Here is a 49750-nt window from a genome sequence, read left to right on the forward strand (position 1 = left end):
GGGGCTGTCCGCACAACCGCGCCGCTCCCGCGGCGGAGACGTCGGGACCCGGCACCAGCGCCAGCCGCCGGAACATGCGGCCGGCGGCGTCACTCAGCTGCCGGTACGACAGGTCGAAGGCCCCGGACACCCGCACGTCTCCCGCGACCATGCGGCCCCAGCCCTCCGCGGCCGGCGCCAGCGGATCCGCGGGGCGGGCCACCGGCCCGGTCCTGCGCGTGGCCAGCCAGTGCCCCGCCAGGCGCAGGGCGAGCGGCAGGCGCCCGCAGAGCAGCGCGATCCGCTCCAGTTCCCCGGCAGCGGCCGCCGCGTACTCGTTGCCCCCGAGCCTCGTCAGGAGCGCCGTGGCCTCGGCCGCGCTCAGGACGTCCAGGGGAACACGGTGCACACCCTCCAGACCGGCGAGCATGCGCCGGCTGGTCACGATCACCACGCCCTCGCCGGCGGCGGGTAGGAGCGGGCGCACCTGCGCCTCGTCCCGGGCGTTGTCGAGGACCAGCACGAAGCGCCGCTGCGCCATCGTCTGCCGGTAGAGGGGGATGTAGCCCTCGGGCCCGGCGGTGCCCAGCTCACGGTCGGTCACCCGCAGGGCCCGCAGGACGCCGAGCATCAGCTGCACCGGCGTGGGCGCCTCGTCGTCCAGCCCCCGCATGTCCACCACCAGCTGGCCGTCGGGGAAGCGGCCGGCGAGCCGGCGCGCGGCCTGCAGCGCCAGCGTCGTCTTGCCCACGCCCGGCGGGCCGGACACCGCCACGACCACCGGTGCCGTGCCCGCGGCGGACGCGGAACCCTCGCCGTTCCCCGCGCGCCCGCGCGCCGCGAGCGCCGCCAGTTCGGCGAACCGGGACAGCTCCCGCTCCCTGCCGACGAAGCCGGGCACGCCCTGCGGTACGGCCTGGACACCGACCGGGGTGTACGCGTCGCTGCGCCCGGCGCGGGCCGCCCCCAGGAAACGCCGCAGACCGGGCCCGGACAGGCGGAGGCCGCGCGCGAGGGCGGTGAGGGTGCGCCGCCGCGGCGCCGTACGGTGTCCGCGCTCCAGGTCGCTGATGCCCCGGACGCTCACGCCGCTGGCCTCGGCCAGTCCCTCGATGGTGAGTGAGGCCGCCAGACGCAGCTCCCTGAGAACGGAGCCGAAGGCCGGCTCCGCCGCCGCGCGCACGGGTTCCACGGCTGTCATGTTCAAGGCACCTCGCCACTGTCTGCTGACCGGAGTTCCAACAGATGAAGTGGCATCAAGCGGCCCCTGGTCGTGCCGGCTGATGCGAGTTCAGGCTATGCCGGGCCGTACGGGAAGCGCCTGTGAGAAGGGCGCCGGGGGGCCGGAGTTCGCGCTGGTGCAACGAGCCGTGCGCAGCCGGTCAACGAGGTGCCGCGGGTGACGTGGTCACGCGTGGCCGGGCCCGGTCGCCCCGCCCGGCGGGGGCCGGTGGCTCACGATTCGTCCGGACTGCCTGCTTCGTGCCTGGTGATCGCGCAGGCCGGCCGCTTGGCTGTCCGGTGCGGGGACGCAGGCCGCGAGGTCGTCGCCTGGCACCCGTCGCCGAGGGAGCCGACGGGACGTTCCGCGGTCGGCCTGGACGCCGGCCCGCACCGTGCCAGGCACCGGTCCCCGCCAGTGTCATGTGGTGGGAGAGGAGTACCGGATGAGCCCGGTGTTGACGACGGCCTTGGTGCCCGGCGAGCAGAAAGGCGCCTACTGGCGCGACGCCCTCGGTCGTGCGCTGGTGCCCGTGAGCGTCGTCCCGGACAAGGAGAGCTCCTTCCGGGGGCGGATCGTCACCGACAGGATCGGCGGGCTGCGGGTGACCACCGTGGAAGCCGACGCACAGCGGGTCCGGCGGACGGCCGCACACATCAAGCGCTCCCCGGAACCCTTCGTGGCCGTGGGCGTGCAGACGACGGGCAGGACCGTCCTCGCGCAGAACGGCCACGAGGGGACGGCCGGACCGGGCGACCTCTTCGTCTACGGCACGGCCCGCCCGTGCCTCATGGACAACCCCGAGCCCTTCTCGCTGCGCGTCGTGTACATCCCGCGCCGCATGCTCGCCCTCACGGACGCCGAGCTGGACGCCGTCATGGGCAGGGTCATGAGTACGAGACGGGGGTGCGCCGCGGTCCTGAAGCCGTTCATCCTCACGGTCGTGGCCTCCGCGCACAAGTACTCGCCCTCGGCCTCGGGCGGGCTGGCCAACGGTCTCGTCGACCTCTTCTCCACCCTGGTCGCCGAGCAGACGGAGGCGAAGGCCCAGGGCGACGGCAGCACCGGCAACCACCTCGTGGCGCGCGTCCGCGCGTTCATCGACCAGAACCTCGGCGACCCGGCCCTGTCACCCGAGTCCGTGGCCAAGGCACACAACATCTCGGTGCGGTACCTGCACCGGCTCTTCCAGGACGAGGGCATCACCGTCAGCCGGCTGATACAGCGGCGCCGCCTCGAGAAGTGCGCCCGTGAACTGGCGCGGCGCGGCCGCACCACGCCCACCGTGTCCGCCGTCGCCCAGCGCTGGGGGTTCGTCAACCCGACCCACTTCAGCCGGGCGTTCCGCGGTGCCTACGGCCTCTCGCCCCGCGAGTGGCGCAGCGTCCGCCTCCAGGCCTGACGCACGGACGCTCCGCCCGGCCGAGGGGGTGGGCGGGGTGGCCGGCGCGGTCGGGACGGCGGGGGCCGGCCGGCAGCGGCCCGGCGACGACGGCCCACCGCGGTCCACCGATCCAACCGGCGCCCGCGCCCTGCCACCGGTACCCTCGCCCGAGGCCGGGCGGCAGGGGGCGGGGGCGGCCCGGGTCAGCCCAGCTGGTCCTGCCAGTCGGCCGGCACGCGTCCCGCGGGTCCGGGAACGGGCTGGTCGGCCGGATGGCTGTGCGGCGGAGCGAGCCGCGGCCCCGTCTCGTACAGGGTCGACGTGTCGTAGTCCCAGAACCAGTCCTCGCCGGGTTCGAAGCTCTGGATGAACGGGTGGCCGCTCGTGCGGGCGTGGGCGGTGGCGTGCTTGGAGGGGGAGTCGTCGCAGCAGCCGATGTGACCGCAGCCCGCGCAGCGCCGCAGGTGGAACCACCAGCCGCCGGTGGCTTCGCACTCCACGCAGCCGGTGCCGCTGGGCGGGACGTCGGGGTCGATGCCGTTGGAAGTCGTCACTGTCTCTCCACGGGGTGTGGGGCAGGGGGAAGGGGGAGCGGGGCGGCGGCCGGTCGTACGGCGAAAGGCGGCCGGCCGGTGGGCTGACCGCCTTTCCCCGCGCACGGTACTGCTCCGTGCGCGCCGGCCTGCGGTCAGCTGGTGTGCAGGGCGGTGTGCAGCGTGCGGGCCGCCAGGGTGATGGCGAGTTCCGCGCCGTGGGTCTCACGCAGGGCGTTGAGCATCACGAAGTCGTGGATGACGCCTTCGACGCGGACGGCGGTGACGGCGACGCCGGCCTGGCGCAGCTTGGACGCGTACGCCTCGCCCTCGTCGCGCAGCACGTCCGCCTCGGCGGTGATGACCAGGGCCTGGGGCAGGCCGGCGAGCTGCTCGGTGGTGGCACGCAGCGGGGAGGCGGTGATCTGGGCGCGCTCGGACTCGTCGGTGGTGTACTGGTCCCAGAACCACTGCATGCCGTCGCGGCGCAGGAAGTAGCCCTCCGCGAACTGGTGGTAGGAGCCGGTCTCGAAGCTCGCGTCCGTGACCGGGTAGAACAGCACCTGCTGCACCAGGGAGACGTCACCGCGCTCCTTGGCCATCAGCGTCAGCGCCGCGGCCATGTTGCCGCCGACCGAGTCACCGGCCACGGCGAGGCGGGACGCGTCCAGGCCCTTGCCGGCGCCGTCCTTCACGATCCACCGGGCGACCGCGTAGTTCTGCTCGATGGCGACCGGGTAGCGGACCTCGGGGGAGAGGTCGTACTCGGGGAAGACCACGGCCGCGTTGGCGCCGACGGCGAGCTCGCGGACCAGGCGGTCGTGGGTGTGGGCGTTGCCGAACACCCAGCCGGCGCCGTGGATGTAGAGGATGACGGGCAACGTGCCCCCGGCCCCGGCCGGCTTGACGATCCGGGCCCGCACCGAGCCGGTCGGCCCGCCCTCGACGGTGATCCACTCGTCGTCCACCGCGGGCTTGGCGATGTCGCCGGACTGCACCTCGTCGACCGTCTTGCGGCCCTCGACCGGGCCCAGGTCGGCCAGGTACGGCGGCTTGCCGGTCGCCTCGGCGAACGCCGCCGCGGCGGGCTCCAGCACCGGCTGCACCGGCTCGTACACGTAAGACATTGCACACTCCTGAGACGTCGTGGATGTGCCGGTGGTCCCGGCGCGGCCATGCCCACCGGATGCGGGATCCACTGGACTGCGGCCACGCTATGGCCGCTGCCGGGCCACCTCTTGCGTGCGTGCGCACGGACTCTGACCACCCCGCGCACAATCAGGAGTGCGGGCGGGCCGGGTGGCGGCTGGCACCAGGGGGCTCGGTGCCGGCCGGACCGCCGGACGGCATCCGGGCGCCGCCGTGCACTCCCGGTGCCCCGGCCGTGCACCGACCGGCACGTCCTCGGCGGCCGTGCGCCTGGCGTTCGCCGCACGGGCGCGCACCGGCGCGCAGGGACTCGTGGCAGTGCGTCCCGCCGGCGACGCCACGGCGCGGAGGGAGCCCGGATGCCCGCGGTCCGCGACGCACCGCCCCTGGAAGCGGACGGTGGCAGGGGTCCGGGCGTCCAAGCCGCTACGGCGGGCGGCCGGTGCAGGGCCGCGGTGCCTCGGTCGACCGGGGCCTGGGCAGGCGGTTCCCGGAAGCGGTGCGGGAGTCCTGCCCGAGCGGCCACCCGCCACATGACGGCACCCCCCGGTGCGCAATACTCTCCCGATGAGTCCACGCACTGCCCCGGTCAGCCGGCCGATCACCATACGAAGGGCCGTCGCGCGGGATGCCAAGCGGCTCACGCGGCTCGTGCGCGGCTCAGGCGCCTACCAGGGTATGTACGCAGCCGCCGTCGCGGGCTACCGGGTCGGCCCCGATTACATCGAGGCCCACCGCACGTTCGTGGCCGTCGGGGCCGACGAGCATGCAGGCCGGGTCCTCGGGTTCTACTCGCTCGTCCTCGCTCCACCGGAACTCGACCTGCTGTTCGTCGCCGACGAAGCGCAAGGACGGGGTATCGGACGACTGCTCGTCGCGCACATGCAGTCCGAGGCCCGGGCCGCCGGGCTGGACCGTGTCAAGGTCGTGTCGCATCGTCCCGCCGAGGACTTCTACCACCGCGCAGGTGCGGTGCGGACCGGGACCGTGTTCGCGAACCCGCCCGCCGTGCCGTGGGACCGTCCCGAATTCGAGTTCCGCATTCCTCCGCAGTGACGCGACACCGGTTCGCAGGGCACCGGACGATCGTGCCGGGGGCCGGCTGGCCACCGGCAGCACGCAGTGCCTCCGTCGCACGCGCGGTCCCGGGAAGTGGGGACCGCCATTCGAGTGAGCGTCCTTGCTGGTGTACCTGTGGCAGAAGCAGACGCGCACTCCATGGAGAAAAACTGTCATGGCTGCGGTAGACATTGGCCCGTAGCGGGGTTACTGTTTTCGTCGTACGCAGGAAGTCGAAGAGGGCACGGCAGACACGAACTGCCGTGCGAGCAGGTCAAGCAGGACACGGCCCCACGGGGGCCGCGAGCAGTACCCGCGGTATCCAGCTGTACAACCGAGTAATCGAAGGTAAGGAGCCGAACGCCATCAGGATCGCCCGGGCGAGGAAGCAGTCCGCCCGGGTACCGCAAGACCCCGGATTGGAAGGTGGTCCCCGGTCACGCATCCGCGATCCCCGCAGTCCCGTCCTTCCAGGCGGAACGTGCGGACACAGAAGGCCGGCGCAGTCGGCCGGTAGATGGTGTTGAAAGCTCGGGGCCCGGGTGCCATGTGGCATCCGGGCCCCCCGACGCGTCCCTGGAAGAAGAGGTCTATGCCCCCTGCCAGTTCCCGTCCCATCGTCCCCCTCGACGATGACGACTACCCCGCCTACACGATGGGCCGGGCCGCCGAGATGCTCGGCACCACCCCCGCCTTCCTCCGCGCCCTCGGCGAACACCGTCTGATCACCCCGCTGCGCTCCGAAGGCGGCCACCGCCGCTACTCCCGTTACCAACTGCGCATCGCCGCTCGCGCCCGCGAACTCGTCGACCAGGGCACCGCGATAGAGGCCGCCTGCCGCATCGTCATCCTCGAAGACCAGCTCGCAGAGGCCCAGCGCATCAACGAGCAACTGCGCGCCGAAGGCGGCTAGCCGCCGGCGGACGAGGCGGCCGGGAAACCCCACCGCAAGTCACCGGGTGCGGACGGGCGGGCCCGGGGAGAAGGAGCGGTGAGGGCGAAGAGGTCCAGCTCGCGGCCAACCTCCCCCTTCGGCGTGGCAGCCCGCGCCGCCTGCCGTCCCTCGATGGAGAGGCCGGCGCTGAAGCGTCAGTTGCCGAGGGCTTGGGGGAGCGTCTCCCGGCAGTCGATGAGGGTGTCGACGCCGACGATGTTCAGGGTGCGCAGCACGGACTCGCCGGGTGCGGCCAGGCGCAGCCAGCCGTCGGCTTCGCGGAGAGCGAGGTGAGCGGCGATGAGGATGTTGATGCCGCTGGAGTCTATGAAGGTGACCTGGTGCAGGTCGACCACGACGCGGGGGCGGGGGGTACGGAAGGCGTCCAGGGCCTGGCGGAGTGCGTCGCCGGTGTGGTGGTCGATCTCTCCGGCCACGGTCACTACGCGGATGCCGTCGACGGTCGTGGACACGACCGACAGTCGGTCCGGCGGCTCAGCGGGTCCGGTATGGGTCATCTCTGCCTCAGCCATATAGGTGATCCTGGCATATTCACGCCGTCGTACGCAGTGCCGCCCGGAATGGTACGGGCGGAGTCTTTGTGTGGCACAGTCAACAAGGCGGGCAAGGCGTGAACCTCGGTTGCGGGGGTACGCGCGGGGCGTTGTGAACGGGGAACGAATGGCGGCTGTGATGGAGTCAGGCCCGGCCGGGGAGGACGACACCGCGCCTGACGCCCGTGTCCTGCAGACCGCCGTGGCGCTGGAGGGGGACGGCGCCTGCATCGCCCGGGCTCGCCATCTGGCCGCAGGTTTCCTCGCCCGTGCCCGGAGCGGGCAAGGCGTACCGGTCTCGCAGCGTGCCGTGGACCTCACCCAGCTCGTGGTCAGCGAACTGGTCACCAACGCCCGCAAGTACGCGCCCGGACCCGTACTGATGGAACTGCGGATCATGGGCGACGTGGTGGAGGTCGTCGTGTGGGACTCCGACCCGGTCCTGCCGGTGGCGCGTGCCTCGGACGCCGGCCGCGTAGGGCAGCACGGCCTGGAGATCGTGATGGCCGTCGCGCAGGGCGTGGAAGCCCGGCGCGAACCGGTCGGGAAACGCGTCACCGCCCGTATTGCCCTCGCTGACGTCCCCGGCCTGGCGGGCATCCGCGACGAACCCTAGGAATGCGGCCGGCCACCGCAGCCCCGCCGGCGTTCGTCATCGCGGCCGTCCCGGCTGCCACCGCTCGCTCCCGGCGGCAGCCCGGACCGGGTGAGCGGACCCGCGGCGGGCGGTCGCTGACCGGATGGCGTGGGCGAAATGCCATGCGCTCGGAGCGTGCCGCTGTGAGGCGACCGGCAAGGGGCGACCGGACTCCTCGGCGGCCTGGGCGAGACGTCGGCGCAGGCCGGCCATGGTGACGTCCAGAGTCCTGCCGGGGCCGAACCAGTTCTCGTCCCAGTCCGACATCGCCGTCCGCGCCCACCGCGCACCCGACGGCGTACGCATCGACGACGCACGGCGGAGCGGGCCCGGGGCTGCCGCCGGCGCGACGTCTGGCCCGCTCCGCCGGCGGCGAGGTGACGTACGAGCCCGGACACGCTCCGGGGCACGGTTCGCGGTCAGCCTGCCTGCCGGGTGACCACGCCGCACTCGACGCTACCGGAGCATCACCTCGTGATGTCGCGCTGGACGTCCTTGCGGGAGACGGCCAGGTAGCCGACGAAGCCGAGGATCGCCACCGTCCAGGACACCGTGACCGGCCCCAGGCCCAGGTCGAGTCCGCCCCTGCCGTGGCCGACGGCCATCCAGTCGGCGACAGAGGCGCCGAGCGGGCGGGTGATGACGTACGCGGCCCAGAACGCGGCGACCGCGTTCAGGCTCCCCCACCGGTGGGCGACAGCCGGGACGGCGATCGCGGCGGCGTACAGGACCGCGGAACCCAGGTAACCGAGGCCGATCGAGGCGGTGAGGTCGCCCGCGGCGGTGCCCAGCGCGAACGTGGCCAGCACGGCGGCCCAGTAGAAGCTCTCGCGGCGCCGGGTGTGGATGCTGTGGATGGACAGGGTGCGCTCCGCGCGGTACCAGAGGGCGAAGACGGCGGCCAGCGCGGCCATGAAGAACGGAGTCGACAGCGTGTACGGCACGCCAAGGCCGACGTGCAGGACGTCGGCGGCCATGGTGCCGAACACGCTGACCATGACGATCGCCGTCCAGTAGACCCAGGCCACGTACCGACGGACGGCGAACTGCACCGCCAGAGCGGCCACCAGGGCGATGCCGCCGAGGCCGACAGCGGGGATCGGGCCGAGCAGGTGGGCCAAGAAGTCGGACGCCGTCTCGCCCATCCCGGTGGTCAGCACCTTGATGATCCAGAAGTAGACAGTCACCTCCGGCACTTTGCTCGCCGCGTGACGGATGTGGCCCGAGGGCCGGTAGTGAGTGAGGTGATCAGTCGACATGGCAGGCACCATGACATGGCGCCTGGCACTCGCCCCAGACCCCTTTGCCAGAGTTTTGGCGCTTCCAGTACGGGAGTTGCCCGAGGCTCAGCCGAACCTGAAAGCAACCTGAACACAGAGACCGATGCACTGGTCAGGAGCGTGCGGCCAGTGATATCGGCTGCTTCCGGCATCGGACTCTTCGTCCACTCACGACCGGCGCTGACGGACGGCCTTGCCGCCAGCGGTCGGCGAGCGGCCGTACGTCGGCGGCGGCGGCGAGGCGTGTCGAGCGCTCGGATCCCGCAGGCAATGGATCATCCTGCGCCGCTCTCCGGGTACCGTCAGGGGTATGAGTCATCCACACCCCGAACTGAAAGCCGCCCCACCCCTTCCCGAAGGAGGGCTGCGGGTCATCGCCCTGGGCGGCCTGGGTGAGATCGGCCGCAACATGACCGTCTTCGAGCACGCGGGCAAGCTGCTCGTCGTCGACTGCGGCGTCCTGTTCCCCGAGGAGACCCAGCCCGGCGTGGACGTGATCCTGCCGGACTTCACCTCGATCCGGGACCGGCTGGACGACATCGTGGCCGTGGTACTCACCCACGGCCACGAGGACCACATCGGCGGCGTGCCGTACCTGCTGCGCGAGCGCTCCGACATCCCCGTCGTCGGGTCCAAGCTGACGCTGGCGTTCCTGGAGGCCAAGCTCAAGGAACACGGCATCCGGCCGCGCACGGTGCGGGTGCGGGAGGGCGACCGGCGTGGCTTCGGGCCCTTCGACTGCGAGTTCGTGGCGGTCAACCACTCCATCCCCGACAGCCTCGCGGTCGCGATCCGCACCCGGGCCGGGCTGGTGCTGCACACCGGCGACTTCAAGATGGACCAGTTCCCCCTCGACGACCGCATCACCGATCTGCGCGCCTTCGCCCGTCTCGGCGAGGAGGGCGTGGACCTGTTCCTCACCGACTCCACCAACGCCGAAGTACCCGGCTTCACCACCTCCGAGCGTGAGCTGAACCCGGCGATCGAGCAGGTGATGCGCACCGCGCCGCGCCGGGTGATCGTCTCCAGCTTCGCCAGCCACGTGCACCGCATCCAGCAGGTCCTGGACGCCGCCCACCAGCACGGCCGCAAGGTCGCCTTCGTCGGCCGGTCGATGGTCCGCAACATGGGCATCGCCCGTGACCTGGGCTATCTGAAGGTCCCCTCCGGTCTGGTCGTGAGCACGAAGGAGCTGGAGAAGCTCCCGGACCACAAGGTCACCCTGGTGTGCACCGGCTCCCAGGGCGAACCGATGGCCGCGCTGTCACGGATGGCCAACCGCGACCACGTGATCCGTATCGGCAAGGGCGACACCGTCCTGCTCGCCAGCTCCCTCATCCCCGGCAACGAGAACGCCATCTACCGGGTGATCAACGGACTCACCCGGTGGGGCGCCCACGTGGTCCACAAGGGCAACGCCAAGGTGCACGTCTCCGGGCACGCCAGCGCCGGCGAACTCGTCTACTGCTACAACATCGTCAAGCCCCGCAACGTCATGCCCGTGCACGGCGAGTGGCGCCACCTGCGGGCCAACGGCGACCTCGCCATCCGTACCGGTGTCGACCCCGAACGGGTGGTCATCGCCGAGGACGGCGTCGTCGTCGACCTCGTCGACGGGCGCGCGTCCATCACCGGCAAGGTCCCCGCCGGCAACGTCTACGTGGACGGCATGGAAGTCGGCGGCGCCACCGAAGCGTCCCTCAAGGACCGCCTCACCCTCGCCTCCGAAGGCGTGCTCACGGTGGTGGCGATCGTCGACGCGGACACCGGCGCCCTCGCCGAGGCCCCCGACTTCCTGGCCCGCGGCTTCGTGCACGACGACTCCACCTTCGAGCCGGTCATCCCCGTCATCGAGAAGACTCTGGCCACCGCGGCCGAGGAAGGCGTCGGGGACGCGCGCCAACTCGAACAGCTCCTCGCCCGCGCCGTGGCGAACTGGGCGTTCCGCGCCCACCGCCGCAAGCCCCTCATCATCCCCGTCATCATCGACGCCTGAGCCACAGCCCGGCGGCACTGTCGCGTTCCGGCCGCGGGGCCGCCGGCATCGAGGCCGGGCACGGGGGTCGGCAGCCACCCCGGCAGTCCGGGGTGGCAAGGCCCTTCACATGAGTGCCGACGGGCTGCGCGGGACGGGGCGGGGCGGGCGGCGACCGGCCAAGAGATCGTTCGGCTGTCCGACGCCGTGGACCTCGTGGACGATCCGGGCGCTCTCGGCCCGGATCCGCGGCGTGCCCGAGCCGGCGTGCCAGGTCCGGACCGGCGCACACGCAGTGAAGGCCCGGTGGAAACCGGGCCTTCACGTTTCAGTAGCGGGGACAGGATTTGAACCTGCGACCTCTGGGTTATGAGCCCAGCGAGCTACCGAGCTGCTCCACCCCGCGTCGGTACGGTGAACTGTACGGCACCGATCGGCATACGCCCAATCGACGTTCGCCTGCGCTCGGAGCGGGCCCGATCGCTCATGACCGGCCGACACGGCCGCGGCCCGCCGATGTGTGCCGAGGAAGCGCGGTTCTCCGCGCCGCCTCGGCACACTGAGCCCGCCCGGCCGGGGGGCCGGCCGGGCGCTGTGCGGTCTGTCAGCCCATGTCCGTCAGGAGGGCGTTCAGTTCCTTCTCCTGCTGCGCAGGCGACATCGGCGGGTTCGAGTGGTCGATGCCGAACGTCTTGAGCATCTTGTCCATCTGAGCGTCGATGGAGGTCCAGCCGGTCTGGTCCAGCGGCTGCAGCGACGCCTGGTCGGCGTCCCACAGGTCACGCAGCTTCTGGGCGGCCGCGTGGGCCCCGGTCGCGTTTCCCGAGCGCGCGTCCTTGAGCGAGGTGGAGGCGAGGGTCTTCAGCGCGGCGACCTTGGCGGGCGGGAACTTCTTCACCGCCTGGCCGGGAGCCATCCGGACGGCGGAGGTGTTGTCCTCCTCCGGCGCCGGGCCGACGTGCGGCTGGCCGTGGGCCCAGACCAGCAAGCCCGCGGTGGCGACGGCGAGCAGTCCGAAGCCGGCCAGCGCGACGCGCTCCTTGCGAGGGTCGCCGGTGGTGTGTGCGGCGAGGGCGGCCTCGTGGGTCTCGGTCACATCCGGGCGCGTGACCGTCAGGTAGACCACCGTCGCCAGGATCAGGCCGAGGAAGATCAAGCTGGTGGTGAACGTGCCCAGGGCGAGACCGGTGGGGTCGCCGGGGTTCTCGGCGACCTTGGGGGAGGCGAGCCAGTCGCCGATGTTGGCGCCCAGCGGGCGGGTCAGGATGTAGGCGAGCCAGAAGGACAGCACCGGGTTGGCGCCGAACCTCCACAGCAGCGTGATCGCCGCGATGAGGCCGAGCGGCAGCAGGACCGAGACTCCCGGGCTCCAGCCGGTGAGCTCGAGGGTCCAGTCGCCGGTCGCGGTGCCGAGCGCGAAGGTGACGAGAACGGCGAGCCAGTAGAACGACTCCCGCGGAAGCGTGGTGACCGAGTGGATCGAGAGGGTGCGCTCGCGCAGCCACCACACGCCGAAGACCACGGCGAGCAGTACCGAGAAGACCGCGGAACTGATCCACAGCGGCACATTGAGCTGGTCGGTCAGGATGTCGGTGTACAGGGTGCCGGTGACGCTGACAACGACCACGGTCAGCCAGTAGGGGAACGGGACGTACCGCTTCAGCCGCAGCTGGACGGCCAGGACCACCACGAAGACCGCGGTGAAGATCCAGGCCGTGTTCACCAGGCCGACGCCCAGCTTCATGTTGATCCAGTCGGCGAAGCTCTCACCGACGGTCGTGCACAGGATCTTGATCACCCAGAACCAGACGGTGACCTCGGGAACCTTGTTGAACATGAGACGCCCGCTGCGCGTGCGTGCTTCCGTTGTCGTTGTCATGCGGGGAGGTTGGCGCGGGGAATCTGCACATAACCTGACTACGTGGTCGCACGTGCGGCCGGGAGGGTCACCTCGACGTGACCGCGGCCGTCCGCGATCGCGCGGACCTCCACACCGGCCGAGGCGGCGATGCGCCGGACCACCGGCAGCCCCAGCCCGTACCCGCCGCCGCCGGTCACCCCCGCTTCGAAGACCCGGTCGACGTCCGCGGCCTCGATTCCGGGGCCGTCGTCCAGGACATCGACCACGATGGCCTCGCCCTGGTCGCGGGCGGTGATCCACACCCGGGACTTCGCGTGCCGCAGGCCGTTGTCCAGCAGAGGCGACAGCAGCGCCACGGCGACGTCGGCCGCCACGGCGACCTCGATCCTCGCGGAGAAGGCGACCTCGACCGCGCGGCCGGCGATCGCCTGCCGTGCGGCGGAGCGCAGGTCGCACCGGGTCCCCTTGTCCGTCCGTGCGCGCGCGGCGCGCAGAAGCGTCGTGATCGCCGTATCGAGGCGGTCGGCCTCGCTCAGCACCGCCTCCGTCGGCACCGGCTCGCCGGAAAGCTGCGCCAGCTGCGCCTCGGCCCGCAGGACCGTGAGCGGTGTCCGCAATTCGTGGGCGATCTCATCGGTCAGCCGGCGCTCGTCCGCCAGCGCGTTGTCGACGCGCTCCAGGAGATGGTCCAGGGTCCGCCCCAGTTCCCCGAACTCGTCGCGGGGGACGCCGAGGTTAAAGCGGCGCCCGGGTTCGTGCCGGCCCCAGTCGTCGGCGAGGGCGGCCATCTCGTGGACGACCCGCAGCGCGCGGCGCACCACGAGGTGTGCGACACCGCCGGCGAGGAGGACCGTGAGGCCGCCCAGTATCAGGGACAAGGTCAGGCTGCGCTGCTCGGAGGTCTCGTAGGGAGTGAGGTCGACCCGGACGATCACCATGACGTGGTGGCCGTGGCTCGGGACCTTCCGCGCGTACAGGAGGTAATCGCCGACCGACGCGGTCTGCGAGCGCCCTGTGTCCGCCAGCTCCTCGACGCGACCGACCAGGCTCGGCGGTACGTCTCCGTCGATCAGCCGGCCGTCTGCATACACCCAGGCGACCTCGTCCAGCGCCTCGCTGCCGTTCTCCGTCAGCACGACACGGCCGCCTTTCGCGGTGACGTTCCCCGCGACCGCCTCGGCGCGCGTACGTGCCAGATCGTGCGCGTCGGCGTCCGTCACCCGGCTCAGCAGCACGTGCGAGACGACGACCAGGATCGCGACCACGGCGGTGGCGATCAGCACGGTGAGCGCGACGACCCGCTTACGGAATCCCGTCACTGCCATCGGTAGCCCACGCCGCGGACGGTTGCCAGCCGCTCGGCTACACCCAGCGGACCGAGTTTGGCCCGCAGCCGGCGCACATAGGAGTCGAGGGTGTTGTCGTTGACCTGAGCACCGTGCGGCCAGCCGGCAGCGATGAGGGCGTGACGCCGTACCGCGTCGCCCTGCGAGGCGATCAGGCGGCCCAGCAGCCGGAACTCGGTCGGGGTCAGGCTCATGCTCACCGCATCGTGGGTCACCACGTGCTTCGCCGGATCGAGGACGACCTCGCGCGGTGCGGGCGCCACGGTGGCCCGGCGCAGCAGCGCCCGGACGCGGACCAGCAGTTCCGGGATGTCGAAGGGTTTGGTCATGTAGTCGTCGGCGCCGGCCTCGAAGCCGCCGACCTTGTGATGCAGGCCGTCCAGGGCGGTGAGCATCAGCACCGGCGCGTCGACGCCGCGGGCCCGCAGGGCCAGGCAGACGTCGCGGCCGTCGGCGTCCGGGAGCCCGAGATCCAGAACGACCAGATGGGGCGCCGGTGAGAGCTGCCGCAGGAGGCTGTCGGCCGTGGCGGCGACGGAGACGGTGTGCCCGTCGTGCTCCAGGGCGCGCTTGAGGACGCCGCGTACCGCCGCGTCGTCTTCGCACACCATGATGAGAGCCACGGGCCGACCCTAGATACTCCCGGCCCGGTTCTCCATCTTCCCAGGTCAACCGCCTGACGGTCCGGAGCGGGCCGCTGGTGGCGCACGCCCCTGCCCTGAAGCCCCGACGGTCGGGCGCGAGGGCCGAGCCCGCGGCAGCGGTGTTCGCGGGCGGACCGCAATGGGTCGCACGGGCTCGGTGCAGGAGTACGTCGTCGGCGTCTCGATCCACGGGTGGGCAGCGGACCGCGATGGTGGCTTCGGGTCCCGCCCTCCCGAGCTCATCAGCGGACGGCCACCATCGGCTGCGGTCCACCGAGATGGCGGCCGTCACCGACGGTGAACTGCGCGCTCCCCTCCGTGCCGCGCTGAAGCCCTGACCGGGGACCCGGCCTTGCACGAATGCACAGCAGGAGGCCCCTGGACGGCCCGGCCTCCTTCCGCGCTCGCGGTTCCCCGCGCCCCGCCCGTTCCCCGGGACGTCCCCGGTGTCCCACGGGACGTGGGAACGGCATTCTGACAGCTCGTCACGGAAACGCTGGCTGTCGTGATCACGGTGCGTGGTCACGAGAACGACAGCCGGAGGTTTCCATGATCCGACGGACCCTGCAGAGCGGCCTGCTGGCCGCGGTCGCGGTGCTCGCCATCCTGCCCACGGCGGCCGGTGCCGCCCCGGCGGGCGGCACCGCCCCGTACCCCACGCCCGCGGCCGGCGTGCGGCACACCCTCCCCTCGCTGCTGCCCGCTCCGACCCGGCACCAGTCGGCGAAGCACCGCACCGCCCGCCATCACCGCAGCGTCCACCGCGTGCACTGCAAGCATCACGCCGGGCGCCGCCTCCACTCGGCGCACCGCACCCACCGGCTCCACCGCGTCATCGTGCAGACCGCGTCGTACCGGCGTGGCATCCCCGCCGTGGGCCGTGTGGTCACGCACCGCCTCACGCTGAACGTCCGCTCCGGTCCGGGCACCGGTTACCGGGTGGTCGGCCACCGGCACCACCACCGGCTCGTGGCCCTCACCTGCAAGCGCCACGGCACCGGGGTGTTCGGCAACCACACGTGGTACCGGCTGTCCCACCACAGGGGCTATGTCTCCGCCCGTTACGTCAGGGTCGGCGCCACGCTCCCGTGGTGCTGACGGTCCCCCACCGCCGTACCCCCTGAACCACCGCCCACCCCGACCGTCGAGGCCTGTTCGAGGATCACGCATCCCCGAACAGGCCTTCGGCGCGCTCATGTGCCTCACCCTCGTCACACCTCACTGAGTGTTGCAACCGCCTTCCCCTCGGGAAGCCATTCCGGCATCAAGGGCGAAGCGCCCATAGTGGAAGAGGAGCCGAGGGACGCACCATGCCCCACCCCGAAAAACCGACCGCGCCCGACGAACCGTTGCTGGTCAGACTGCGGGAACTGAAGGACGGTACGGGGCTGAGCCTGGCGGCGCTGGCAGCGCGCACCCCGTACAGCAAGTCCGCCTGGCACCGCTACCTGACCGGTGTTCAGCGGCCACCGCGGCCGGCCGTGGAGGCGCTCACCCGGCTGGCCGGCGTCGATCCCGACGCGGTACTGGCCCTGTGGGAGGCCACCGCGCACACCGCCGGCGGGCCGTCGCCCGCGAGCATCCCGGACGGGATCGGACCCCGGCGCTCGGGCGGGCGGCGGTGGCTGCCCCTGTGTGTGCTCGCGCTGGCGGGGGTGACGGCCGTGGTGGGCGCCGCCGTCGCCGCGCACGACCGGAGCGGTCCGACCGGTACGCCGGCCGTGATGGCGGTCCCGCACTGCCACAGGCCGTTCTGCCGGGGCCAGTCGCCCGACGCGACGGCCTGCGCACGCGACGCGCGGACCACCAGCACCGTCACCGACCCCGCCTACACCGTCCGGCTGCGCTACTCCCCGGCCTGCGGTACCGCCTGGTCGGAGGTGCGGGTGCGCTCCCCGCACGCCCGCGAGGTCTCGGTACGCGCGGGCCGGGACGTCCTCTCCACGACCTACCCGGCCGACGACACCACCGGCTACACGAGCCCGATGCTCTCCGTACGCTCCCCCCGGGGCGTCGAGGCCTGCGCGGAGGTGGCCGAACAACTGGCCTGCACCGGCATGGACGTACAGGATCCGGACGAGGGCTGATCCCCTGCCCGGGAGCGGGCGACGGTCCGCCCGCCGGGCCGTTGGCCGGGACCGCCCGAGTACGGCAGGAGCGGTGAGCGGGTAGTCGTCGGCGCCGAAGAAGCGGACCGGGGCGCCGAGGGTGGCGGCGGCCCACTCCGCCTCCTCGCGGCGTACCGCCGTGATCTCCGCCGGCGTCCTGCCCTCGCGCCACGCCTTGGCGGACTCGCCGCGCTCGCCGAAGGCCAGGCAGGCGGTGGTGGCCTTTCGCCCCGGCAGGCGGCCAGGGATCGCTTCGCCCGCCGGCCGCTGGGGAGGTCGGACCCGCTCGATGCGCAGGCCGCCGCGCGGGCCGTGCTCAGCAGTCGTGCCCGGGCCTGGGCCAAGTCCGGCGACGATCCGGCACAGCGCCCGGATCCGCAAGCTCGCCAAGGACGCCGCGGTCAGGGCCCGTACCCAGGCGAGCGCACCCAGGACTATGACGAGAGCCGGATCAAGGAGGGCAAGACCCGGCGCGAAATCGTTCCAGGGGGACGGCGGTCCCGGCGGGGCGGCGGCGCGGACGACGTGGGGCATGCACGGGGCCGGCCACTGATGGCCGGCGGACCGGTGGCCGTCGACCTGGTGACGACCGACCTGACCATCGGCGGGGGCACTTTCGGCCTACCGCCGTGATTTCTGGACGCGGTGCCGGAGTGGCCGCCGTGCTGCTGGCGCTGACCCCGGCGATCTGCCTACTCGGCTCATCCGCATAGAGGCCGAGTCAACCGCCGGTCGAGTGCGTGACGGTGAAATCGACGTCATGGAGGCCCATGGCGCATGGCTGGCCGTTGTCGTACGGGCAGCGCCGATGTGACTTGCCATCTCACCACTGTCGGGAGCTCATTACCGTGTCGGTTTACCTGGTCGGTTCGCGAGCAAGTAATTTGGCCAGAATTCAGGTCCGAGAATACTTGGCCCCTCTCCTCGTTGGATTCCCGCACATTACGTTCAGGCATCGGGTCATTCTCGAAGGCGGCGACAGGGACAGGAAGTCCCGGATATCCGATGTATCTGCGGTCTGCGGCGGCAATGCCTTCAGCTCCGCGCAGGAGGCGGCGCTGAGCAGGGGGGACGTGGACGTCGTCATTCACTCCCTGAAAGACCTGCCGACGGCGAACCCGCCTGGCCTGACACTGTTGCCGCCGCCTGGTCGTGAGGACGTGCGGGACGCACTGTGCGGGGCCACACTGTCCGGATTGCGAAAAGGTGCGCGGGTGGGAACCGGCGCCCCTCGGCGCATCGCTCAGCTCCTGGCCGTGCGCCCGGACTTGGATGTGGTCCCCATCCGGGGGAATGTGCCGCCTCGGTTGAAGAAGATCGAGACCGAGGGCCTTGATGCCGTGGTCCTGGCTGCCGCGGGGCTTCGCCGCCTGGGGCTCGAAGACGCGATCAGTGAACTGCTGCCCCTCGATCTCTTCCCGCCTTCGCCCGGCCAGGGCGCCCTCGGAATTCAGGTACGGGAAGGCAGTGCTGAACTCGAGGGAATCCTGTCCACTGTGGGCGACGCCACTGTCGACGGCGAGGTGCGGGCGGAGAGGGCCTTGCTCGCCGAGCTGCACAGCGGGTGCAGTGTGCCCGTGGGCGCGTACGCGCAGACCGGGTCGGACGGCTCCCTGTCGCTCTTCGCTCAGGTCACGTCGCTCGACGGCACCCGACGTGTCGCAGGCAGCCGCGTCGACACGGCCGGTGAGCCGGAGAAACTCGGTGCGGCGCTGGCCGAGGAGCTGATCGACCGGGGTGCGCGCGCCATCCTCGACAGCATTCGGGGCGGAACCGGCCGTTAGTACCGGGGGTCGTATCAGGTGCTGCGTCCGCGGCGTTTCCCTGTGGCTGGTGCGGGCCCGGTGCTGTCGTCGACGGTGCCGGGCCGACCGGTGCAGGGTGTGCTCGACGGGTGAGGGCCGGCGGCCGGTGGGACGGGTGTCAGGCTCCGCTCCGGCCGGCCTCGGCATCGTGACGAGTCCACCAGGCGGTGCACGTCCCGCTGAAGGGTCTCGGGGTCCGCTTGCGGGAGAGGGGAAGCGCCGGGAGGTGTGACGTCGCCGAGTCGAAGGGACCGTCACGGGCGGAGCGGGACTCCTCCCGACTCCCCTCCCGTTCGAGCGAGCGTCGACGGCCCTGCGACCGGGTGGCTGCCATTCTCGTCGGTACCGACACGGCGACCGGAAGGAGCGGCAGGTGACCTTGGAGCGAGACGGGACGCGACGCGTGGCGGGAGCGTTCGCCATCGGTGTGGAGGACCGCGCCATGAAGCACCTCCACGGGGAGCAAACGGCCCCTGCGGTGTCCGAACGGGGACAAGGGGCCCGGCCCCAGTGCGTCGGCCGGCCGCCGCTCAGCGCGTTCGGGCAACCCGGTGAACCAGGGCGCGAGTCGGAAGGCCGGCGGCTGTGAACCTCCTCATCACCGGCGGCGCCGGTTTCATCGGCTCCCACTATGTCCGCAGCCTCCTCGCCGGTGCGTACCCCGGGCACGAGGAAACCCGGCTGACCGTGGTGGACAAGCTCACCTATTCAGGCACGCTCACCAGCCTTCCGCACGGGCACCCGCGACTGACGTTCGTGCAGGGTGACATCTGCGACCGTGATCTGCTCATGGACGTCGTGCCGGGACACGACGCGGTCGTGCACTTCGCCGCCGAATCGCACGTGGACCGGTCGATAGCCGGATCCACGCCTTTCATCACGACCAATGTGGTCGGCACACACACCCTTCTCGAGTGCTGTCGGCGCACCGGCGTGGAACGCTTCGTGCACGTCTCGACCGACGAGGTCTACGGGTCGGTCGAGGAGGGCTCGTGGACCGAGTCGGCCCCGCTGGAGCCCAATTCGCCCTATGGAGCGTCGAAGGCCGCGTCCGATCTGATCGTCCGGGCATTCCACCGTACGTACGGCCTGTGGACCACCGTCACCAGGTGCAGCAACAACTACGGCCCCTACCAGTTCCCCGAGAAGATCATCCCGCTCTTCGTCACCCGTCTGCTCGACGGCGGGAAGGTGCCGTTGTACGGCGACGGCACGCACGTGCGCGAGTGGCTGCATGTCGACGACCACTGCCGTGCGATCCAGCTCGTGCTGGAGTCGGGCCGGGCCGGGCGGACGTACAACGTCGGCGGCGGTACGGAGCTGACCAATCGGGAGCTGACCCGGAGGGTGCTCGCCGAACTCGACGCGGGCTGGGACCGGGTGGAGCACGTCCAGGACCGCCCGGGACATGACCGGCGCTACTCGCTGGACGCCTCGCGTATCCGCGAGGAACTCGGCTTCGAACCCCGGATCACCTTCGCACGCGGGCTGGCCGACACCATCCGCTGGTACCGCGGAAACCGGGCATGGTGGGAGCCGCTCGCCCGCCGCGCCATCGCGTTCGGCACCCCTGTCGGCTGACGGGTCCGGGACCCGCCGCGCTCGACACCACACCCGCGATCACGGCCGCAGGCCGCCTGACGGGCCCGCCCGGTACCGGTACGGGCCCGACGGCCGTCGGCTCACCCCAGTTCGGAGGCGATGGCCATGACGTACTTGCCGTAGTCCGAGGAGGCCATCCGGGCGCCCAACCGGTGGCAGGTGCCGGCGTCGATGAAGCCCATGCGCAACGCTATCTCCTCGATGCAGGCGATCCGCACCCCCTGGCGCTCCTCGAGCGTACGGACGTACTGACCGGCCTGGAGCAGTGATTCAGGCGTTCCGGTGTCCAGCCAGGCGAATCCCCGGCCCAGGTCCACGAGACGGGCCCGGCCCCGCTCCAGGTAGACGCGGTTCACATCGGTGATCTCCAGTTCGCCGCGTGCCGACGGCCTCAGGTTCTTCGCGATGTCGACCACGTCGTTGTCGTACAGATAGAGGCCGGTGATCGCACGGTTGGAGCGGGGGCGCAGCGGTTTCTCCTCGATGGAGATGAGATCGCCGTTGGCGTCGCTCTCTCCCACGCCGTACCGCTTGGGGTCGTTGACCGGATAGCCGAACAGCACGCACCCGCGGACGCTCCTGGCGTTCTCCGTCAGCGTCTCGGAGAAGTTGGTGCCGTGGAAGATGTTGTCACCGAGGATCAGTGCCACCGGACCGTCCCCGATGTGTTCGGCACCGATGAGGATCGCGTCCGCGATGCCGCGCGGCGCGTGCTGCTCCGCGTAGGTGATGCGCAGTCCGAGGTGGGAACCGTCACCCAGGAGCGCTTGGAACCTCGATGTGTCGGAGGGGTTCGTGATGGTGAGGATGTCCCGGACGCCCGCGAGCATGAGCACCGACAGCGGATAGTAGATCATCGGCTTGTCACCCACGGGGAGGAGCTGCTTCGAAGTGCCGATGGTGATCGGGTGCAGACGGGTCCCGGTCCCGCCGGCGAGGATGATGCCCTTCATACGCGCGTGCCCCTTCGGAATCGCGTTGGGTTCGTGTCCCGGCGAGGTGGTGCCGCGGTTTCGTTGTGTGCCACGGGTGGGAACCGGTCCGCCGGCGGCACGCTCAGGCAGCTGCGGCCGGCCCTATCGGCGCCCGCCCTGTGCGGTGGTCACCGGCAGGTGTCGAGGACCCTGCTCACCCGTCGAACACCTCACCACCGGTCCACGCGGAGGAGTCCACAGCACCGCAGAGGGCTCGCTTGCCCCTGGAACCGGACTCGACTCCCGGCGCCGGCCACAGCGGTGCCGACGGCCTTTGCCGCGAACCGACGCGCCCCGGGGTGTCCAGTCCGGCTTCACCAGTCCTCTAGGGGGTGCTCCGACGATAAGGGCTCCGAGAGGGTCGCCGTCCGACAGCCCGGCACCGTTCGGAGGGAGGAGAACGCGCGCCGCGAACCGGTCGCGGAGCACGGAGGAGCCGGAACGTGTGCTCGGGACAGCGGACCGGCCAGGCCGGGCCCCGCCGCCGGAGAAGGCCGGCCGAAGCCACCGGCTCGCTCCAGGCGAGGGCCGCGCCCGATTCCGTCGTCCGGCAACGACCGGGCAACGCGGGTGACGAGGCCCCGACGCCCCGGCGGCACCCTGAATCTGGTTGCGAGGAGGCTCGAACATGACGTCCGGCCGTGCCCGGTTGCTCCGCGACATGGTGCGTATCCGCGTAGTGGAGGAAACGCTCGCCGACTACTACCGCGATGAGCAGCAGATGCGTACCCCCACGCACTTCTCGATCGGCCAAGAGGCGACCGCCGTAGGCGTCTGCGCCGCCACGACCAGTCAGGACTGGGTGTACACCGCCCACCGCTCCCACGCCCCCTACCTGGCCAAGGGGGGCGACCTCAAGGCCATGGTCGCCGAGCTGTACGGCAGGCAGGCCGGCTGCGCGCACGGCCGCGGTGGTTCCATCCACCTGGTCGACCGGGCGGTCGGCTTCGCGGGTTCGGCGGCCATCCTCGGCGAGATGATCCCGGTGGCCGTGGGAACCGCCTGGGCGTTTGCACGCAGCGGCCGACCGAGGGTCGCGCTCACCTTCTTCGGCGACGGTGCGACGGAAGAGGGCGTGTTCGCCGAGTCGCTGAACCTGGCGTCGGTGCGCCGGGCTCCGGTGGTCTTCGTCTGCGAAAACAACCTGTACTCCATCTCCTCGCCGATCAGCGCCCGGCAGGCCGCGGGCTCGACTGTCCGGGACCGTGCCCAAGCCGCCGGTGTCCCGGCCGTGCAGGTGGACGGCAACGACGTGTTCGCCGTGCACGACGCGGCGCAGCGAGCGCTGCGACATTGCCGGGAAGGCAACGGCCCGTACCTGCTGGAGCTCGCGACGTACCGGTGGCGGGAACACGTGGGCCCCGGCTTCGACCATGGCCACGACCACGGGTACCGCCCCGTGGAGGAGACGGAGGCGTGGATGGCGCGCTGCCCGATCGTGCGCGCCACCGAAACACTGCGTGAGCATGACCCTGGCATCGACCGGACGGTCGCCGAGTGGCGGGCGCAGTTCGGCGACGAGATCCAGCAGGCGGTCGCCTACGCCAAGGAGCAGCCGTTCCCCGACGTCGAAGCTCTGCTCGACGGTGCCTACCAGCCTGTGCCCCGCTGACACCGGTGCACTCGACGATGAGGACCAGCACACGTGCGCACTCTCACCTATTCACAGGCGATCAGCGAGGCCACCGTGCAGTGCATGGAGGCGGACGAGGGCATCTTCATCGCAGGGGAGGGGGTTGACGACATCAAGGGCACCTTCGGCACCACGAAGGACGCGTTCGCGCGGTTCGGCGCGCATCGCGTGATCGATGTGCCCAACTCCGAGAACGCCACGGCGGGGTTCGCGGTGGGTGCGGCGGCCTGCGGCCTGCGGCCCTTGCTGGTGCACACGCGCGCCGACTTCATGTTCCTGGCGCTGGACCCGCTGGTGAACCTGGCCGCCAAGTGGCGCTACATGTACGGCGGGGACAAGGGCGGGGTTCCCGTCGTCACACGAGGCGTGATCGGCCGCGGCTGGGGGCAGGGGGCGACCCACTCGCAGAGCCCGCACGCGACCTTCGCCCACTACGCGGGGCTGTATGTGGCGGCACCCGCGTCGCCCGCCGATGCCAAGGGACTGCTGGTCCAGGCGCTGACCGGCGACACGCCCGTCGTACTCCTGGAGAACCGCAACCTGTACCCGCTGACCGGTGAGGTTCCGGCGGAGGCCACCGGCATCCCCTTCGGCGTCGGCCGGGTCGCGCGACGCGGCGACGACGTGACCGTGGTCGCCACCTCCCTCATGGTGCACGAGGCGGAACGGGCGGCCGGTCAACTGGCCGAACGAGGCATCAGCGTGGAAGTGGTCGACGTGCGCAGCCTGCGGCCGCTGGACGACCGGATCATCTGCGAGTCGGTGGCCAGGACGGGGCGGCTGGTCGTGGCCGACACCAGCTGGGCACGGTACGGATTCAGCGCCGAAGTGGCGGCGGTGGTGGCCGAGCACATACCGGAAGCCCTGACGGCGCCGATCCGCCGGCTGACACTGCCGGACTGCCCTGCGCCGGTGTCCTGGCCGCTGGAGGAGGCGTTCCACCCCGGTGCCGACGGCATAGTGGCGGCATGCCTGCAACTGTGCGGTCAGGCGCCGGGAGACCTGCCCGCGCTGGCGGACGTCGCCGCGGGGTTCCAGGGACCGTACTGATCACCGCAGGCGGCCCCGGTACCGCTGCGCAGAGCGTCCGCGGCCGGCCCGGTGGGACACCGGGCCGGCCGCGTGACGTGCGCCCTCGGCCTCCCCGCCGGCGTCCTGACGGCCGGGCGAGGGACGGCCGTCACTCGCGCTCGCACTCGCACTCGCCGAGCAGAGCACGCGCAAGGTGGCGCTCGACCTCGCTGAGCGGAACCCCTCGAGGGACCTTCTCGGGATGCCCCGGACCGGGTTCGTCGAGAGGGCGGGCGGGGGGGACGTACACCCAGATGCTCCCCGCGGCGATCATCGCCCTTGCGACGGCACGCAGTAGTCGCGAGAGCATCATCGACGCCCCGGTGCGACGGGTGACGGAAGGGTGGCGCGGTCCTCGCCGTCGGCCCACAACCGGCTGAGTGAGGCGACGTCCAGATCGTGGCCCTCGGTCCACAGCCGGGCCACCGCGCCGAGCAGGGATCGGCGGTCCGCCGCCGGACCCCCGGGACGGGCCGGAAGCATCGGCACCACCGCGCTCGCCCCGCTCCGCACCGCGGGGTGCCGGCGCGCGAACGCGGTCAGCGTCTGGCGCGGTCCGGCCTCGACGAGCAGCATGTCCTCCGCGGCGAGCAACTGGTCGAGGGCGGGCCTGAAGTACACGGTGTCCGTGATCTGCCGAGCCCAGAACCGCGGGCTCAGCGCGTCCCGCTCGCTCATCAGTTCCCCGCTGTAGCCGGAGTAGAGCGCAAGGCGCGGGGGCCGGAACCCGATCCGGGTGTACTCCCGCTCGACGGCGTCGGCGGCCGGGGCCATCGCGGGAGAGTGGAAGGGGCTGGTCGCCGGTACTGCCACGACGGTGTGGCCGTCGGCTCGCAGCCGCTTCTCGACGGAGGACAGCTGTGCCGCGGGGCCGGCCAGCATGGTCTGCAGGCCGGCGTTGACCGCGGCGATGGCCACATCGTCGACCAGGTAGGGGCGCAGCCGAGCCTCGGACGCCGCGACCGCGAGCATTCCGCCGGCCGGGACGGACCGTGCGTGACGGACGCGCTCACACATCATCATGACGGCGTCCTCGAGGGACACGACGTCGGCGAAGGCGGCGGCCACGAGTTCGCCGGCACTGTGACCGAGCAGCGCCGTCGGACGGACTCCCCAACTCATGACCAACTTGCCGAGCGCGTAGTCCACGGCGAACAGCAGCGGCTGCGCGCGCCGGACGTCGTCGATGTCGACGACCGGTTTCCGTGGGGCGAGCCAGTCGGCGCGGACGGCGGCACCTTCGGCGCCCATGAGGCCCAGCACCGTGTCGACGGCCTCGGTGAAGACCGGCTCGTGCCCGTAGAGCCCGGCGGCCATCGCGGTGTGCTGTGAGCCCTGGCCCGGAAAGAGCAGGGCCACCGGGCGGGGCGTGCCGGCCGTGACCGCCCTGGCCGCGTCCAGCGCGGCGGTGGGGTCCTCGGCGCTGCACAGGGCGGCGGCCCGGACGGGGGCCGGGCCCGGGCCGCAGGGCACCACGGCGGGCAGGGCACGGAAGACGTCGTCCGTCATCCGGTCGACCACCGAGCGCAGTCGGGCACGGGTCCGTGTCTCGTCGCTCGCACGGCGGCCGGACCAGAGCAGCATCCGCGTGCTGTCGGCCACTGGCCCGTGCGACGAGCCGGGCCCCGACGCCGAGTGGTCCTGACGCGGCACCCGGCGCAGGGTCACCCGGCTGGCTCGGACGGGGCCGGGCCCACCGAGACCGGCCAGCAGCAGCGCCACGTCCTTGGTGCCGTCGGTGAGTGCGGCGTGCGCCAGCACCAGAGCCAGTACCGCCGACTCCGCGGTGCGCACGGTGACATCCTCGATGCCGGACGGGAGCGACGGCGAGGTATCGCCGGTCACCAGGAAGACGATGGTCCTGGAACGCGTCGGTGAACCGGTGAGGCCGAACGCGCCGAGTGCGGCGTCGATGCCGTGACGGCCCGCCGGCGGCTGTCCCGCCGGGGCCTCCCCGGGAACTGTCAGATCTCGTGTGACAACGGTCAGAGCTGTGCAGGGCAACTGTGTCTCCTGTCGTCGCATGGGCCGTGGACGGCCGGGGCGACCCACCGCGGTCGGGTGCTGGGCGTGCGCCCCGCTGATCAGCTGCCGGCCCGGGTGGCAGGAGAGGCAGAGCCCAGGCAGACAAGGCCTCCGGCCGTCCCCCGAGGCAGGCGCTCGGTGCGTCAGCCGGCCTGCGGCGTGTGCCCACTGGTGTTGATCAACGCCAGCAGGGCACGGGGCGTGTTCGCATCGGCGACCGCCTCGTCCGGCAGCCGGATGCCGTATTCGCGCTGGACCTGGCCGATGACCTGGAGCATGGCCAGAGAGTCGTAGCCGAGATCGTCGAAGGAGGCGTCCAGGACGTCTCCTTCGAGGTCGACGCCTTCCTCCTCCCCCGCGCTCTCCCGCAGCATCCGGATGAGGTCGGTCAGGGTTACCGTGGTCGTGGCGGACATGCCAGGGGTCCTCTCGTTCGGTGTCGGACGGTCAGTCGTCGGTACGGCGCAGTACGAGGGCTGCGTTGAAGCCCCCGTATCCGCGGGCCAGGACCAGAGCCGACCGCAGGGGGGTGTCACGGGGCTGACCAGTGACCAGATCGAGCCCGTAGGCGGGCGCGGGAGCCCGCACGTTGACGGTCGGCGGAATCACTCCCTCACACAGCGACAGCAACGCGGTGGCCACATCGAGGGCCGAGCCCCCGGCGAGCAGCCGGCCGGTCATGGTCTTGGGAGCGGTCACCGGCACTCCGCGCGGCCCGAACAGCCCGGTGATGGCCGCCGCCTCGGCCTGGTCCAGTTCCGGCACGCCCGCCGCGTCGGCGAAGACCACATCGATGCCCTGCGGGGTGAGGCCCGCATCCGCGATGGCGTTCTCGGCCGCCCGTCGCAGGCCGGGCGGCCGGCCGGTGCCGGGTGCCGGGTCCATGGTCGCCGCGTAGCCGGCGACCTCTCCGTAGACACGTGGAGCACTGCGTTTCCGGGCCGAGGCCGCGTCCTCGAGAACGACGACGGCACCTCCCTCACCGACGACGTACCCGGAGGCGTCCGCGGAGAAGGGCAGGTAGGCGCGGGCCGGGTCCGGCACGGTGCTCATGCGGCCGGTGGTGATGTGAGGCACCCATCCCCAGGGACACAGCGCCGCGTCCACGCCGCCGGACACGACGAGGGGTGTGCCCTTGCGGACCTGCCGCCGGGCGTGGCCGATGGCGTCGATGCCCCCCGCCTGTTCGGTGAGCAGGACTCCGCTCGGGCCGCGCATCTTGTGCCGGATGGAGATCTGGCCGGTGTTCACCGCGTAGAACCAGGCGAAGGACTGGTAGGCGCTGACGTACTCCTTGCCCTTGCTCCACAGGTTCTGCAGTTCCCGCTGGCCGAACTCGACGGCACCGCCGGAAGCGGCGGTCACCACGCCCATGCCGTACTCGGGAAGTTGCCGCGGGTCGGCATCGGCGTCGCCTATGGCCCAGTCGGCGGCGGCGAGTGCCAGCCGGGTCATGTGGTCCGTCTGCGGCATCAGCCGACTGGGTATGTGCTCCTCGGCGACGAAGCCCTTGACCTCACCGGCGAGTACAGACGGGTACTGGGACGGAACGAAGCGGGTCAGCGGGGCCAGACCGCTCTGTCCCGACAGGGTGGCCTTCCAGAACGCCGCCGTTCCGAGGCCGTTCGGCGCGGCGACACCGAGGCCGGTCACGACAGCGGCGGTCATGACCGCGCCCCTGGACGGGTGAGCAGCATGGCGCTCTGGAAACCGCCGAAGCCGCTGCCGACGCTGAGCACCACGTCTGCCTGCCGCTCGCGTGCCACCAACGGAATGTAGTCGAGGTCGAGTTCGGGGTCGGGTTCGTGCAGGTTGGCGGTGGGGGGCAGCACACCGTGCTCCATCGCCATCGCGCAGGCGACGATCTCCAGGGAGCCGATCGCACCCAGCGAGTGCCCGATCATCGACTTCACCGAGCTGATGGGCACGTGGTAGGCGTGGTCACCGAGACTGCGCTTGAACGCGCCGGTTTCGTGGCGGTCGTTCATCCGGGTGCCGGAGCCGTGAGCGTTGATGTAGCCGATGGCCTCAGGCGTGACGTGGGCTTCCTGCAAGGCGGCGTCGATGGCCTCGGCCATCTCGCGTCCGTCCGGCTTGAGACCCGTCATGTGGTAGGCGTTGCAACGGGCGGCGAACCCGGCGATCTCGGCATAGATGTGTGCCCCGCGCTTGCGCGCGCTCTCCCACTCCTCGAGGATCATGACCGCCGCGCCTTCCCCCAGCACCAGGCCGCCACGGGTGCGGTCGAAGGGCCGGCAGGCGCGTTCCGGTTCGTCGTTGTGCGGGGTGGTGGCGTGGATGGCGTCGAAGCAGGCGGAGGTGATGGGGGAGATCGGGGCCTCGGTGGCGCCGGCGACCATCACGTCGACACTTCCCTCGCGGATCAGTTCCACCGCGTGACCGACCGCGTCGAGCCCCGAAGTGCAGCCCGTCGACACCACGGCGGCAGGGCCTTCGGCCCCCACGACCCAGGCGACCTCGGCCGCCATCGTGTTGGGTACGAAGTGCCGGTACAGCTCCGGAACGGCGTACTCGTGGTCGACGTTCCACTTGCGTCCGCCGTCGCTGACGACGACGTACTCGCGCTCCAGGCTCGTGGTGCACCCCACGGCGCTGCCGATCGACGTGCCGATCCGGTCGGGGGCGAGGCGGCAGACGTCCAAGCCGCTGTCGGCGAGTGCCTCGCGGGTGCTCACCACGGCGAACTGCGCGGCCCTGTCCAGTCGGCGGATCTCCTGCGGCGTCAGGCCCGCCGACACCGGATCGAAGTCGCACTCGGCCGCGACCCGCGAGCGGAAGGGCGAAGGGTCGAAGAAGCTGATGGTGCGCGTGGCGGATCGGCCGGCGGTGAGGAGCTCCCAGTACTCCTTCACGCCGATGCCTCCCGGGGCGACTGTGCCCAGGCCCGTGATGGCGATTCTGCGCAAGGTCGTCACCTCGCTTCTGCGGGGACCGAGCGGCTTGGGGTTCGTGGGCCGCGACGAGCTGTGCCGGTCACTGTGACTCCCTCTCTCATCAAGGTGGTCCGATGGGCCAGCGGACGAGGCGTCGCAGGGTCTCTGTCTTCGCGCCCCGCCCGCTGGATCGGTCGGTGGTGCGCTCGTGACGTGCCACCGCTGTCGATCCGGTTCATCGTTCGGTGGCCCCCTAGACGAACACTTGTGCCGACATGGAGCGCGGCGCCGGGAGAGACGGGGCCGGGCCCGGGCGGGCCGCCGGCGCGGGGGCGCGGACGTGCCGGGGCACGCCCACGCCCCCGCGCGAGCGGATCGGTTCAGAGAGCCGCGACTTCCAGGTCCAGCGCCGGGTCACCGGCCAGTATCGACTGGTGCAGCCGCTGCAGCCGGGGGGAGGGCTCAATGCCCAACTCCTCGATGAGAGTGGCCCTCAGCTGCTGAAACGCCTGAAGAGCCCGCCAGGCGTTGCCGGAACGGTAGGCGGCCAGCATCAGCAGCGCACAGAAGTTCTCGTGCATGGGGTAACGGGCCGCCAGGACGGTCAGCTCCGGCACGAGTGCGGAGTGACGGGCCAGCCGCAGGTCCGCGGCGATACGCCGCTCGAGCACCGCCAGCCGGTCCTGGTCGATCCGCAGCACCTCCAGCTCCAGCACCCTTCCGACGCGCACGTCGACGAGAGCCGGCCCCCGCCACATGTCGAGGGCTGTACCGAGCAGTTCGGATGCCGCGTGGTCGTCGTGCGCGTCGAACGCGGCCTGTCCGGCGGAGGCACACTGCTCGTACTCCTGGGCGTCCACCTGCCCCGGAGGCAGATCGAGCAGATAGCCGCCGTGCCGGGTGACCAGGACGTCCTTGGCTCCCCGTTCGGTGTCGTCCGGGAGTGCCGCGGCGATTTTGCGGCGCAACTGCAGGATGTAGGTCTGTAGCGTGGTCGCCGCACTGCGCGGTACGGCCTCTCCCCAGATCTCCTCCATCAGCGTGGACACCGTGACGACCCGCCCTGCCTGGAAGGCGAGCACGGCGAGGATCTGTCTGGGCTTGGCCGCACTTGGCACCACCGAGATTCCGTGCTCGTCAGCGCTCAGCGGACCCAGCAGCTTGATCTCCATCTGCACTCCCCTCGCACACCGGTACGACAGTGGTGGAGCCTCGCACTCCGGGTGATCGGTGGCACAGTGAGGGACGCACGAGCGCCGTTGTGAATAAGTCATACCGGGCCTGTGAGAGCCGCACTACCCAGTGTCACAGGGGCACACGCAGAATCCCCACGTGGTGATGTGTCGATCGGAGACCACGGACGGCGGCCGGCGCCGCGGGATGCGCCCCCCCTGTGCCATCCCTTCACGTAGCGGTGCACCGCAGGAACCAGCCATGTTTCCCGTTACGCCGAGGAGGCGGCTGCCGCCCGGCCGCCCCTGGGGGGTTTCCTCCGGACCAGGTCGGATCGGGCGGCGCCGGCCGGTGCGGTGCGTCGCAGGGCGGAGGATTTCCGCCTACTGGGCGTACTCGGGTGACCCGGCAACGCGACGGGGTGCCGTGCGGGGCGTCGCGGCCCCGGGCGGATCCGGACCGGGGGAGGGACCGTCAAAGCCCCCGGGTGGGCGATCGACCGCACTGCTGGAGTGGGCTGTGCGGCGGGGGAGGCTGGTTTATGCACGTTTGAATCACTGACTGTGTTCGCGCGGATAGGTTCTGTTGTTTCAGGAGTGCTTCCTGTTTACCATGAGGTCCGATGTGCTGGTGACGTTTGCAATATGGCCAATAGTGCAAATGATCTCAGGTATACGGGGGACAGGTGGATTCCTTGTTTGGTGGTGAGACCTGTGGCAGGAGGCGGCTGGAACGCGCCCGCGCGGCTCTGCAATTCGCCCGCTCGTTGATCGTCGCCGTGGTGCTCAGTAGCGGTGTGCTGGCTTCGGTCGAAGTGGTGCGGGGTGCTTCCGGGACAAGTGAAATCGTCGCCTTTGTGCTGTGCGCGGTACCGCTGCTCGGTTTTCAAGCGGCTCTCCCTTTCCTTTCCTGCCAGCGATGGGAGCCGGTGCGCAGAATTTCTCTCTTCCTTTTGGTCGCGACAGCGACATACCTTGCCGTCGCGTTCGGAGGAGCGAATTGGATCGGGTTGACCGGGCCGCTGGCCGGTTCCGCGCTGCTATTGCTCACGGGAATAAGTGCCTGGGGCGCCTACGCCTTGGTCGTCGCCGAGGCACCCGCGCGCGCCGCGGTGCAAGGGTCGCCCATGCTGCCTCCCATCGGTTTCGCCCTGGCCGCCGGTCTCGGTGGACTCGTCGTCCTCGGTCTCGCCCGTCTCACCCATCTCGTCGCGGAGGCATGGGCCTCGCGAGCAGAGACGGCCCGCAGGGCTGTCGTGCGCGAACGGCTCCGGTTCTCCATGGACCTGCACGACTTGCTCGGTTACAGCCTTTCGTCGATCGCGTTGAAGAGCGAGCTGATCTACCGGCTGGTGCCCAGCCGGCCGGATCAGGCGCGCAAGGAGATCGACGAGGTGCTCGGCATATCCCGCCAGGCCCTGTCGGACGTGAGGCTGGTGGCGCGGCGTTACCGAGGCATGTCCCTGGAAAGCGAGGTGTCGTCCGTGGAGTCGGTACTGCACTCCCTCGGAGTCGTCACGTGTGTGGACATCCGGTGCGGGAGCCTGCCGCCCGCCGTGGACACCGTCCTGGCCACCGCGGTACGCGAGGGCGTGACCAACGCCCTCAGACACGCCCACGTCAAGCACCTCACGATCCGGGTGGTCGGCGAGCAGGGGAAGGTCCGGCTCGTGGTGGCCAACGACGGCGTCGTCGGTGGCGCTCCCGGACAGCGTTGTCCGGACGGCAGCGGTCTCCACAACCTGGCCAGCCGGTTCGATCTCGTCGGGGGCCGCATCGACGCGGGAGCGACGGATGACGGCTGGTTCCACCTGGTGGGCGAGGTGCCGCGGGTCGTCGCCCTGGAATCCGTTCGTCCGGCCTCCTGAGATCGGAGGACCACGTTGTCCGTCAGAGTCCTCATCGCCGAAGACGTCTCCATGCTGCGCGGAGCCCTGGTCGCCCTGCTGGAAATGGAATGGGACCTGGAAGTGGTGGCGGCGGTCGGACGCGGAGACCTGATCGTGCCGACCGCCCTCAGGACCCAGCCGGACGTCGCCGTCATCGACATCGGCCTCCCCGGGATCGACGGGCTGAGCGCCGCGACGGAACTCCATCGGCAACTGCCCGACTGCCGCACCATCATGCTGACCGGGCTGGGCCGCTCAGGCACACTGCGCCGTGCCCTGGACGCCAGGGTCTCCGGGTTCCTGCTCAAGGACTCCGAACCGCACCGGCTCGCCAACGCCATCCGTGCCGTCGCGGCGGGGCAGCGTGCCATCGATCCCGAGCTGGCACTGTCGGCCTGGGACGTACAGGACACGCCTCTGACCAGGCGTGAGCTGGAGGTGCTCAGGCTGGCGGCTCAAGGTGCGGAGGCGGAGGAGATCGCCGGGCGCCTGTACCTCTCCACGGGCACCGTCCGCAACTACCTGACCTCCATCGTGACCAAACTCAACGCCCGCAACCGGGTCGACGCCATCCGTATCGCCGAGCAGGCGGGGTGGATCCCCTGAGCGCCGGCCGGGTGAGCGGCGGACGGGGCGCCCGGGACGGCTCACGCGCCCCCGGCTCCGATGAGTTCCCGGACGTCACGCCCCACCTGCTGGTGGATGGCTTTGAGTTCGCCGCCGAGCAGGAGCCGACGCAACTCGCTGCGCTTCACCGTGCCGCCGGCCGTCCGGCGTATCGTCCCGGAGCGAACGAGGAACACTCCGCCCGGGGCGAGCCGGAACTCCTCGGTGAGGTGCTCCCGCACCGCGCTGACGAGAGCGGGGAGATCGATGTCGTAGTGGCTCTTTCCCCGCAGCTCCAGGACCACCACCACGTGCTCCTGCTCAGCACCGACGCCGAAGGCCGCGCACGCCCCGAAAAGATCGCTGACCTGGCGGACAGCACGTTCCAGATCCCCGGGGAACAGATGGCGGCCGGCCAGCACAACGGTGTCCTCGAGCCGTCCGGTCACATACAGACGCCCGCCGGACAGTGCGCCGAGGTCCCCGGTGCGCAGGAAGCCGTTCGTGCCGCCGGCGGTTCGGGCGTCGAACCTCTCCGCCGTCTCCCGAGGGCGGTTCCAGTAGCCGTGCGCGAGCGCCGGCCCCCGGACCCAGATCTCCCCGGTCCGTCCGTCCGGCAGGACGTCGAGAGTCACCGGATCGACGATGCGCAGGTCGGCACCGACGGGCATTCCGCAGTCCGCGAGGGCGCGCGTCGGGCGTCCGGGCACCGGGTCACGCAGCTCATGCTGTTCCAGCGCCGCCACGTCCACCGTGCGGTGGGCCGCCCGCCCACCCGGGCGGAAACCGGACACCAGCAGGGGCACCTCGGCCGGTCCGTAGCAGGCCCTGAGCGCGTCGGGCCGAAAGCCCGCCTGAGCGAACCGGTCGGCGAAGGCCCGCAGGGTCCCGGGCCGGACCAGCCCCGGCGCACACACGGCCGTCTCCCAGCCCGACAGGTCCAGCCCGGCCAGTTCCCGGTCACCGACCTGGCGCACACACAGGTCGTACGCCGTGCCCGGACCTCCGCTCACGCGCAGTCGGTGGGTCGAGACGGCTTCCAGCCAGGCCGCCGGCCGACGGTTGAACAGGCCCGGACTGAGCAGGACGCAGGTGCCTCCGAGCCACAGCGGGTGCAGGAGCTGTCCGACCAGGCCCATGCCGTGGTGGACTGGCAGCCAGCCGCCGATCCGGTCGCCCGGTCGCGTGTCCAGGGCCCGGGCGAGTGCGCACTGGCCGGCGAGCAGGTTCCGGTGGGTCAGGACCACGCCGCGGGGGTGTCGGGCGGAACCCGACGTGTACTGCACCAGCGCCGGTTCGCCGGCGTCGGCCGTCGGCGCGCGGAGTTCGTCCCCGTCCAGCACCGACTCCACCGACAGGCAGCTGATCCGGTCGTGGCCGTGACGGGCCAGCAGCACGGAGACGTCCGGAGCCGTCGCGGCGTCCGTGAGGACGACGCCGGCCGAGGCGTCCCTGGCGATACCGAGTACACGGTCCGCGTCATGTCGGCTCGCGCCCGGCACCGCGACGGGCACGGCGACCACGCCCGCGTACACGCAGGCGAGCAGGCTGACAGCGAAGAGCCGGGGAGAGGACTGCAGCACCAGCACGCGCCGGCCGACGGGACCGCGCTCCCGCAGCCAGCCCGCCAGCGCGGCAGCGCCGCGGTCGAGTTCACCGTAGGTCAGACGCTCGACCGGGACATCCGCGCTGCTCTCGCCGAGGGACACCAGCGCCTCCTGGTCGGGGGTCGTCGCGGCCCACTCACGGATCGTCTCGCCATACGGACGGTCGTTCTTCACCGTTCCCCCTAGAAGGCAACCGGGCCCGGAGGAAGGGCGTCGAGCCCGGTCACGCATCGGTGGTCTGGAACTGCCATCGTGCGGCGGAGGGCGGAAACGAGGTGTCCCGGGCGTTCCTGCCCGGCGCGCTATTCCACGTACTGGCCGGCCCGGAGCAGGGTCGCGGAGCTGTTGGCGTCGAGGGACCGACGGACCATGGCACGAGCCTCGGAGAGTTTCGTTCCGGGGCCCAGGACCCGTCGCACGCCCTCCGGGTCGAGCACGACCGTGTGCCAGGAGGTGGCACGCACCATGGGCGCACCGGACTCGTCCGGGACGGAATCCACGACCCACCTCCCCGTGTGGCCGGTCATCACCGGGGGTGGCGTCGTCTGCTTGTACACGATCAGCCCCCGGTCGGGAAAGCAGAGCCTGACCGAGGACGTCGTGTGCACGGAACCGTCCGGACCGTAGGTGTCCATGGTCATGTGCTGCACGCCCGGCTCGTCCTCGCGCAGCTCGAGCCGGGCGACGTGGGGAAGACGGTCCGGCCACGACTCGGCCCGCGCCAGGAAGTCGAACACGTCCCGCGGGTCGCCGCTGATGTCCTGGTGGGTGCTGAAGGTGAACCTCGACTGCGTGAAGTCGGCGAACCGCTCCCCTGTGGTCTTCAGCGCGCGCAGCTCCGCGGTGCTGTTGGTGTGCAGGGCGGTCTCGATCAGGCGTAGAGCCTCGGGGGCGTCGTCGACGGCCCGGTAGTCGTGCAGCAGCGTCACCCGGCAGCCGTCCGCGGTCTCTTCGATCCGCCACGTGCCGCCCATCGACGCCACCGGCGGGGCGGACACCACCTGACGGAACGTCACCGTGCGGGTCGAGGGATCGAGGGTCCGACGGGAGGTCCAGTTCCGCACCCGGCCGTTCGCGAACGCCCAGATCCGCAGCAACTGGTGCCGGTCGGTCTCCTCCAGCACCTCGGCGTGGACCGTCGGACCGAAGACGTCGGGCCAGCCCCCCACGTCGGCGACGAGATCGTAGACGTCTGCGGCAGGTGCCGCGACGGTGACACTGTGCTCCGTGACATGGGTCGTTGCCGCACTGTTCCGCACCACAGGACGTTCCTCTCAGCAGGGCCGCCGCAGCGGCGTCTTCCGGGGTCGGGACCGGGCGTGCGCTGGACCGGACGTCAGCCGGCGGCCCACGCCGGACGGTCGAGGATGTCGACCACCGCGCAACCCCAGCTGTATCCCGCGCCCACCGACATCAGGACGCAGCGGTCTCCGGGCGCGGCCAGGCCGGACACGACGAGCCGGTCCAGGCTCGCGAACTGGTCGCCGGCGCCCAGGTGGCCGACCGTCCGGCTCCAGTCCCACGTGGTGCGGTCCGGATCGATACCGAACGGCCTGTAGTAGATGGACTGCAGCCGACGGCGGCCGAAGTGCGGAAGGATCACCCACGCAGCGTCGGCGAGTTCCATCCCGGCGTCCGCCAATGCCTCCTTGACGACGCTGTACTGCCCCGCGCCGCTGCGGGCGACCGCGTACGAGATACCCATGCGCTCGACGAAGGAGCGCTTGGCCGCGTCGAAGTCGACGGGCATGCCGTGGGTGAACGGCGCCGGTGAGAACGGGGTGTCGCCACGATGCAGGGGCTCGAGTTCGGAGTCGGCGAACAACGCCAGCGACGACACCGAGGCGAACCCGCCGCGCCGGGAGAGCACCAGTGCGGTACCTCCGTCGGCGTACGGCGTGCCGGGGTCGGTGCGCCAGCGGTCGATGCCGGGCGGGCAGAACCGGTCGGCGGTGGTCAACAGGGCCTCGCGGCGGCCGGGCGCCGACTTCAGGTACGCGGCGGCCAGGTCGAGCGCGGCCAGTCCGCCGTTGGACATCTGCCGGATCTCCAGGGCGGGGCACGTGTTGCGGAGCGTCTCACGCTGGATGTAGGAGGCCACCGGCCACAGGTCCTGGCCCTGGTGGTAGGTGTCGGCGTGCAGGATCAGGTCGATGTCGTCCGCCTGCGCCCCGGCGCGGTCCAGGGCGCAGCCGGCGGCCGCGACCGCCATCTCCGCCGCCGACTCGCCGGGTGAGTACGCCACCGAGACGACGCCGGTGGTGTCGGCGGTCCGCGGCGGGCACTCGCCCGCGGCGACCGCGTCGCTCACCCGCAGCCCGGCCGGGAGCCGGACCCCGGTGGCCCGTATGTAGATGCCTTCCACACGCATGGTCATTCCGTCCTGGGACTCGGTCCGTCAGTGCGCCGTGGCGGTCGGCTCGTGGCCGGGGGCGTGCGCTTCAGCGGCGTGGCCGTCGTCCGGGGCCAGCAGGTACCGCACGGCGTCCATCAGCGCCTGGAGGAAGGCGGAATCGGCGTCACCGTCCACCCCCACGGTGTTCAGCCGGCCGAGGCCGTCCGTGAACGAGGCCAGCACCCGGGCCGTCACCCTGCCGCCGGACCCGCTGGCCGGAAGGCGGACCTGGTACTCGGCCAGCCGCAGCCGCCGCAGCCGGGGGAACCACGGGTCGAGGGCCCGGTGCACGGCCCGGTCGAGGGCGTCGGCCGGACTGCCGCCTGCGCCGTCGCCCTCGACCGGCACGCCGTTCACGCGCAGCCGCACCGAGGCACGGGACCGCGCCCGGCCGGCGCCGCCCACCCCCGTGCCGACGTGCCAGGAGAGGACGTCGACGGACGGCACACCGCGGTCCCCGGACAGCTCCGCACGCAGCAGCAACTCGAAGGAGGCGTCCGCTGATTCGAAGCTGTAGCCGCGGTGCTCCAGCTCCTTGACCCTCGCGGCCAGCCGTGCGACAGCCTCCCCCGCGGTGGCGACGTCGTAGCCCAGCTCCCGGGCCTTGAGCAGGACCGATGACCGGCCGCCCAGGTCTGACACCAGCGTGCGCATGGCATTGCCGACGTCATGGGGGTCGATGTGCTGGTACAGCTCACTGTTCACCCGCAGCGCGGAGGCATGCAGGCCGGCCTTGTGGGTGAAGGCCGACCTTCCCACGTACGGGACGCCTTCGGCCGGGAAGCGTCCCGTGATCTCGGCGATGGCACGGCCCACGGCGACCATGCCGCCCAACCGGCCGGGTGGCAGGGCCGGCACGCCGCGCTTGAGGATCAGGTTCGCGGCGAGCGTGAGGAGATTGGCGTTGCCGCATCGCTCGCCGTAGCCGTGCACCGTGCCCTGGACGTGGCGGGCTCCGCAGGCCACCGCCGCCATGGTGTTGGCGACCGCGCACCCGGAATCGTCGTGGCAGTGGATGCCGAGCGGCACCCCCGTGGCCTGGAGCGTGTCGGTCACCACCTCGCCCACCTCGTCCGGCAGCGAACCGCCGTTGGTGTCGCACAGCACGACGGTCTCGGCCCCGGCCTCCGCGGCGGTGCGCACCACTTCCAGGGCGTAGGCGCGGTTGGCCCGGTGGCCGTCGAAGAAGTGCTCCGCGTCGAGGAAGACCCTGCGGCCGGCGTGAACCAGATGCCGCACGGTGTTGCCGATCGCCGCGAGGTTCTCGGCCAGGGTGGTCCTGAGGGCCAGTTCCACATGCCGGGGATGGCTCTTGGCCACCAGGGTCACCACCGGGGTTCCGGCAGCGAGGATCGCCCGCACCTGCGGGTCGGTCGCGGCCGAGGTCTCGGGTCTGCGGGTGGCACCGAACGCCACCAGTACGGCGTTGTCCAGGCGTAACTCGGTGGCCGCACGCCGGAAGAACTCCGTGTCCTTCGGTACTGCTCCCGGCCAGCCACCCTCGATGAACCCCACACCCAGTGTGTCCAGGCAGCGCGCCACGGCGAGCTTGTCGTCCACCGACAGCACGAGCCCCTCCTGCTGCGTCCCGTCCCGCAGGGTCGTGTCGTAGAGCTGGAAGTCCTGTCCTGCCATCTGCCCCTCCTCCGGAGCCGGTTGGGTACCAGGTGGTGTCGGCTGTGACGCGAAGCGTGCGGCCGGGTGCTCGCATCGCGCTCAAGAGCGGCTGGGCGCCTCCCGTCGGACGCCGTCGTGGGGCTCGCGGGCGGCGCCGGACGACAGCAGCCGCTCGATCTCCTCCTCGGTCCACCCGGACTCGGCCAGGACCTCGCGCGTGTGCCGGCCGGCGACCGGGACCGGTCCGGGCCGGGGCGGCCGGATCCCCTCGTACCGCGGCGCGGGGGCGGGCCGGAGGGCAGGGCCGTCCCCCAGGAACGTGCCGCGGGTCCGCAGGTGCGGATGACGCGCCGCCTCCTCGAGGTTCAGCACCGGGGTCACGCAGGCGTCGGTGCCCGCGAAGGCGGCCGCCCACTCGTCGCGGGTACGCCGGGCGAAGCGGTCCGCGAACGCCGACCGCAACACGTCCCAGTTGTCGCGCTCCCACCGGTCCGGCAACCGGTCTGGGTCCAGTCCCAGACCCCGTACCAGGGCCGCGAAGAACCGGTCCTCGAGGGCTCCCACGGCGACGTACCTCCCGTCGCGGCAGGGGTACACGCAGTAGAACGGCGCTCCGCCGTCGAGCAGGTTGCCGCCTCTGGCGGACTGCCACTGGCCGCTGCCCGACATGCCCAGCAGCATGCTCATGAGCAGTGCCGTGCCGTCCACGATGGCCGCGTCCACCACCCGGCCCCGGCCCGTCCGCCGCTGCTCCAGCACAGCCGCGAGGATGCCGCCGAAGAGCAGCATGCCGCCGCCGGCGAAGTCGCCCAGCAGGTTGACCGGAGGAACGGGCGGCCCCCCGGCCGGACCGATCGCGTGCAAGGCGCCCGTCAGCGCGATGTAGTTGATGTCGTGCCCCGGTGTCCGGGCCAGCGGCCCGTGTTGCCCCCACCCGGTCATGCGGGCGTAGACAAGGGAGGGATTGCGGTCATGGCACGGGTGCGGCCCGATGCCGAGACGCTCGGCCACTCCCGGGCGGAACCCCTCGACGAGGACGTCGCACCGTTCCGCCAGCCGCAGCGCGACCCGCACCGCATCGGGATTCTTCAGATCGAGAGCCAGCGAGCGGCGCCCCCGGTCCAGCACCCGGTGCCACTCGGCGAAGGGGCGGTCACCGTCGGCCCGCTCGACCCGGATCACCTCGGCCCCCAGATCAGCCAGCAGCATGCAGGCGAAGGGTGCCGGGCCGATGCCGGTCAGCTCCAGTACGCGCAGCCCGGACAGCGGTCCCGTGCTTGCGTCCGCCTCCGGTCCTGGGGGTGGGTGACCACACGTTGCTGACATTGCACGCTCCGTCGATCGGCGACACGGCCGTGGTTCAGCCTCCACCACACCGGTCAAGAGCGGCTCGAACGCGACACGTCCTCGTGCGCGCGGTCCACCCGAGGTCCAGACGGCCACAACCGCGGTGACCCACGCTGGCCGCCCGGCCGTCTTCGGCTCACGGGGCATGAGCCGCCGGTCCGCTCTCAACCGACTGTTTCGAGGAGGAACCATGCCGGACCGAACCTTCGCGGGCCGTACCGTCGTCGTCACCGGTGGTGGCACGGGCATCGGCCGTGCCACCGCACTGGCTTTCGCCGCGCAGGGCGCCACCACCGTGATCGTCTGTGGCCGCCGCAAGGAGCGTCTGGACCAGGTCGCGGCCGAGCACCCGGCCGTGGTGGCGGTGGCCGCCGACGTGACGAGCGAATCGGGGGCGCAGGCGCTGGCCGACGAGGTGCGGGCCCGCGGCGGCGCGCTGGACGTCCTGGTGCACAACGCCGGTGTCTTCCGTTTCACACCGCTCGCCGCGCTTGGACCGGACACCGTGAGGGAGGTGCTGGACACCAACCTCCTGGGACCGTTGCTCGTCACCGGGCACCTGCTGCCGTACCTGCTCGCGCAGCGGGGAAGCATCGTCCTGGTCTCCAGCCGGGCCGGCCACAACCCCGGGCCCGGAAGCTCGGTGTACGCGGCGAGCAAGGCGGGCGTGCACAGCCTGACCCGCAGTTGGGCGGCGGAGCTCGCCCCGCACGGGGTCCGGGTCAACGCGGTGGCCCCCGGCTTCGTACGCACCGAGGCGTACGAGGCCAACGGCATGACACCGCAGCAGGTGGCGGGGCTGTTCGACGCGGTCACCTCCGGCATTCCGCTGGGGAGGGTGGCGGACGTCGACGACATCACCCCGTGGATCACGCGGCTGGCCGACCCGGCGTCGTCGTTGGTCACCGGCCAGGTCATCACCGTCGACGGGGGCATGGACACGGGCTCGGACCAGGCCGGCCAGGACCGCTGAGAGCGGAGCGCGCCGGAAGCCTGTGCGCCCTTCCGCTCCGGTGCGCTGCCCTTGGAGGACACTGCCCGTCCTCAATGGCACCTACTGTCGCTCACGAGGCTCCAACACCACCGTGAGCAGGGAGACATGCGATGAGGTTCACGCTCCGTCCCGCGGCAGACGCAACGTCAGTGCCGAAGTCGGCGGTCGCCCGGATACGCCGGTCGGCCGTGGCCGTGGTCATGGCGGCGAGCCTCATGGACCTGGTCGACCTCTCCGTGGTCAACGTGGCCCTGCCGAGCATCAGGACCGGCATCGGCGTCCCCTACGACGTGCTCCCTTGGATAACCGGCGGTTACGCCCTCGCGTTCGCCGTCGTCCTCGCGCCCGGCACTCGGCTGGGCGGCGTTCACGGCCGTCGGAGGGTGTTCCTCATCGGCATGGGGGCCTTCACGGCCGCGTCCGCGCTCGGCGGGATCGCGCCGAGCTACGAGATGCTGGTGGCCGCGCGGGTGGCGCAGGGTGCGGCGGCCGCGCTCATGGTTCCCCAGGTGCCCTTCATCATCGACGCCGTGTTCCCCGCCGGCGGCCAGAGGAAGGCCGCGGCCCTCTTCGGCGCGGCGATCGGGCTGGGCTCGGTGGCCGGCCCGCTGGTCGGCGCCGCTCTCCTGGAGAGCGACCCGTTCGGCCTCGGCTGGCGCTCGGTGTTCCTGGTCAACCTGCCGATCGGGCTCGCGGGTCTGGTACTCGGCGGCCTGTGCATCGTCGAGTGCCGGGACCACCCGACCCCTGCACCGGGCTGGCCGGGGACGGCCATGGCCGCCCTCTTCGCCATCCGGAGCTACGCCGTCGGCATCGGGATCGAACTCGTCTACGGCACCCTGGGCGGCATCTACTTCCTCGCCTGGTGCTTCCACATGCAGGCCGGGCTCGGCTGGTCCCCGTTGCGGGCCGCTCTGTGCATGCTGCTCTTCGGAGCGGCGGTGGCCGTCTTCGCCGGACTGTCACGCGACGCGCTCTTCCCGAGGCACGGGCGGAAGGTGCTCCAGGCCGGAGCGCTCACGCAGTTGACCGGGGCGCTGCTGTACGGCTGGCAGACGCAGCACTACGGCACGGACATCCAGCCCTGGCAGATTCTGCCGGCACTGGTACTGCTCGGCGGCGGCATGGGCCTGACGGTCGCACCGCTGTCGACGGTGCTGCTGGCGGAGGTTTCACGCGAGCACCTGCGCTCCGCGGCGGGGCTCGGAAACACGACCTATCAGCTGGGGGCGGCGCTGGGGATGAGCCTGGTCCCGGTGGCCTTCTTCGGGCTGCTGGACACCGGACATCCGGTCTCCGCGGCCTTCTCCCACACTCTGCGGTGGATCGCCTGTCTGCTCACGACGGCCTTCCTGCTCACGTTCGCGCTGCCCCGGCACCCCCGGCGGTATCCGTCGAACGGGTCACGGACGGGCGCGGCGGCGGGCGGCACGTCCACGGCCGTCTGAGCCACCGCGCGCGGCCGCAGAGGCCCGGCTCGCCCACAGACCACCCCACGGAAGGAGAACGATGAGCACGCAGAACGTTCCGCAGGTACCGAAGACGGCTCGGGAGGTCCGGCTCACCGAACAGCTGGAGGGTGAGCTGACCCTCGGCCACTTCGACATCGTGGAGACGCCGGTCCGGCAGCCGGACGCGGGAGAGGTGCTCGTCCGCACCGATTACCTGTCCCTGGCGGCAGCCTACGCGGACCTCATGCGGCCCGGCTGCCAGCTGCCGGTTCCCCCCTTCCTGGCGGGCGAACGCATCGGTGGCGGGGTGCTGGGCACCGTGGTGCGGTCCGCCAGCGACAAACTGGCCGTCGGAGACCTGGTCCATTCCATGAGCGGCTGGTCGGAGTACTCGACGGGCCCCGCCGAGGCGTACGCCAACCTCCCCGCGGACCTGTTCCCGAGCCCTGTGTACTTCCTGAGCCAGGGCCCCACCGCCTACTACGGGATGGCTGACATCGCCCGGGCCGGCGAGGGGGACGTCGTCTTCGTCTCCGGCGCCGCGGGCGGGGTCGGGTCCCTCGCGGGGCAGATCGCCAAGTGCCGCGGGGCCGCCCGGGTGATCGGCAGCGCCGGCAGCAAGGAGAAGGCCGACTACCTGGTCGACGAACTCGGCTACGACGCCGCCTTCGACTACCACGACGGGCCCGTCGTCGACCGCCTGCGAGAACTCGCGCCCGACGGGATCAACGTGTTCTTCGACAACGTCGGCGGAGAGCAGTTCGAGGCCGCGGTCCAGGTGGCGGCCCCGCACGCGCGCTTCGCTCTGTGCGGAGCGCTGGCGGGCCAGATCGGGGGCGGTCAGGCCGGTCACCCGAGGCTCGACCTCATGCGGGCCATCACCAGGCACCTGGAGATCAGGCCCTTCGCCTGCTACCACACGCCCGAGCAGATCAACGCCTGGTACGAACACTTCGCGCGGTGGCACCACGAGGGCCGCTTCGTCTTCCCGCACACCACGGTCCAGGGCGGCCTCGCCCAGGCTCCTGCGGCGATGCTCGCGCTGCTGAACGGCAGCTACCGGGGCAACGTCGCCGTGCGGATCACATCCGGCTGACGGCACGACGACGGTGGCGGGTGCCGCCCGGCACCCGCCACCCCATGTCATCTCGCGCTCAGGACCCGACGCGGGTCGCGCGGATCTCCACCGGCACGGCCCTGGTCAGCCGGCCGTCGACGTCGTAGACCCGGGATGTCCCCCGGCTGGTGAAGGACTGGCCGCTCTGGCTCGCGTGCTGCTCGATGTCCACCCACCCGACGCAGGCTCCGCGGTCGTCGAGGACCGGCTCCGTGATACGGAACAGGAAGCCACCCGGCCCGAGCGACGACCAGCGCCCGGCACCGATCCCGCCCGCGGTGAGCAGCGCGTGTCCATGGGCCGTGAAGCAGAACGAGCCAACCGATTCACCTCCCGGTCTGCTCACCCGAGCCGTCCAGGTGCCGACCGGGGTCAGCGGACCACGGGGCGGCGGCTCTCCCGCCGGTGCCGCGGACACCGGCCGGCTACGCGCGGCCGGCCGGTCCGACCGGGGTGAGCCGCACAGGAAGGTGCTGCAGACCCCGCAACTGGAAGGTGGGCGGCTTCCACGTGAGGTCCTCGTACGGCACGGCCAGCGCCAGGTCCGGGCACCGCTCCAGCAACGCGCGCAGGGCGATACCGCTCTCCATACGGGCCAGCGGTGCACCGACGCAGTGGTGGACACCGTGCCCGAAGGCGAGGTGCGCGCGCACGTCCCGCAGCTCCCGGCCGAGATCGAACCTGTCCGCGTCACGGAACCGTCGGGAATCCCGTCCGGCGGCCGCCATGCCGATCAGCACCACCTCGCCCGCAGGGATCTCGGTGTCGCCGATGAGCACCGGCTCGGTGGTGTAGCGGTACGCGGACACCTCCACCGGCCCGTCGAACCGCAGGACCTCCTCGACCGCGGCTTCCAGCAGGGACCAGTCGGCCCGGAGCGCGGCGAGCTGGTCGGGGTTGCGCAGCAGGGCCAGCGTTCCGCTGGAGATGACGTTCGCCGTGGACTCGTGCCCGCCGACCAGCAACAGGAACGCCATACCGAGGAGTTCCTCCGGGGACAGCCGGTCGCCGTCGTCGTGCACGGCACGTGCCATCGCGCCGAGCAGATCCTCGCCGCCCTCCCTGCGCTTGCTGTGCACCAGAGCCGACAGATAGGCGGTCATCGCCTCCTGCGCGGCGTTCCCCCGTTCGGGTGTGGGCGGCGCCGACAGATCGCTCGACCACAGGTGGAAGTCCGCACGGTCCCCCTCGGGGACACCCAGCAGTTCGCAGATGACGGACAGGGGAAGCGGCAGAGCATAGGACTCGACCAGGTCCGCCTCGCCCAACGGCAGGAGGGAGTCGAGCAGTTCGTGGGCTATCCGTTCGACACGCGGCCGCATCGACTGCACGCGGCGTAGCGTGAACTCCCGTGCGATGAACCCGCGCAGACGGGTGTGGTCCGGCGGGTCGACCTGCATCAGGGTCTTCCCCACGACGTTCCGGCCGAGGTTCTCCCACGCCTTCAGATGGCGTATGTCGTTGCTCAGCCGCGGATCGGTGAAGGCGGCCCGCGCCACCTCGTAGTCGGTGATCAGCCAACAGTTACGTCCGTCCAGGACACGGGCCCGGTGAACCGGACCCCGCTCGCGCAGGTCGGCGAAGAGCGGATAGGGGTCGGCGGTGAAACTCGGGTCCGATCCGGTGAGATCGGCGACCAGGGCCTCGGTCATGACGGCTCCAGGGAGTCGGGATGTGATGGCCACGCAGGCGCGGCAGGCGCCCAGGCCGAGAACGTAGGCCGTGCCCCTCGACCTTTGCTCGCGCCCAGCTCATGAGGGGCGGGGCGGGACCGTCTCCGGCGGGAAACGGGACGGGTGCGGCCCCGGTGATAATGAGCGGCATGCCGTTACTCTCCACACGCGCGCTCAACCGGTCCCTGCTGCAACGCCAGTTGCTGCTCGAACGCGTCGCCCGGCCCGTGCCCGAAGTGGTCGAGCGTCTGGTCGCGATGCAGGGGCAGGACCCCGACGCGCCATACGTGGGCCTGTGGACGCGGATCGCCGGCTTCCGGCACGAGGCGTTGTCGTCGCTGCTGCACGAACGCCGGGTCGTGCGCGGTGCCCACCTGCGTACCACCCAGCACCTCTCACTCGCGCAGGACTTCCTCTGGCTGCGTCCGCTGCTCCAGCCTCGGCTGGACCGCGCCCCGCTGGGAGGGCTGCGGCGCGAGATCGAAGGGCTCGACCTGTCCGAACTCGCGGCCGTCGGACGGCGGTTGCTGGCGGGCCGGACTCTGACCCGGCGGGAACTGGGGAGTCTGCTCGCCGAGCGTTTCCCGGATCGCCAGGCCAACGCCCTCGCCGTGTCCGTGCACTTCCTGGTGCCGATGGTCCACCCACCGCCGAGCGGTCTGTGGGGACGCAGGGGAGGGGTGCCGTGCGCGCTCGCGGAAGACTGGATCGGGCAGCCGCTGGAGCCGGCACCGCGGATCGAGACGATGGTCACCAGGTATCTGGCGGCGTTCGGCCCGGCTGATGTGAAGGACATCCAGGCGTGGTCCGGCCTGAGCAGACTGCGCGAGGTGGTCGATGCGCTCCGGCCGCGGCTGCGGGTCCACCGCGACGAGCAGGGCAGGGAGCTGTTCGACCTGCCGGAGGCGGATCCCGGTGACCCGGACCGTCCGGCGCCGGTGCGCTTCCTTCCCGCCTTCGACAACCTCCTCCTCGGCCACGCGGACCGCAGCCGGGTGATCGCCGACGAGTACCGGAAGCTGGTCGCTCCGGGGCAGGCGAGGGTGTTGCCCACCTTCCTCGTCGACGGCTTCGTGAGCGGCACCTGGTCGGTCGAGGAGGACCGGCTGCTCGTGTCCCCGTTCCGGACCCTGCCCAGGGCCGATCGCGCGGCCGTGTCGGAGGAGGCGTGGCGCCTGGCGGAGTTCGTGCTCCCGGACGGAGCCCGGCGGGACGTCCGGCTCGGACCCGAACCGGAGCGGAGCGCGTGACGGGAGGGGCTGGGACGGCGTACCGTCGCCCCAGCCCCTCTCCCCGTTGTTTGTCCCCGTTGTCTCCTTCGCGGTCCTGCAGGAGGGCCGCTGGCCTCCGGGCCCGGCGTGAGCGCTCTTTCCCAGCGCCGCCCACCTGGCCCCAGACGCTCCTCCGCCTCGCCCGCCACCGCGTCGGCGTCCCGTTCACCAGGCTCCGCGACGGAACCCCGGAGGCACTCCCCGGGTCAGACGTGTTGTGCCGGATGCCGCCGGATGTCGAAGCCGGGACGGGCGACATCGTCCGGAGTCGGTCCGGCCGCGCCGTCGGCCAGCAGCCGGCGTGTGACCATGTGGTCGGCCGATCGGTTCACCGATTCGGCCCCCACGAGGCGGCCGCCGCGGAAACAGAAGACCGAGAACCGTCCCTCGGCCGGTGATCCGGAGACGACCGCACGATCGTGAAACCGGGTGATGCCGGCCATCTGCACCCTGGCACCGCACTGCTCGGTCCAGAACCAGGGCACGGACGTGTAGGGCCGCGGTTGCCCGGCGAGTGCGGCGGCCACGCAACGGGCCTGGTCGGAAGCGTTCTGGAGGGACTCGAGCCGCACTGGCCGCGGCGCGTGGGGGGTGGGGAAACGAGCGCAGTCCCCGATGGCGTACACGTCCCGGTCGGAGGTGCGCAGCCACCGGTCCACGATGATGCCGTCACCCGTGGTCAGTTCCGCCTGAGCGGCCAGTGCGGTGTCCGGCAGGACGCCGACGCCGACCACCACCACGTCCGCGGCGACGCGTTCGCCGTTGTTGAGTTCGGCGACACTGACGCGGCCTCCCGAGCCTCGCAGGGCGACCAGCTCCCGTCCGAGCAGGACCCGGGTGCCCTCGGCCCTGTGCAGATCCAGGAGGTGGGCGGAGAGCGCCTGGCTGACCGAACGGCTCATCAGGCGCGGCCCGGACTCCACGACGGTGACCCGCCGGCCCAGCCCGCGCGCGACGGACGCCACCTCCAGACCGATGAACCCACCGCCGACCACCAACACATCACCGCAGTCGCTCAGCGCGCGCCGCAGTTCATCCGCGTCGGAGAGGCTCCGCAGGGCCACGACACCCTCCAGGTCCGCTCCCGGGACACTCAGCCGGCGGGGCCTGGCCCCGGTGGCCAGGATCAGCGTGTCGTAGGCGACCCGCCCTCCCGATGCGAGTCTCACCCGGCCCGCGTCACGGTCGATCTCGACGACACTGTCCCCGAGCACCGCGGTGATGTGCTGTTCGCCGAAGAAGCTGTCGGGGCGCAGCCACAGCTCGTCCCTGCGGACCTGCCCGGTGAGATAGCCCTTCGACAACGGCGGTCGCGCGTACGGAGGCGCGGTCTCCGCGCCGACCAGGATGATGGGACGGGTATGGCCTTCCGCCCGCAGCGCCGCCGCAGCCTCCAGTCCGGCATGGCCCGCCCCGACGATGACGACCGGCGCGGTACCCATCACACCTGGGTCGCCGGGAGGTGCACGACCAACCCGTCGATGGCTTCCGAGACGGGCAGTTGGCAGCTGAGCCGGCTGGTGGGCCGGCGCTCGGCGGCCGTGCCGTACAGCACGTCGTCCTCGGCCTCGTGCATCTCAGGGAGCGGCAGCGTGTTGCCCTCGTCGATGTACACGTGGCACGTCCCGCACTGGGCCGAGCCGCCGCACTGGGCCACGATGCCCTCGACGTTGTTCAGCTTCGCGCCCCGCATGACCGTGTTGGGAGCCGTCACCTCCACGACGGTCTCCGTGCCGTCGGGATGCTTGTACGTGATCTTGGCCATGGTGCCCTCCTCGTGGCAGGCCGCGTGACCGGCTGAGCGGGTCACTGTGACGGCCTCGGCTGGGAGGGCGGTCGAGAAAGCCTCGAAGCCGCCTGGCCCGGCCCTGGCCGGTGCCAGCCGTCGACGACCGCGGCCGACGACCACGCGGGAGAGGACGCCGATGACGAAGGCGGCGCGGACCCGGCCGGAGCAGGGACGGCCTGCGCCGCGTGGGTGTGCCCGGGCCGGCGCGGGACGCCGCCTACGAGCCCGATCCGCTGGGGTCCTCGCCGCATCCCGCAGGCCGCCCGGCACGCTCGGGCGGCAGGCAGGGGGTGGCCGCGGGCTGGTGGCTCCGGCCGCTCCCGCCGTCCCCCGCAGCCGCGGAGCGAACGGCACCGTGGCGGCCCCGGGATCCTGGCGTGCGCCCACGGAGCGGCCCTCGTCGGGGTGGCGGGCCGCGCCGCGCTCGGCCTCCTGGTGGCCCTCACCGTCCCGGGGCGAGCGGGGCGTTCCGGCCGCCGACCCACACCGGTCGCGGCCGACGACGGTCCGACGTCGTTCCAGGGGGCTTCGAGGCGCACCCGTAACCCTGGACGCCCTGATACGAACGGAGGTACGAGGTGGCAACCATTTGGCCCGGCACCGATGCGGCGCACACCCTCGATGAGTTCGGCACCCAGCGGCCGCGCTGGTCGGCGGAGCCCTTCGCCGGCGGGGAGGGCTTTCCCGGCATCGAATACGCGACCATCGAAGTGCCCCGCGATTACGCGGACCCGTCCGGGGAACGCATCACGCTCGCCATCAGCCGGCTGCGCGCCGCCGACCCCGAGCGGCGCCGTGGCATCCTGCTGGCCGTCAACGGCGGTCCCGGCGGCGACGGGGGACTCGGCAGGTCCCTGCCGGAGAAGTACGCCGAGACCGAACTGCACCAGGTCTACGACCTGATCGGCTTCGATCCGCGAGGCACCGGTGCGTCGACGAGGCTCTACGCCGAGGTCTCCACTCCGACCGCGCCGTTCGACTCGAGGCCCCCCGACTCGGCGTTCCACCAGCTCGCGGAGGACATGCGGCAGCGGGAGCTGGCCTGCAACCGGGCCGGGGGCGCCCTGCGCCGCCACATCAGCACCCGCAACACCGCCCGGGACATGGACGTGATCCGCCAGGTGCTCGGTGAGCCGCACCTGAACTTCGTCGGCTACGCCTACGGCGCCTACGTCGGGGCCGTCTACGCCAGCATGTTCCCGGCACACCTGGACCGCAGCGTGCTCGACTCCTGCGTCGGACCTCGGTGGACCTGGCGTGAACAGTTCCTGTGGCAGGGCGACGCCGTGCACCGCAACGTGAACCAGTGGGCCCGGTGGACCGGACAGCGCCACACTGTCTTCGGACTGGGCCGCGGGCGCGCGCAGGTGCTCTCGGCCGTGGAGCGGGCCGCCGGTCTGCTGGAGCGCCAGCCCGGCGGTGTCCGGCTGCGCACGCTCTTCGACGGAGCGGTGGGGACCCGTTCCGCCGACCGCGGGCGGTGGGCTGAACTCGCCGAGGCCGTCGGCGCGCTGCTGGCCGCGGCGGCACCCGGCGGTGCGGGCCCGCGGGCCTGCGAGGAACTGCTGTCCGAGCAGGCCGTCTGGCGGGCCGCGGACAGCGAGGGCACGCTGCGCGTCGCCGTGCTGGAGGCCGTCACCCTCGAACACGAATGGCCCTCCGACCTGGAGGTCTACTACAACGACATGCGTGACTTCCGCAAGCGCTTCCCCTACGGCTACGGAGTGTTGCGCGCCCAGCCCTGGGTCGGGGCCTTCCGCACGTTCCAGCCGGCCGAGCCGCCGACGCGCCTGCGCCGTGGCTGCTGCCCGACGGGCCTGGTCGTCCAGGCCGACGGAGACCCGATGGACCATTACGCGGGGGGCGTCGCCATGGCGGAGCTGCTGGGCCACAGACTGCTGACGGTGGAGGATTCCGGCGAGCACGAGATCTACGTCCTCGGCGCCAACCCGCACGTCGACGCCGTCGTGCACCGCTACCTGGTGGAGGGCCGGCTGCCCGCGCAGGGCACCGTCTGCCGAGGCGTGTCGCCCCGCCCGGACATCCCCGCCGACACCGACTGAACCGTCGCGGGGGGGGGGGGGGGGGGGGGGGGGGGGGGAGAAGGAGGAGGTGCGGAGACGTGGGGGGGGCGGCCGGGGTCGGGAGGTCCT

The 49750-nt window shown here is 71.6% G+C and carries 42 protein-coding genes, 1 tRNA gene and 1 pseudogene (1 of these 44 only partly in view); 18 read left to right on the top strand and 26 right to left on the bottom strand.

Annotated elements, in window-relative coordinates; translation table 11 throughout:
* Positions 1-1180: the 5' portion of an ATP-binding protein gene (locus ACZ5DC_RS02510; protein ID WP_468648604.1), read on the bottom strand. It extends 1145 nt beyond the left edge of the window; the window shows 1180 of its 2325 coding nt (coding positions 1-1180); it begins with the start codon at positions 1178-1180; its stop codon lies off the left edge, out of view.
* A 466-nt stretch (positions 1181-1646) separates the two neighbouring features.
* On the opposite strand from ACZ5DC_RS02510, the gene ACZ5DC_RS02515 reads away from it, so the two are divergent.
* Positions 1647-2603 (top strand): AraC-like ligand-binding domain-containing protein, encoded by a 957-nt coding sequence (locus tag ACZ5DC_RS02515; protein WP_468648606.1) that lies wholly within the window; start codon positions 1647-1649, stop codon positions 2601-2603.
* Positions 2604-2788: 185 nt separating this feature from the next.
* On the opposite strand, the gene ACZ5DC_RS02520 is transcribed toward ACZ5DC_RS02515, so the two are convergent.
* Complete coding sequence (locus tag ACZ5DC_RS02520; protein ID WP_468648608.1) at positions 2789-3139, bottom strand: UBP-type zinc finger domain-containing protein; 351 nt, start codon at positions 3137-3139, stop codon at positions 2789-2791.
* 134 nt (positions 3140-3273) lie between these two features.
* Positions 3274-4245 (bottom strand): alpha/beta hydrolase, encoded by a 972-nt coding sequence (locus ACZ5DC_RS02525; protein WP_468648610.1) that lies wholly within the window; start codon positions 4243-4245, stop codon positions 3274-3276.
* Positions 4246-4834: 589 nt separating this feature from the next.
* On the opposite strand from ACZ5DC_RS02525, the gene ACZ5DC_RS02530 reads away from it, so the two are divergent.
* Together ACZ5DC_RS02530 and ACZ5DC_RS02535 are read left to right on the top strand one after the other, a co-directional pair.
* On the top strand, positions 4835-5323 hold the full coding sequence (locus tag ACZ5DC_RS02530) for a GNAT family N-acetyltransferase (RefSeq protein ID WP_468648612.1): 489 nt from the start codon (positions 4835-4837) through the stop codon (positions 5321-5323).
* Positions 5324-5918: 595 nt separating this feature from the next.
* Positions 5919-6239 (top strand): MerR family transcriptional regulator, encoded by a 321-nt coding sequence (locus ACZ5DC_RS02535; RefSeq protein ID WP_366752589.1) that lies wholly within the window; start codon positions 5919-5921, stop codon positions 6237-6239.
* Positions 6240-6415: 176 nt separating this feature from the next.
* Here the strand turns inward: ACZ5DC_RS02535 and ACZ5DC_RS02540 are convergent, their stop codons facing one another.
* Positions 6416-6793 (bottom strand): STAS domain-containing protein, encoded by a 378-nt coding sequence (locus tag ACZ5DC_RS02540; RefSeq protein WP_468648614.1) that lies wholly within the window; start codon positions 6791-6793, stop codon positions 6416-6418.
* Positions 6794-6953: 160 nt separating this feature from the next.
* Between ACZ5DC_RS02540 and ACZ5DC_RS02545 the strand changes: the two genes are divergently transcribed.
* Entirely contained in the window at positions 6954-7430 is a 477-nt protein-coding gene (locus tag ACZ5DC_RS02545) for an ATP-binding protein (protein WP_468648616.1), read from the top strand.
* A gap of 488 nt (positions 7431-7918) precedes the next feature.
* Here ACZ5DC_RS02545 and ACZ5DC_RS02550 read toward each other — a convergent pair whose 3' ends face one another.
* Positions 7919-8710: a COG4705 family protein gene (locus tag ACZ5DC_RS02550; RefSeq protein ID WP_468648617.1), complete on the bottom strand. Its 792-nt coding sequence runs from the start codon at positions 8708-8710 to the stop codon at positions 7919-7921.
* 331 nt (positions 8711-9041) lie between these two features.
* Between ACZ5DC_RS02550 and ACZ5DC_RS02555 the strand changes: the two genes are divergently transcribed.
* Positions 9042-10727: a ribonuclease J gene (locus ACZ5DC_RS02555; protein ID WP_468648618.1), complete on the top strand. Its 1686-nt coding sequence runs from the start codon at positions 9042-9044 to the stop codon at positions 10725-10727.
* A gap of 311 nt (positions 10728-11038) precedes the next feature.
* Here the strand turns inward: ACZ5DC_RS02555 and ACZ5DC_RS02560 are convergent.
* The 4 genes from ACZ5DC_RS02560 to ACZ5DC_RS02575 all read right to left on the bottom strand — a co-directional run bounded on the left by ACZ5DC_RS02560 (position 11039) and on the right by ACZ5DC_RS02575 (position 14536).
* A tRNA-Met gene (locus ACZ5DC_RS02560) sits at positions 11039-11112 on the bottom strand.
* A 198-nt stretch (positions 11113-11310) separates the two neighbouring features.
* Complete coding sequence (locus ACZ5DC_RS02565) at positions 11311-12585, bottom strand: COG4705 family protein (protein ID WP_468648619.1); 1275 nt, start codon at positions 12583-12585, stop codon at positions 11311-11313.
* 38 nt (positions 12586-12623) lie between these two features.
* On the bottom strand, positions 12624-13892 hold the full coding sequence (locus ACZ5DC_RS02570) for an ATP-binding protein (protein ID WP_468648620.1): 1269 nt from the start codon (positions 13890-13892) through the stop codon (positions 12624-12626).
* Entirely contained in the window at positions 13883-14536 is a 654-nt protein-coding gene (locus tag ACZ5DC_RS02575) for a response regulator transcription factor (RefSeq protein WP_468648622.1), read from the bottom strand. The genes ACZ5DC_RS02570 and ACZ5DC_RS02575 overlap by 10 nt, the downstream gene beginning before the upstream one ends.
* A gap of 570 nt (positions 14537-15106) precedes the next feature.
* Between ACZ5DC_RS02575 and ACZ5DC_RS02580 the strand changes: the two genes are divergently transcribed.
* Positions 15107-15655: a hypothetical protein gene (locus ACZ5DC_RS02580; RefSeq protein WP_468648624.1), complete on the top strand. Its 549-nt coding sequence runs from the start codon at positions 15107-15109 to the stop codon at positions 15653-15655.
* Between the two features lie 212 nt (positions 15656-15867).
* The gene (locus ACZ5DC_RS02585) at positions 15868-16644 is read left to right on the top strand and encodes an XRE family transcriptional regulator (protein WP_468648626.1); all 777 of its coding nucleotides are present in this window, start codon (positions 15868-15870) and stop codon (positions 16642-16644) included.
* A gap of 57 nt (positions 16645-16701) precedes the next feature.
* On the opposite strand, the pseudogene ACZ5DC_RS02590 reads toward ACZ5DC_RS02585, so the two are convergent.
* Positions 16702-16896: pseudogene (locus ACZ5DC_RS02590) on the bottom strand (PIG-L family deacetylase); the annotation flags it as partial.
* A 539-nt stretch (positions 16897-17435) separates the two neighbouring features.
* Between ACZ5DC_RS02590 and hemC the strand changes: the two are divergent.
* Complete coding sequence (gene hemC, locus ACZ5DC_RS02595; protein WP_468648628.1) at positions 17436-18449, top strand: hydroxymethylbilane synthase; 1014 nt, start codon at positions 17436-17438, stop codon at positions 18447-18449.
* 606 nt (positions 18450-19055) lie between these two features.
* A complete protein-coding gene (rfbB, locus tag ACZ5DC_RS02600; protein WP_468648630.1) occupies positions 19056-20051 on the top strand; it encodes a dTDP-glucose 4,6-dehydratase in 996 nt (331 codons plus the stop codon).
* Positions 20052-20152: 101 nt separating this feature from the next.
* Here the strand turns inward: rfbB and rfbA are convergent, their stop codons facing one another.
* Positions 20153-21025: a glucose-1-phosphate thymidylyltransferase RfbA gene (rfbA, locus tag ACZ5DC_RS02605; RefSeq protein ID WP_468648632.1), complete on the bottom strand. Its 873-nt coding sequence runs from the start codon at positions 21023-21025 to the stop codon at positions 20153-20155.
* Between the two features lie 649 nt (positions 21026-21674).
* On the opposite strand from rfbA, the gene ACZ5DC_RS02610 reads away from it, so the two are divergent.
* Complete coding sequence (locus ACZ5DC_RS02610) at positions 21675-22658, top strand: thiamine pyrophosphate-dependent dehydrogenase E1 component subunit alpha (protein WP_468648634.1); 984 nt, start codon at positions 21675-21677, stop codon at positions 22656-22658.
* A 33-nt stretch (positions 22659-22691) separates the two neighbouring features.
* Positions 22692-23729: an alpha-ketoacid dehydrogenase subunit beta gene (locus tag ACZ5DC_RS02615; protein ID WP_468648636.1), complete on the top strand. Its 1038-nt coding sequence runs from the start codon at positions 22692-22694 to the stop codon at positions 23727-23729.
* Positions 23730-23859: 130 nt separating this feature from the next.
* Here the strand turns inward: ACZ5DC_RS02615 and ACZ5DC_RS02620 are convergent, their stop codons facing one another.
* The 6 genes from ACZ5DC_RS02620 to ACZ5DC_RS02645 all read right to left on the bottom strand — a co-directional run bounded on the left by ACZ5DC_RS02620 (position 23860) and on the right by ACZ5DC_RS02645 (position 29841).
* A complete protein-coding gene (locus ACZ5DC_RS02620; protein WP_468648638.1) occupies positions 23860-24063 on the bottom strand; it encodes a DUF6059 family protein in 204 nt (67 codons plus the stop codon).
* Positions 24060-25595, bottom strand: a complete 1536-nt coding sequence (locus ACZ5DC_RS02625) for an acyltransferase domain-containing protein (RefSeq protein ID WP_468648640.1) — start codon at positions 25593-25595, stop codon at positions 24060-24062. Before ACZ5DC_RS02625 ends, ACZ5DC_RS02620 begins: the two co-directional genes overlap by 4 nt.
* Positions 25596-25918: 323 nt before the next feature.
* Positions 25919-26191 carry an acyl carrier protein gene (locus ACZ5DC_RS02630; protein ID WP_468648642.1) on the bottom strand — a complete coding sequence of 91 codons (273 nt, stop codon included), beginning with the start codon at positions 26189-26191 and terminating at the stop codon, positions 25919-25921.
* Between the two features lie 31 nt (positions 26192-26222).
* Positions 26223-27443, bottom strand: coding sequence for a ketosynthase chain-length factor (locus ACZ5DC_RS02635; protein ID WP_468648644.1), 1221 nt, complete (start codon positions 27441-27443; stop codon positions 26223-26225).
* The gene (locus ACZ5DC_RS02640; RefSeq protein ID WP_468648646.1) at positions 27440-28702 is read right to left on the bottom strand and encodes a beta-ketoacyl-[acyl-carrier-protein] synthase family protein; all 1263 of its coding nucleotides are present in this window, start codon (positions 28700-28702) and stop codon (positions 27440-27442) included. Before ACZ5DC_RS02640 ends, ACZ5DC_RS02635 begins: the two co-directional genes overlap by 4 nt.
* Before the next feature lie 347 nt (positions 28703-29049).
* A complete protein-coding gene (locus ACZ5DC_RS02645) occupies positions 29050-29841 on the bottom strand; it encodes an AfsR/SARP family transcriptional regulator (RefSeq protein WP_468648648.1) in 792 nt (263 codons plus the stop codon).
* A gap of 686 nt (positions 29842-30527) precedes the next feature.
* On the opposite strand from ACZ5DC_RS02645, the gene ACZ5DC_RS02650 reads away from it, so the two are divergent.
* Positions 30528-31709: a sensor histidine kinase gene (locus ACZ5DC_RS02650; protein WP_468648650.1), complete on the top strand. Its 1182-nt coding sequence runs from the start codon at positions 30528-30530 to the stop codon at positions 31707-31709.
* A 15-nt stretch (positions 31710-31724) separates the two neighbouring features.
* On the top strand, positions 31725-32336 hold the full coding sequence (locus tag ACZ5DC_RS02655; protein WP_468648652.1) for a response regulator transcription factor: 612 nt from the start codon (positions 31725-31727) through the stop codon (positions 32334-32336).
* Positions 32337-32377: 41 nt separating this feature from the next.
* Here the strand turns inward: ACZ5DC_RS02655 and ACZ5DC_RS02660 are convergent, their stop codons facing one another.
* The 5 genes from ACZ5DC_RS02660 to ACZ5DC_RS02680 all read right to left on the bottom strand — a co-directional run bounded on the left by ACZ5DC_RS02660 (position 32378) and on the right by ACZ5DC_RS02680 (position 39281).
* On the bottom strand, positions 32378-34117 hold the full coding sequence (locus ACZ5DC_RS02660; protein ID WP_468648654.1) for an AMP-binding protein: 1740 nt from the start codon (positions 34115-34117) through the stop codon (positions 32378-32380).
* A gap of 128 nt (positions 34118-34245) precedes the next feature.
* Entirely contained in the window at positions 34246-35205 is a 960-nt protein-coding gene (locus ACZ5DC_RS02665) for an aromatase/cyclase (protein ID WP_468648656.1), read from the bottom strand.
* 74 nt (positions 35206-35279) lie between these two features.
* Positions 35280-36314, bottom strand: coding sequence for a ketoacyl-ACP synthase III family protein (locus tag ACZ5DC_RS02670; protein ID WP_468648658.1), 1035 nt, complete (start codon positions 36312-36314; stop codon positions 35280-35282).
* Positions 36315-36341: 27 nt separating this feature from the next.
* Positions 36342-37973: a citramalate synthase gene (gene cimA / locus ACZ5DC_RS02675; RefSeq protein ID WP_468648660.1), complete on the bottom strand. Its 1632-nt coding sequence runs from the start codon at positions 37971-37973 to the stop codon at positions 36342-36344.
* A gap of 81 nt (positions 37974-38054) precedes the next feature.
* Complete coding sequence (locus ACZ5DC_RS02680; protein ID WP_468648662.1) at positions 38055-39281, bottom strand: CaiB/BaiF CoA transferase family protein; 1227 nt, start codon at positions 39279-39281, stop codon at positions 38055-38057.
* A 211-nt stretch (positions 39282-39492) separates the two neighbouring features.
* On the opposite strand from ACZ5DC_RS02680, the gene ACZ5DC_RS02685 reads away from it, so the two are divergent.
* The 3 genes from ACZ5DC_RS02685 (at position 39493) to ACZ5DC_RS02695 (ending at position 42843) form a co-directional block, all read left to right on the top strand.
* Positions 39493-40275 carry an SDR family NAD(P)-dependent oxidoreductase gene (locus ACZ5DC_RS02685; protein ID WP_468648664.1) on the top strand — a complete coding sequence of 261 codons (783 nt, stop codon included), beginning with the start codon at positions 39493-39495 and terminating at the stop codon, positions 40273-40275.
* Between the two features lie 170 nt (positions 40276-40445).
* On the top strand, positions 40446-41744 hold the full coding sequence (locus tag ACZ5DC_RS02690; protein ID WP_468648666.1) for an MFS transporter: 1299 nt from the start codon (positions 40446-40448) through the stop codon (positions 41742-41744).
* 61 nt (positions 41745-41805) lie between these two features.
* Positions 41806-42843, top strand: a complete 1038-nt coding sequence (locus ACZ5DC_RS02695; protein ID WP_468648668.1) for a zinc-binding dehydrogenase — start codon at positions 41806-41808, stop codon at positions 42841-42843.
* A gap of 58 nt (positions 42844-42901) precedes the next feature.
* On the opposite strand, the gene ACZ5DC_RS02700 is transcribed toward ACZ5DC_RS02695, so the two are convergent.
* Together ACZ5DC_RS02700 and ACZ5DC_RS02705 are read right to left on the bottom strand one after the other, a co-directional pair.
* The gene (locus ACZ5DC_RS02700) at positions 42902-43210 is read right to left on the bottom strand and encodes a hypothetical protein (RefSeq protein WP_468648670.1); all 309 of its coding nucleotides are present in this window, start codon (positions 43208-43210) and stop codon (positions 42902-42904) included.
* A gap of 79 nt (positions 43211-43289) precedes the next feature.
* Entirely contained in the window at positions 43290-44516 is a 1227-nt protein-coding gene (locus ACZ5DC_RS02705; protein WP_468648672.1) for a cytochrome P450 family protein, read from the bottom strand.
* 170 nt (positions 44517-44686) lie between these two features.
* Here ACZ5DC_RS02705 and ACZ5DC_RS02710 point away from each other — a divergent pair, with 170 nt between their 5' ends.
* Positions 44687-45787, top strand: coding sequence for a winged helix DNA-binding domain-containing protein (locus tag ACZ5DC_RS02710; protein ID WP_468648674.1), 1101 nt, complete (start codon positions 44687-44689; stop codon positions 45785-45787).
* 227 nt (positions 45788-46014) lie between these two features.
* Here the strand turns inward: ACZ5DC_RS02710 and ACZ5DC_RS02715 are convergent, their stop codons facing one another.
* A complete protein-coding gene (locus tag ACZ5DC_RS02715; protein WP_468648676.1) occupies positions 46015-47250 on the bottom strand; it encodes an NAD(P)/FAD-dependent oxidoreductase in 1236 nt (411 codons plus the stop codon).
* Positions 47250-47573, bottom strand: coding sequence for a 2Fe-2S iron-sulfur cluster-binding protein (locus tag ACZ5DC_RS02720; RefSeq protein ID WP_468648678.1), 324 nt, complete (start codon positions 47571-47573; stop codon positions 47250-47252). The genes ACZ5DC_RS02715 and ACZ5DC_RS02720 overlap by 1 nt, the downstream gene beginning before the upstream one ends.
* A gap of 602 nt (positions 47574-48175) precedes the next feature.
* On the opposite strand from ACZ5DC_RS02720, the gene ACZ5DC_RS02725 reads away from it, so the two are divergent.
* Positions 48176-49660 carry an alpha/beta fold hydrolase gene (locus tag ACZ5DC_RS02725; protein ID WP_468648680.1) on the top strand — a complete coding sequence of 495 codons (1485 nt, stop codon included), beginning with the start codon at positions 48176-48178 and terminating at the stop codon, positions 49658-49660.
* The last annotated feature ends 90 nt before the right edge of the window (positions 49661-49750 follow it).

The sequence above is a fragment of the Streptomyces sp. NPDC031445 genome (assembly GCF_055581365.1).

Bases quoted from the DNA above. Each gene is read 5' to 3' on its own strand.
- ACZ5DC_RS02570 (WP_468648620.1), bottom strand. From the start codon at position 13,892: ATGGCAGTGACGGGATTCCGTAAGCGGGTCGTCGCGCTCACCGTGCTG.
- ACZ5DC_RS02630 (WP_468648642.1), bottom strand. From the start codon at position 26,191: ATGTCCGCCACGACCACGGTAACCCTGACCGACCTCATCCGGATGCTG.
- cimA (WP_468648660.1), bottom strand. From the start codon at position 37,973: ATGGCAGGACAGGACTTCCAGCTCTACGACACGACCCTGCGGGACGGG.
- ACZ5DC_RS02645 (WP_468648648.1), bottom strand. From the start codon at position 29,841: ATGGAGATCAAGCTGCTGGGTCCGCTGAGCGCTGACGAGCACGGAATC.
- ACZ5DC_RS02565 (WP_468648619.1), bottom strand. From the start codon at position 12,585: ATGACAACGACAACGGAAGCACGCACGCGCAGCGGGCGTCTCATGTTC.
- ACZ5DC_RS02635 (WP_468648644.1), bottom strand. From the start codon at position 27,443: ATGACCGCCGCTGTCGTGACCGGCCTCGGTGTCGCCGCGCCGAACGGC.
- ACZ5DC_RS02720 (WP_468648678.1), bottom strand. From the start codon at position 47,573: ATGGCCAAGATCACGTACAAGCATCCCGACGGCACGGAGACCGTCGTG.
- ACZ5DC_RS02685 (WP_468648664.1), top strand. From the start codon at position 39,493: ATGCCGGACCGAACCTTCGCGGGCCGTACCGTCGTCGTCACCGGTGGT.
- ACZ5DC_RS02580 (WP_468648624.1), top strand. From the start codon at position 15,107: ATGATCCGACGGACCCTGCAGAGCGGCCTGCTGGCCGCGGTCGCGGTG.
- ACZ5DC_RS02535 (WP_366752589.1), top strand. From the start codon at position 5,919: ATGCCCCCTGCCAGTTCCCGTCCCATCGTCCCCCTCGACGATGACGAC.
- ACZ5DC_RS02515 (WP_468648606.1), top strand. From the start codon at position 1,647: ATGAGCCCGGTGTTGACGACGGCCTTGGTGCCCGGCGAGCAGAAAGGC.
- ACZ5DC_RS02555 (WP_468648618.1), top strand. From the start codon at position 9,042: ATGAGTCATCCACACCCCGAACTGAAAGCCGCCCCACCCCTTCCCGAA.
- ACZ5DC_RS02680 (WP_468648662.1), bottom strand. From the start codon at position 39,281: ATGTCAGCAACGTGTGGTCACCCACCCCCAGGACCGGAGGCGGACGCA.
- rfbA (WP_468648632.1), bottom strand. From the start codon at position 21,025: ATGAAGGGCATCATCCTCGCCGGCGGGACCGGGACCCGTCTGCACCCG.
- ACZ5DC_RS02585 (WP_468648626.1), top strand. From the start codon at position 15,868: ATGCCCCACCCCGAAAAACCGACCGCGCCCGACGAACCGTTGCTGGTC.
- ACZ5DC_RS02695 (WP_468648668.1), top strand. From the start codon at position 41,806: ATGAGCACGCAGAACGTTCCGCAGGTACCGAAGACGGCTCGGGAGGTC.
- ACZ5DC_RS02610 (WP_468648634.1), top strand. From the start codon at position 21,675: ATGACGTCCGGCCGTGCCCGGTTGCTCCGCGACATGGTGCGTATCCGC.
- ACZ5DC_RS02530 (WP_468648612.1), top strand. From the start codon at position 4,835: ATGAGTCCACGCACTGCCCCGGTCAGCCGGCCGATCACCATACGAAGG.
- ACZ5DC_RS02550 (WP_468648617.1), bottom strand. From the start codon at position 8,710: ATGTCGACTGATCACCTCACTCACTACCGGCCCTCGGGCCACATCCGT.
- ACZ5DC_RS02715 (WP_468648676.1), bottom strand. From the start codon at position 47,250: ATGGGTACCGCGCCGGTCGTCATCGTCGGGGCGGGCCATGCCGGACTG.
- ACZ5DC_RS02710 (WP_468648674.1), top strand. From the start codon at position 44,687: ATGCCGTTACTCTCCACACGCGCGCTCAACCGGTCCCTGCTGCAACGC.
- ACZ5DC_RS02705 (WP_468648672.1), bottom strand. From the start codon at position 44,516: ATGACCGAGGCCCTGGTCGCCGATCTCACCGGATCGGACCCGAGTTTC.
- ACZ5DC_RS02540 (WP_468648614.1), bottom strand. From the start codon at position 6,793: ATGGCTGAGGCAGAGATGACCCATACCGGACCCGCTGAGCCGCCGGAC.
- ACZ5DC_RS02620 (WP_468648638.1), bottom strand. From the start codon at position 24,063: ATGATGCTCTCGCGACTACTGCGTGCCGTCGCAAGGGCGATGATCGCC.
- ACZ5DC_RS02545 (WP_468648616.1), top strand. From the start codon at position 6,954: ATGGAGTCAGGCCCGGCCGGGGAGGACGACACCGCGCCTGACGCCCGT.
- ACZ5DC_RS02670 (WP_468648658.1), bottom strand. From the start codon at position 36,314: ATGCGTGTGGAAGGCATCTACATACGGGCCACCGGGGTCCGGCTCCCG.
- hemC (WP_468648628.1), top strand. From the start codon at position 17,436: ATGGCGCATGGCTGGCCGTTGTCGTACGGGCAGCGCCGATGTGACTTG.
- ACZ5DC_RS02525 (WP_468648610.1), bottom strand. From the start codon at position 4,245: ATGTCTTACGTGTACGAGCCGGTGCAGCCGGTGCTGGAGCCCGCCGCG.